A 57,356-nucleotide genomic window follows, 5' to 3' on the forward strand; every position below is an offset into this window, starting at 1 on the left:
TTAACCAACCCGATCGAGACCCTGGCATCCTTTGATGCCAAGGTGCTCCTCGACGCTGGCTGCAAACCCGCCCTTGTGCGCGAATGGACCAAAGTCCACAAGGTCTACTACGGGCCGACCAAGTTCACCCGCAAACAAGCCAACGCGATTACAGTGGCACGCTCGACGAAGAAGTCCTTGGATCAGCTTGCCTACATCGAGAGTCGTCTTGCCGGGATCACAGACCCCGGCAAGAAATGGGAGTTACGCCTTGCCCTGTTGTCGGTCAAGGGAAACTACAAGACGCTGCAGCGTCGCGCTCAGGACATCGTCCCGGAGGTGGATAAGCCTGCCCCGGAGCCAACAATCCGGTTTGGTCGCTCACGTAAGCAGTCCCGCCCCATGAATGTCATGGGCCCAGAACACGACATGGCAGCCATCGAGTACGCACTACGCCAACAAATCACCGGCGATGGGCCTGCCGGGCCACAGATGTATGAAGCATTCATGACCATCCTCGGTCTTCGCCCCAATGCTAAGGACGCACCAACCCAGGGTATTGCTCCTGCTGTACCCCGTCCGCTGATCCTCATCCCATTGGAAGAGCACACCAAGATCATCAGTGGTGCCGGCGACGATGTCATCCTGGGGCTGACCGACGGCACCACCATGACCGGTGCGGAATACTTGGCCCAGAATTTTGGGGACGTACTAGAAGTAGCGGTGTTCCACCCACAACAAGGTGCTGTCAACCTGTATGACACACAACGGTTTGCCAACCAGAAACAACGCGACCTAGCCAGAGCGTTGTCACCAATGTGTCCGGTACCGGATTGTCGGCATGCGGCGGATAACTGTCAGGTCCACCACATCAAAGCCTGGTCGAAGGGTGGGTTAACCAACATGGATAACCTGGCGATGTTGTGCCGGTATCACAACCGCACCAATGATGATGACCCCACCAGATCCCACTACGGCAGAGTGGAGAACATCCGGGGCGCACCCATATGGAGATCACCAAACGGACACCTCGTCCCGAATACCGTCCACCCCTTTGGGGTCATGACACTCCTGTACGGGCGGTAACCCACCAAGTAGCCGGCATGCCCGGCCATTTGGTGTGCCTAGAAAGGATTGGTTTGACTATCGCAAATCACGCACGGCAAAACCGCAGGTCGCGGATCGGCGCAAAGCACGATAGTCAAACCGGCCCAACCACGCCAAGGCCCCAGCAGCGAGGAAAAGCTGACCTTGGACAGCGTGGTGCTGGACCCCAAAGTCCATCGCTTCCCCACTCAAGCTGCGGCCTTGTGTAGGTCCGACCACGACGTTTTTCACAACAAGCACAAAGGCAGCAAGCATCACCAGACTCACAACTGCTTGGACGATCATGCCCATCAAAAAGCAGCTTCTAACCCCCACTTTCAGCACGGGATACAAGAGCATAAGGATGATGTTCGAGGACAGCACCATTAGCACCGCAAAGGTAGCGCAGGCGAAGGGTAACCCCAGGAAGGTCAGTCCGAACACCGCAGCGAGTTCACTCAACACCAGGGCAAAATCAGGTTCTTCTTCCGCAGCAAAAGCGCCACCGCGTTGAACACCAGGCCTGCCATGAACAATATGGACGGGAGGGCTTTCGGGCCTTCGCAGACCATCGTGTGTCCCGTCGAGTTTGGCCCCAGGGTACCTGCGGGGGAAGATGTTGCCGTGAGTCTTCGTCCATCAAGCACCCGCAACAAAACTCTTCTCGTCATCGTTGCGGCCGCGCTTTTCATCGCCGCGTGGATGCTTATCGACGTCCCCTCCCTCCCCCAACTCCGCTCCTGGTCCGACACAACCGGCGCATGGTTCCCCGTGGTCTTCTGGCTCGCGTACGTGGCCATCACCCAGTTCCCTATCCCCCGCACTCTGCTGACGGTCTCTGCGGGGATCCTATTCGGTGCGGTCAAAGGCGTACTGCTGGCTCTCACGGCGACGACGGTGTCCGCGGTGATCTCCCTGCTCCTCGTGCGCTTCCTACTTCGAGAATGGGTCGAACCCCGACTTACGCACCCGTCGGTTCAGCGCATCAACCAACGTCTGGAGCAACGAGGCTGGTTGGCAGTCACGAGTCTGCGCATGATTGCTGGGATCCCGTTTTCCATCATGAATTACGCCGCGGCGCTCACCCGCGTACCCGTTGTGCCGTTCGCCATCGCCACTTTTATCGGCTCAGCACCAGGCACGATACTGGTCACTATGTTCGGGGATACTCTCACCGACCGCCCCGACCCCACCTTCGTTGCCATCATGGTGATACTCGCGGTTGTTGGGTGCACGGGCTTGCTTATCGACGCCACAACACCCCTCCGTCAAGCCCCTACCGTAGACAGCCCTTCTTAGGGTCTACACTGTTCCCCATGATTGCCGTCCACGCTCGCTACCGAGGCCACGATTCTCGTCGTGCCGATTTGGTGAAACGTTCCGCCGAAGCACTGTCCACCCTTGACGGCGTCGGGCGCTTCGAGGTTGTGGGCGTGGAAGATATTCGCGCGCACGTTGATGATGCGGAGGCAGCATGCATGCTCGGGATGGCGTTGCTATCTGATGGCAATTGGGCCATCGGCATCGGCATCACACGCAAAGGCCCCGCCATCTACGCCGCAACGGATGCGGTTGGGGTGAAGGCGGGGGCTGTGGGGGTTGTCGTCGAAAAGCAACAACCCGGCACTGATGCGGCAGACATTGCTTCGGCTTTTGCTCTGCTCGGTCATGTGCTGGCCAAGCGCACGGTTGAGGGCCGCGAGGCAACAGCACTTGTCCGCTCCGGACTCAATCAAAACGAAGCGGCAGCACAGCTCGGTATTTCCAAACAGGCAATGAGCCAACGCCTGCAAGCAGCCGGATGGCAAGCCGAGCAAGCGGGATGGCAGCTAGCCGTGAACTTGATGTCTAGAGCTGCCGGGGATACTCAGTAGACGGCTGCTCCCAGCCAGACTGCTCAAAGTTAGGCTGCTCCTGGCTCGGCGGCTGGTAGCTCTGCACCTCTTGGGGTTCCTCGAGAGCACCATCAACCGGCTTGTTGGCCACGGCGCGAGCCTCAGCCACAGCCTTAGCAATCTCCGGGTCGGAGGACATTTCGAACCACTGGTCCGTGTCATCCTGGGAGGCGATCTCCTGAGCCTGCGGATCAACCTGGCCCGGCTCGTAGCGGAAGACGCCGTCATCATCCTTCTTGGCAAACGCCTTGGCAAAGCTCTCCAGCGAATCACCGAACTGGGACGGGATCATCCACATCGAAGAGCCATTGCCCTCGGCGATCTTGGGCAACTTCTCCATGTACTGGTAGGCCAGCAGCTCCGGCGTAACACCGGAGGACTTGATCGCTGCGTTGACCTTCTGGATCGCGCGGGCCTCACCCTGTGCCTCCAGGAACTTCGCGGCGCGCTCACCTTCCGCGCGCAAGATCGCTGCCTGGCGCTCAGCTTCAGCCGCGAGAATCGACGCGTGCTTCTCACCCTCTGCGGCCAGAATGCGCGCCTGCTTCTCACCCTCAGCAGTCTTAATGTCAGACTCACGGCGACCCTCAGCGGTGAGGATCATCGCGCGCTTCTCACGGTCAGCCTTCATCTGCATCTCCATCGACTGCTGGATCGATGGTGGCGGATCAATTGCCTTGAGCTCAACTCGGCTGATGCGCAGGCCCCACTTGGCTGTTGCAGCATCGAGCTCACCGCGCAGCCGGCGGTTAATCGTCTCGCGCGAGGTCAGGGTTTCTTCCAGGGTCATACCACCCACGACGTCACGGAGAGTTGCGGTAGAAATCTGCTCCACACCAACGATGTAGTTATCCACGCCGTAGATTGCGCGGGCCGGATCGTTGATCTGGAAGGTCACCACCGTATCGATGGCCACCGTCAAGTTATCCTGCGTAATCACAGCTTGCGGTGGGAAGGACACAACACGTTCACGCGTATCCACACGCTCACGCACCCTATCGACGAATGGAACCAGCAACGTGATTCCCCCGGACACGGTGCGCGTGTAGCGCCCCAACCTCTCAATAACCGCTGCTTCACCCTGCGGGATCAGCGCAATAGCGCGGAAGATCACCGAGATAATAAAGATGAAGAGGACAACTAGAAAAATAGTTGCTGCCATAGCTAGTCCTTCCAAACGACTGCAATGATTCCGTCAATGTCGGCGACCGTCACATGATCCCCCTCAGGAATAGTGTGGGCAGGATCCACCGCACGGGCAGACCAGATCGAGCCATCCAGGCGAACTTGCCCGCTGGTCGGTGTGATGTCCTCCACCACAACTGCGCCTTTGCCAACAAGAGCTTTCGGCGAGGTGTCCAACTTGCTGGGGGTCAAATAACGGCGGTGCAAAAATGGGCGCAAGAACAAGATGAGGGCTGCAGAGGAGACGCCGAAAATAACCAATTCGGCCCAAACGGGCAGCCCCAGCAAAGATGCCCCCGATGTCACCAGTGCACCACTAGCGAGCATGAGAAAAGTAAATTCGCCGACCGCAAGCTCAAGGCCAGCGAGTCCTAGCGCTCCTATTAGCCAAATAATTGCACCCACGGAAGTAACTCTACCGGCTACAGGTCGTGCTTGCTCAGATCTGGGTTCGTAACAAAATCCACGAGGCGTTCTACTGCCCCGATGAGCGTATGGTCTACATCCCGGAAGGATTCCACCGCGTTGTACACACGGCTCCAGCCTTCCCGCGGATCAGACCATCCCAAACGTTGGCAGATGCCTGTCTTCCAGTCCTCCCCCTTTGGCACCTCGGGCCACGCTCGCATCCCCAGCCGTTCTGGTTTCACTGCCGCCCAAATATCCACGTAGGGGTGGCCGGTAACCAACACGTGAGGCCCGACACCTTCAACAAGACGCGATTCCTTCGTCCCTTCGATGAGGTGATCGGCCAGCACACCAATGCGACGGCCGGGCCCCGGCTGGAATTCCGCGAGTCGCTCCGGAAGGTTGTCCAGCCCCTCGAGATATTCCACGACCACGCCTTCAACCCTCAAGTCATGGCCCCAAATCTTTTCGACGATCGCCGCATCATGCACACCCTCCACCCAAATCCGCGACGGCATGGCCACCTTCGCCCGCACATTTTCAACCTTGCGGGAACCCGAATTCGATTTCTGTTGCACGGGCGCAGCGACCGGGCGCCTCAATGTCACCCGCTGGCCCTCCACCAGAAACGCCCCAGGCAATAGCTTGAACAGGCGCTGCACGCCTCGACGGTCCTCTAGGCGAACAAAATCTCCGTCGTATGTCCTCTCGCAGCCAATGACCGCACCGACGAAGTCATCGCCGAACACTTCCGCAACAATGTCACGTGTCGCCGACACTTCCGGGAAGGTGCGGGGTTGGTTACGTGCATGGCCTGCAAAGATATCGCCTGAGTACGGGTCCGTTGATCTCATAGTGGGCCACAGCGTATCCGATATACTCCCCCAAATGAGTACGCGCGCCGAAGTCTTCTCCCCACTCCAGAACACTGCCGTGTGGCTATCCGCGTGGTTGTGCGGGCACGAATCTACGGACAATGTCATCTCGGCACTGCATGACCTTGGCGGCCCGCATGTTTACCAGGACGAAGCCTTAACGACGCTCCTCCGAGACATCCGCGAAGCCACCAACCTCGATGTAGAAGGCCCTGCGGTCAGACTCATTCTGTCGGGCCCCGGTCAACCCCCAGAACTGCCCGCCGGCTCCCCCGCGGCTATGGCGCTCAACGAAGCCGGACAAGCTGCCCTCGCCCTTCGTGGCTATGACGGTGTCACGCATGTACTGCTCCCGCACTACACCCCCGAGGGAACCACGTGGCGCTGGTTTGAGGAACACGCCCGTCTGCCCGAACCCGCCTGGCTCAGCCCCGGTGAAGCGGACGCTTTACTCTCCCAGGCAACAACAGAAGCCGCCGAGCTCATTCGAGCTACTGGCGGCACCAGGGCAGATCTTCCCGATCCCCGGCTCACTGTTGGTTCTTTAGCCGATTTCTACGACACGCCCGGTTTGCCAATGTCCACCACCCCGCGGGCCGCCAAACTATTTGCACGAGCGGACCGGGTAGCGGCGGTGATTGAGACTGTCGTCGATAAGCTGGGCGATCACTCTTTCGACCCTCAACTTTTCAGTCTCTGGCGTCACATCCGTACAGCACGCATGGCTGGAGTTGCTGATGCGGTGCTGAATTGCCAGCAGACTAGCTAACGCAGCAGTCCGGTTTACAAGGCGCACCGTTACGCGTGCAGCCCTGCACGGTGACTGTCGAGAGTGTCTCAGGCACACTGCGGGCGGCAGTTTTCTCCACAAGGTCAAGGATCAGGTTGGCAAACTCCGGCTCCAACCCGACAGTTGCGGTACGCGTGAGTGTCATACCGCGCTCCTCACAAGCCTCTTTGAGTTCCGTGTCGAGGTCCCACACAACCTCCATGTGATCCGTGATGAAGCCGACAGGGACACAAATGATGTGTTTAATCGAAGGATCTGACGCATGAAGTTCTTCGGTACGGTCCACGACATCCGGCTCAAGCCACGGTGTCGCGGGATTACCGGACCGTGACTGCCACACGACCTCATAGGAAGGCACGCCCGCCGCTTCAGCAATGAGGCGGGAGGCTTCCTCTACCTGGCGCGAATAAAGATTTGAATCCTTGGATCCGCCAGACGCATCATCAGCTGCGTTGGGCACTGAGTGAGCAGCGAAGAGTACACGGGTAGAGTCCTGATCAGCTGACTCCCAAGCCTCGCGCACATGATCAGCCATGAGCTTGACGAAGATCGGATGTCCGTAGAACTGCCACAGCTTGGTGAACTCAATATCACCGTGGGAGTCACGGAGCTTCGTGATGTCCTCATCGTACTGACGGCACGCAGAATAGCCACCCCACGCGGAAGTAGCGAACACTGCCACCTTACGGTGACCGTCCGCCTTGATCTTCTCCGCAGCCTCTTGTGCGAAAGGGTGCCAATTACGGTTACCGAAATAGACCGGCAAAGACTCCCCGCGACGCGCGATCTCCGCCTCTACATTGCTGATGATCGTGCGATTCTGATCATTAATCGGGCTCACACCTCCGAAGTGGAAATAGTGTTCACCGACAGCCGCAAGACGTTCGCGCGGTATACCCCGACCTCTCGTTACGTTCTCTAGAAATGGAATAACCTCGTCCTCCCCTTCGGGGCCACCGAAAGAAAGAACGAGGAGTGCATCAAAATCACTAAACGACATGGACGCTAGTCTAGATCAACCGTGACTACCCCGATGGCTGATTGTGCTAAATGAGTCGGACCGCATACGGTGCCATACCGCTCTGGCGCACCGCAGTCTTCTGCACGTTCATACCGGTCTGTGGCGCTTCGAGCATCTGACCGTTACCCAGGTAAATAGCCACGTGACGGCTACCCCCATCACCCCAGAACAACAGGTCGCCGCGCTCAGCCTGTGCCACCGGGATCTTCTCACCACGCTGGTACTGATAACCGGTGTAATGCGGAAGCGAAATCCCCACACCGGCAAAGGCGTACAAGACTAGGCCAGAGCAGTCGAAGCCAAGCTGGCCGGTACGCGGGGTCCGTCCGTCGCTGATACCAGCTGTCGGACCATTCGCATCACCACCACCCCAGACATACGGGGTGCCAATCTGCGACTCAGCGCGGGCAATCATGGCTTCAATCTGCTGCTGTCGGTTGCCATCAGCAACGGTCGTGGACGATTCCTCGCGGATCTCCTCAGTCACTGTCGCACTGTCCTTCACCTCTGGAAGAACCTCCGACACAGACTCCTCAACGGTCTCATTCGCCGTTTCGCTTCCCGACGTCGCCGCAATCTCCCCCGTCGCCCCATTCCCATACGGGTTCTCGAAGGTGGAGTGATCAGCCTGGGAGTTACCCACGGCCTCTGCCAACGCATCCATTGCGGCGGTCACGGTGTCCTGTTGGGGTGTGTCCGTGGTCGCCGTTGCCTCAGTGCTGGGTTCAACACTCGGGGTGGTTTCGGACACTTCCTGCTGTGCCGGGGTCTCTACAGCAGATGTCTCTGGCGATGGATCAGCTGGTGCTGCTGGAGTCTCAGTCTCAGCCGGCACCGGAGATTCCTCTGGGACATCAGCGGTCTCAGACGGCTCCGGGGTGGTGTCCGCGAGCGGGTGATCTGGACGCAGCTCCGCCAATTCGCTTTGAGCGTTGGCGAGATCTGCCGAAGCCGTATCACGGGCGGCGAGCTTATTTGAAAGCTCGTTCATCGCGTTATCCAGCGTCCCTCGGGCGTCGGACTCGGCTTGGGTTGCTTGGCGCTCGCGATCGTCGGCAAGCCTGCTCGCTTGACGCAACGTGGACTCGTCGTTTGCGGCGATAGTGCGATTACGCACGAGTTCCTCGAGGGCGTCACGCTTCTCATCGGACTCACGGCGCAGGTAAGTCTGACGGTCCAGCGAATCTTTCCGTGCATCTCCCGAGCCCAACTGGGCCGGAGAAGCAGAATTCTGCGCGCGGTACGAAGAGCGGGATACCGCATCCAACTCTTCTTGCGCACGATCAACGTCGGCCTGTGATGCATTAAGGCGTTCCTTCGCCTCCTGAGCACCCTGGCGAGCCTGCTCGGCCAAAGACTGAGCATCGTGCAGATCGACGAGCGCCTGGTTCACCGCTTCCTGCAACCCACCAAGCTCAAGGTTGATGCGATTGATATCAGCCTCAAAGCCAGTGATGTCAGAAACGAGTGCAGTAATCGGGGACTCTTGCGCCACCGATGTCGCACTGCTCATCACGGACAGCGACACAGCGCAGGCCGTTGCAGGCAAGAGCATCCGGAGGCAACGTTGCGACCGGGAACCAAACTGCACAGAACGATTAGAACGGACTGTGAAAACCACGGAGGTATTCCTCTCACCGCACTAGCTCAGCGCGTGCGGCAGCACAAACTAAGCCCGGCCCTCCGGCCGACGTACGGACTTTAGAACGATCACGGATGTGAGCCCGCGGGTAATCGTCCGTACCTCAAACTTGACCGCAACGCGAGTTCGCCCCGTCGCCAACAAATACAGCGACGGAGACGAGCTCAATTCTTGGCGTGCTTCCCCACATGCCCGAATTGATTCAAACCTCCCACCGGCCAGGGGCCAGAGTTCAGTTTTGCGTTATTCAAAAAATGTTACGAGTGCGTTAGAAGTAACAGCTATCAGCCCGCGAGCTGACATAGAAACCATAGGTCACTTCAGACGTCTGGTGCATATCCTTTACCAATTTTCACATTGGTCAAGCCAAATCACATGACTGTTACTTTTGGGCACGCTGGGACTTTAACGGCATAGCAAACACGTGTGATCTCAATCACATCAATGGGTTTATCGCGTAACACGCGTTAACACGAAGCACTTTGATAGACAGTTACCCGGCCCGGCGTGTCGCGTAAGTCTAGGCGTGACGCTTGACCGACATACGCGCAATGAGGGCCGCCGCTGCGATAACGACCGCCACAATCGCGCCAATAACGCCCCACTGCGGTTCCCCGTTGCTCGCCACATCTTGCGCGAAGGCGTCTACCCCAAGCGCATAGTCTGGCTCACGGATCAAGGCGAACTCCGCCTTTTCAATCTGTGCGCGCGTCAATTCGTTGCTCACTGCAGCGGTCGCATCAGGGGCGCGGACGATGACGGTGGTGGCCTGGGTGGCGTCGAGAAGCTCTTGGGCGAGATCACGCAGCGCGCCCGGGCCCGCCCCCACCGTTTCCAGCACGACATAACCAAAAGACCCGGCTTCCTGCGAACTAGCGTCATTGACCGCCCGCAACAACTCCGGCTCGATAACAAGATTCATCGGGTTATCCGTCTCAAACGCAACCCAATCATCCGCAAGCTGGGCAGTCAAAAAAGCCTTATCGACGTTCACAGGAGCCATACCGGCAAAGGTTAGCGTTCTTTCCCCCTGCTTTCCGGAGGCGCGCAGGACAACGCAGCAGGTGGCGCCGAGACCCCCGATGTGAGGGGTTTTCCGATGACGGGGTAGCTAAAAGTTCCATAGAAAGCCGTTAGGTGAGCCATATTACCGACTTTCAAGGTCGAGTGCCCTAGGATGTGCTGGTAGGGACCCCTATGGGTCGCGACACCCAGATTCTAAGTTTGACAACGAGAAACGGAGCTCACGTGTCTGAGAGCAAGAACTCCTTTAACGCGAAGAAGACTCTCGAGGTCGGCGGTAAGTCCTACGACTACTACGCCCTCGACGCAGTCGAAGGTATGGAGAAACTCCCCTACTCCCTGAAGGTGCTGGGCGAGAACCTGCTGCGCACCGAAGATGGCAAGAACGTCACCGAGGAGCACATCAAGGCGATTGCTAACTGGGATCCGTCGGCAGAGCCGTCCATTGAGATCCAGTTCACCCCGGCACGCGTCCTCATGCAGGACTTCACCGGTGTGCCCTGTGTGGTTGACCTCGCCACCATGCGCGAGGCAGTCTCCTCCCTCGGCGGCAACCCGGACCAGGTCAACCCGCTGAACCCGGCTGAGATGGTCATTGACCACTCCGTGATCATCGAGGCGTTCGGCTCCGAGAGCGCTCTGGATAAGAACGTTGAGATTGAGTACGAGCGCAACGAGGAGCGCTACCAGTTCCTGCGCTGGGGTGCAGAGAACTTCTCCAACTTCCGCGTCGTCCCGCCGGGAACCGGCATCGTCCACCAGGTGAACATCGAGTACCTCTCCCGCGTCGTCTTCGACAACGAGGGCGTGGCTTACCCGGACACCTGTATTGGTACGGACTCCCACACCACCATGGAGAACGGCCTGGGCATCCTGGGCTGGGGTGTTGGCGGCATCGAGGCTGAGGCAGCAATGCTCGGCCAGCCGGTGTCCATGCTCATCCCACGCGTCGTCGGCTTCAAGCTCACCGGTGAGATCCCGGTTGGTGTCACCGCTACTGACGTGGTGCTGACCGTCACCGAGATGCTCCGTGAGCACGGTGTGGTTCAGAAGTTCGTCGAGTTCTACGGCGACGGCGTCAAGCAGATCCCGCTGGCTAACCGCGCGACCATCGGCAACATGTCTCCGGAGTTCGGCTCCACCTGTGCGATCTTCCCGATCGACGAGGAGACCATCAACTACCTGCACCTCACCGGCCGCGACCAGGAGACCATCGACCGCGTCGAGGCTTACGCCAAGGCTCAGGGCATGTGGCTCGAGCAGGGTGCAAAGGAAGCCGAGTACTCCGAGTACCTCGAGCTCGACCTGTCCACCGTCAAGCCGTCCATCGCTGGCCCGAAGCGCCCACAGGACCGCATCTTGCTCGCAGAGTCCAAGGAAACCTTCCGCAAGCAGCTGCCGGACTACAACACTGCTGGCGACGGCCACGCAGAGCCGGTACGCGCCGAGAAGGTTGAGACCGTTTCCTACAACGAGTCCTGGCCGGCAAACGGCGAGTCCGCTGCTGATGGCTCTGAGGGCCGTGCTTCCAAGCCGGTCATCGTCGAGTCCCCGCAGGGTGGCGAGTACACCCTCGACCACGGCATGGTTGCTATCGCCGCCATCACTTCCTGCACCAACACCTCCAACCCGTCCGTCATGGTCGGTGCGGCACTGCTGGCACGCAAGGCTGCTGAGAAGGGCCTGAAGGCCAAGCCATGGGTGAAGACCATTATGGCTCCGGGCTCCCAGGTCGTCGACGGTTACTACAACCGTGCTGACCTGTGGAAGGACCTGGAGGCTGTCGGCTTCTACCTCTCCGGCTTCGGCTGCGCTTCCTGCATTGGTAACTCCGGCCCGCTGCCGAACGAGATCTCCGCTGCGATCAACGAGTACGACCTGACCGCAACCGCAGTCCTGTCCGGTAACCGTAACTTCGAGGGACGTATCTCCCCCGATGTGAAGATGAACTACCTGGCATCCCCGCTGCTGGTTATCGCGTACTCCATCGCCGGCACCATGGACTTCGACTTCGAGACCCAGCCGCTTGGCCAGGACGCTGACGGCAACGACGTCTTCCTGAAGGACGTGTGGCCGTCCGCTGAGGAGATCGAGGGTGTCATCGCTGACACCATCTCCCGCGAGATGTACGAGAAGGACTACGCTGACGTCTTCAAGGGCGACAAGCAGTGGCAGGAACTCGACATCCCGCAGGGCAAGACCTTCTCCTGGAACGAGGACTCCACCTACATCCGCAAGGCACCGTACTTCGACGGTATGCCGGAGCAGCCGGAGGCTGTTCAGGACATCACCGGCGCACGCGTGCTGGCAAAGCTGGGCGACTCCGTGACCACGGACCATATCTCCCCTGCTTCCTCCATCAAGCCGGGCACCCCGGCTGCGAACTACCTGGATGCAAACGGTGTGGCTCGCCACGACTACAACTCCTTCGGCTCCCGTCGTGGTAACCACGAGGTCATGGTCCGCGGTACCTTCGCCAACATCCGCCTGCGCAACCAGCTGGTGGAAGAGGCCGGCGGTTACACCCGCGACTTCACCCAGGAAGGCGCTCCGCAGGCGTTCATCTACGACGCTGCTCAGAACTACGCCGAGAAGAACATCCCGCTGGTCGTCCTGGCTGGTAAGGAGTACGGCACCGGTTCCTCCCGTGACTGGGCTGCGAAGGGCACCAACCTGCTCGGCGTCCGCGCTGTCATCACCGAGTCCTTCGAGCGTATTCACCGCTCGAACCTGATCGGTATGGGTGTTCTGCCGCTGCAGTTCCCGGAGGGCGAGACCCACGCTTCCCTGGGCTTGGACGGCACCGAGACCTTCGACATCACCGGCATTACCGCCTTCAACGAGGGCGACACCATTCCGGAGACTGTCCACGTCACCGCCACGAAGGACGGTGGCGAGAAGGTTGAGTTCGACGCCAAGGTTCGCGTGGATACACCTGGTGAGGCTGAGTACTACCGCCACGGTGGCATTCTGCAGTACGTTCTGCGCCAGATGGTCAAGAACTAAGCTGCATAGCTAAAGGCCGGTTCCCCTTGTGGGAGCCGGCTTTTCGCTTATCTACGTTCCCCCACTTACAATCCTCCCTTATGCCCAAACTGCTTTTCCTGTCTTTGCGCAACGGCCCCATTGGCCCTGCGGTGTCCCACGCTGAATACCACGACACGTTGCGTGCAACCGGTTTGAGCACTGATGACATCGAGCTGCGCTCCATCCCCGACGAGACGACGAAGGTGGGCAGCCTCGACGGCATCAATGGCATCTTTGTGGGTGGCAGTTCCTTGAACATCACCAATGAGGAGTATTCGCCGTGGCAGAATCATATTCATGAGATCCTCGCTGAACTGGCGGAGGGTGACATTCCCGTTTTCTTCGTCTGTTACGGCATTAGCTGGCTCACTCACCACTTGGGTGGACAGGTGGGGCATTCCCATCCGGAGAACTCGGGCCCGACAATCGTGAGCGCATTGCCTGCCGCGGAGGAGGATCCGCTCATGGCTGGCCTGCCCAAGCTTTTCACCGCGTTGACAGGCCACACGGAAAACCCACTGGCCTCCCCCGAGGGCGCAACGTTGCTCGCGGAAGGCCCTTCGTGCCCCGTGCAGATTCTGCGTTACCGCGATCGCGTGTGGGCCACGCAGTTCCACGCGGAGATGGACGCCCCCGCAATGAAGACGCGCATGGATTTCTATTACGACTACGGCTACTTCCCGCAGGACGAGTACGACAACATCGTCGCTGCCCTCCCCAGCGTGGATACCACGGCGGCGAACGCGCTCGTGAAGCGTTTCGCGGAATTCTGCCTAGAGCGCTAACTCCCGCGCTGGGGTGTCCCCGTCCTCGAAGTCGAAAGGATTCGCCGGCATCGCCTCCCGCCCAACGGCCTCCACAATCACCTGCGCGACGAGCTCACGCGACGTGGTCGAATCCGCGCCCGTGTGCTCATCGACAGCTCGCCCGCCACGTGAGCGCTCCATGGTCAACCTCGTTGGCCCCAAGATGATGTAGTCGAGCTCCGACGCCAACAGGCGCTTATCGACGGCCTTCTTCGCCTCCACATACGCATACCAGCTACTTCCGTCATCCTCCGCCGTCGCCTGAGCGGCACCCGCATAGGACACCATGACCAGGCGCGGTGCGAACTCCCCCAATTCCTCCAGCGCATCGATCAGGCGCAGCGCGGCGTCCCTATCCACCGCATACGTTCGCTCCGGGTCTCCTCCGCCGGCACCAGCGGACCACACCACCACATCAAACGGTGTGACAAGACGCGCCCACTCCTCCGTGTCCAGGTGGGTGAGGTCGGTGACGATGGCGGTGGCGGAGGCGTCGATAAGCTGCTGCGCATGCGAAGGGTTGCGCACGAGGCCGGCGACCTTGTGCCCCTCCGCGACGAGCAGCGGCACGCTCAACCGGCTGACCTTTCCGCCAGCGCCAATGACGAGAACGAACTGAGTGAACTCTAATTCCATGCCATCCACGCTAGCGAAAAATGGGGACGCCGAAGAGGGAGCGCAGCGCTCCAAAAGGGTGACGTTCATTCAGCACCGGATAGCCTCGGGGTGACACCCAGATCGGCGCACCCCGGATCGGTTCGACGCGCCCGCGGGCCTGCCGCCACGGATCATCGTCATTGACCCGATTGTGATAGCGGCACAGTGGCACCAAATTCGACAGGTTAGTCTCTCCCCCGTGCTTCCAGGCCGTCATGTGGTGGAGTTCGCACGCATCTGCGCCGTGCCGGCAGCCAGGCACCGGACACGTAGGCGTCACGGCCCGCGCTAAGTCGCGCTGCTTCTGGTTAGCCAAGCGCTGCCCGCGGTACAGGTTCACCGCGCCTTCCTGCGGGTGGAACAAACCGACTTCCAAGTCAGCACCGTGGAACGCAGCGAGGAACTCCGCACCAGTCATCGTGGTGCCGTCCGTGAGACCGAGGATCGTCTCATCCCCCTCATGGCGCACAATGCGGATGTGCTCCGGCAGCGGCACCAGCACCAACGGGCGCGGCACGGCCCGCGTAACCCCGCCTCCGGACTCCATTAGCTTCCTAAACGCCTCAAACAACTGTGGGCCCCGCGGCCGGGAAGGATCAATGTCCTGACTCATCGCGTGCTCCAGGTCAGCCATGAAGCGCTCCGGCCCCGTCACCATCATTGTGCGCTTGGTACTGCGTGACCCAGTGAAGCTGACCCCATCTGCCGGCGGAGGCGGCTCCACGGCTGGCACGATCTCCTTCGCGCGCCGACGCACGGTTTCATAATTGCCCCGCACGTCCAGCAGGGTGTGGCGGAGGCGCCAGCGCTCCAAGGGATCGGTAATAAGCTTCGTGCTCTCTTCGATCAGGATCAGAGTGTCCATGGACACACGGTTCGCGCGGGCCTTAGCCACGCCCACCCTCTGCTGCCGCTTCAACCTCGTCGACCCGAAGTACACCTCGTGCACCTTGGCCCAGTCGCGCACGCGTTTCGGCTGCACCCCGGCGTCAAGCGCCGCTTGGCGGTCAAAGCCCGCCAAGGTGTCCACCCCAGCGGCGACAGCGCCGAGGAACTCTCCGAAACCATTCATGTCTGCCACCCTGACACGGCCACCAACGGCTGTAAAGGGCCACCTCAAAAACCTGTGGATAACTCCAGAACCAGCGAAAGTTATCCACAGATTCCAGGAATCCTCGAGCACGCTTTGCCCCGCTGTCGTAGGCTCGGCGGTTTGGGGTCTAGCATGGGAAACCATGTACGCGATCATCACCACAACCGGCCCGGACCGGACCGGCATCATCGCCGGAGTCGCTCAGGCTGCGGCGGACCACAACATCAACATCGTCGACCTGTCGCAGACGCTCATGAGTGATTTCTTCACCATGATCATGCGCGTTGCACTACCGGAAGAAGGCTTTGACATTGCCGCGCTGCAGGACACGCTCACTACGGTGGGCGCAGACCTTGGCGTGGACATCCGCGTCCAGAGCGAGGCCCTGTTCACCGCGATGAATGAGATCTAGCACGATGGGCAACGAACTTAACTTCAAGTCTGCCAGCATTATCGACGTCATCTCGATGATCGAGGACTACCGCCTGGACATCCGCACCGTCACCATGGGTATTTCGCTCATTGGCTGCACGCGCTCCACGATGGCTGCCACTGCGCAGGCTGTCTACGACCGGGTGACCACGCGCGCCGCACGGCTTGTCGACGTCTGCCAGGGCATCGAACGCGAACTCGGCATCCCCATCGTGAACAAGCGTGTCTCTGTCTCCCCGATCGCGCTTGTCGCAGCGGGAGTCGAGGGCAACCCGGCTGACATCGCCCACGCCCTCGATAAAGCCGCCCGCGAGCTTGGCGTGAACTTCATCGGCGGGTACTCCGCGCTCGTGGAAAAGGGCGCGACGGAAGCCGACGAGCGCCTCATCACCTCCATCCCGGAAGCCCTGTCCGACACAGAGTTCGTTTGCGGTTCCGTGAACGTTGCGTCTTCCCGCGCCGGTATCAACATGGACGCGGTGAAAACCATGGGTGAGGTGGTGAAGGAGGCGGCGGAGTTGACGGCGGAGAGGTCGTCGATAAGCTGCGCAAAGCTCGTTGTTTTCGCGAACGCTGTGGGTGACAACCCCTTCATGGCTGGTGCTTTCCACGGTATTGAGGAGCCGGATACCGTGATTTCAGTCGGTGTCTCCGGCCCGGGCGTGGTGGATCGTGCGATCACGCCGTTGAAGGGCAAGTCTCTCAATGAGGTTGCCGAGGAGATCAAGAAGGCCGCGTTTAAGATCACGCGCGCGGGCCAGCTCGTGGGCACACTCGCAGCGCAGCGGCTCGGTGTGCCGTTCGGCATCGTTGATCTTTCGCTCGCCCCGACAGCCGAGGTCGGCGATTCTGTCGCGCACATCCTCGAGCACATGGGGCTCGGCCAAGTGGGCACGCACGGCACAACTGCGGCGCTTGCATTGCTTAACGACGCCGTCAAGAAAGGCGGCATGATGGCCTGCTCCCGCGTCGGCGGTCTATCCGGCTCCTTCATCCCCGTGTCGGAGGATCAGGGCATGATCGACGCGGTGCGCTCCGGTTCGATCACCATGGACAAGCTCGAAGCGATGACGTCGATCTGCTCTGTGGGCTTTGACATGATCGCCATCCCCGGCGACACCACCGCCGCGACCATCTCCGGCATGATCGCCGATGAAGCCGCCATTGGCGTGATGAACCACAAGACCACCGCCACTCGCCTCATTCCTGTGCCGGGTACGAAACCTGGCGACGAGGTCAACTTCGGTGGCCTCCTCGGCTATGCGCCGGTGATCCCCGTGAACCAGGTGAGCAACGCGCCGTTCATCGAGCGTGGCGGCTTCATCCCCGCCCCGGTTCACGGCTTCCGCAACTAGCTCTTGACCCTCACGTGGCGTCATAGTTCAGAATGGCGGCATGAGGATCTCTGACGTCGCGCGCACTGCCGGCTGCTCCGTGCGCGCCATCCGCCACTTGCACGAAACCGGGGCCGTGCCGGAGCCCGCACGCACTCCTGGCAACTACCGCGACTACACCGTCCGTGACCTTGCGGCGGTACTTCGCGCCCGCGCGCTCATCGACGCTGGAGTCGCCACCACCCACATCCACTCCACAGACGCCATCGACCGGTCTTTGGAGCTCATCGACGCCCAGATTGCCCACCTCACCCGCCAACGGGAGCGTCTTACCACGCTGAAAGCCGCTCCCCTGGGAATGCCGGAAGACGTGCGCGCACGTTTGCTAGAAGTGCTGGGCGACACTGATTTCCTCTGGGGCGAGATAGAGAGCTTCGACCTCATGGCACTCACCGGTGTAGCCACGCCCGCAACATGGGATCAACTACGTGCCAACCTTGCCAACCCCGACTGCGTCAAGGCAACAGACGAGTTTGCGGTGGCGTGGGAGGCGGGGGACGTCGATAAGCTAGCGGAGCTTCTCCCGCGCGGGATCATGCGCGATCTCACTGGCACGCTTGTACCAGGCGATGTTCCGCTAACGGCTGGTGACACCGAGTCCCCGGAGATCGTGGAGAAGCTTGCGGGTGAGTTCCGTGACTAAGGTGCTCCAGCTTGTGCGCCGTCACCCGGCGATACGTGCGGCGCAGTACGAATGGAGCCTCTACCGCGACCTCTGGCGGTGGGCCCGAGGCCAGACGCTCGTGCCGGCGAGCGCCGAGGCTCTTCCTCACCAGCCCGGGCGGCTCCAGCTGGTCGCCATGTTCACCGTGGTCATCCTTATCGAGATCGTCGTCGTGCACCTGCTGTTACCCGAAGGTGCACTCCGCATCCTCGCACTGCTGTTGTCGGTGTGGGGCATTGTGTGCATCTGGGCGCTCATTGCAAGCGAGCGGATCCGCCCGTCCTATTCTGACAGTGAACGCGTGGTTCTTCGCCGTGGTCACAAGATCTTCGTAGACATCCCCCGGGAACTCATCGCGAAGCAATCGCACTCACGCAATCACGCTGCTGAGACGGTGGTCAGCGACGGGGAGCTCACCCTCGGTGGACCTGCGGGCACCGACACCCTACTCACTCTGCGTACGCCTATCGACGCCGCCGAAGACACCTACCCATGGCAAAAGAAGCGCACACAACCGGTCAGCCGTGTCCGCTTCTATTCAGGCGGGGTTATTCGTTAGCGCTTCTTGCCCACCGTGAAGTAGGCCGCCCAGCCGATGGTGTTCACACCGCCGATGAACGGGGTCCAGAACCATTTCGGGCCTCGGAGGCGGTTGGCGTCAGTGCGCGCGAGGTCCCACAGTGCGTAGCCCTTGAGCGCGGTGTCGAGTGCGCCGAAGATTCCGGCGACTGTCTTTTCTTCCTTGCTGAGGGAGTTCCAGGCATCTTTGAGTGAATCAATTGGGTTCATAGAGTCCATCATCGTCTAGATTTACTTGAGTGACCACTCCCCGCCCGTTTTTGCTGTTGAGCACGCGTCCCGAAGATGAAGCCGCTGCGGAAGAGCTCGAGAGCTTCGCTAATGCCATGCTTCTCCGCGCCTCCTCCATTGAGCAACGTCGCCTCGACCAAACCGAACTCGGCGAGGTGAACCTAGACGACTATTCGGCAGTACTGCTCGGTGGCAGCCCGTTCAACAACATGGAGTTGATGAAGTCCCCGTTGCAGCTGCGCGTGGAACGGGAAATCGGGACCTTAGTCGCGGAGTGCATTGACCGCGACTTCCCGTTGCTCGGTGCGTGCTACGGCATCGGTGCGATTGGCACGGCGATCGGTGCGCGTTTGTCGGACCAGTATGCGGAGGAAGCTGGCCCAGTCACGGTGTCCCGCACCGATGAGCACGACGACGTCCTGGGTGACACACCCGCGCAGTTCGACACCATCGTCGGCCACAAAGAAGCGATCGCACAGATGCCGGAGGACCCGCGCATCACCACGCTTGTCACCGGCGAGGCTTGCCCCACCCAGATGTTCCGCGTCCGCCAGCATGTCTACGCCACGCAGTTCCATCCGGAGCTCACCGCGGAAGCCCTCGAGTTCCGCCTCCGCCTCTACGCCCACCACGGGTACACGTCGACAGAGACCTTCGAATCCCAGATCGCGAAAGGCTACGACTACGACTACTCCGCCAACAACGCCATCCTGGCTAATTTCGCCGCCCACTACGCGCGCTAGGCCAACTCCACGATTTCCATGTAGTCGTCGCTCCACATGTCCTCATCGCCCTCCGGCATGATGATCACGCGCTCAGGCTCCAGAGCTTTGACTGCGCCGGGGTCGTGGGTGACGAGGACAACCGCACCGGTGTAGGTCTTCAGGGCATCCAACACTTGTTCGCGGGATTGGGGGTCGAGGTTGTTGGTGGGCTCGTCGAGAAGCAGCACGTTGGCGCGCGATGACACGAGGGTCGCGAGCGCGAGGCGGGTTTTCTCACCGCCGGAAAGCGTCCCGGCGGGTTGTTCGAACTTCTCGCCGGAGAACATGAACGCGCCGAGCAACCCGCGCAGGTCCTGTTGGCCGGCGTCGGGGCACGCTTGAATGGTGTTTTCCCACACGGTCTTGTCGGGGTCAATCGTGTCGTGCTCCTGGGCGAAGTAGCCGAGCTTCAGGCCGTGGCCGGTGACCAGACCGCCTTCGCCATCGGTGCGCTCCACGCCCGCCAGCAACTTAAGCAGCGTCGTTTTACCGGCACCGTTTGTGCCTAGCACCACCACGCGGGAGCCTTTATCAATCGCCAGATCCACGCCCGCGAAAACTTCCAGCGAGCCGTACATCTTGGTCAGACCTTTGCCGAACAGCGGGGTCTTACCGCAGGGTGCGGGCTCAGGAAAGCTTATCGACGCCACCTTGTCCGCCATCCGCACCTCATCCAGCTCATTCATCATGCGATCCGCACGGGCAAGCATCTGCTTCGCAGCGGCAGCCTTCGTCGCCTTCGCGCCGAGCTTGGCGGCCTGCTTCTGCAGGGCGGACGCTTTCTTCTCCGCGTTGGCGCGCTCGCGGCGGCGACGTGCCTCGTCGAGCGCACGGGCATCCTTGTACTTGGCAAAGCCCATGTTGTACACGTCCGCTTCCCCGCGCACGGCGTCGAGGAACCACACCTTGTTACACACGGCTTCGAGCAGTTCCACGTCGTGGGAGATCATGATGAGCCCGCCCTCATGCTTGGACAGGAAATCGCGGAGCCAGGTGATGGAGTCGGCGTCGAGGTGGTTGGTGGGCTCGTCGAGAAGCAAAGTGGTCTTGGACTTGCCCGCACCGTCGTTGGCGGCGAAGAGAATTTGTGCGAGCTCCACGCGACGGCGCTGACCACCGGACAGGGTCTTGAGTGGCTGGTCCAGAATACGCGCGGGCAGCCCGAGATTGTCGCAGATCTGCGCGGCCTCCGCGTCGGCCTCATACCCGCCGAGGGCCTGGAAACGCTCCTCAAAGCGGGAGTATTTGGCAATCGCGGCATCGCGCTTGGAGCCCTCTTCGGTCTCCATGATCTCCTGCTGCCGGTCCATGGAGGACCGCAGCTGGTCAAGCCCGCGGGCCGAAAGCACGCGGTCACGCGCAGACTGCTCAATATTGCCCTCGCGCGAATCCTGCGGCAGGTACCCAATCTCCCCGGAGCGCGTCACGGAACCGCCGTAGGGCTCGGTCTCCCCCGCCAGGATGCGCATCGTGGTGGTCTTGCCCGCACCGTTGCGGCCGACAAGACCAATGCGATCCCCCGGCTGCACACGCAGGTGCTGGCCGGGGGCGTTCAAAAGGGTCCGGGCGCCGACGCGGACTTCGAGGTCGTTGGTGACAATCACAACGGGTCAGTCTAGCGCCGCGGTCAAATCATCGGATTAGACGGCGAAGCCGAGTGCGCGCAGCTGCTCGCGGCCGTCCTCAGTGATCATGTGCGGACCCCAAGGTGGCATCCACACCCAGTGGAGGGAAATGTCATCCACGGTGCCGGAGCCAACAGCGGCGTTTTCAACTTGCTCCTCGATGACGTCCGTAAGGGGGCACGCCGGCGAGGTCAGCGTCATGCTGATAATGGCGGTCTTCTTGTCGCCTTCCTCTTCGATCCAGATGTCGTACACAAGGCCGAGATCAACGACGTTGATGCCCAGCTCGGGGTCGATGACGTCGTGCAGGTATTCGGCAACATCGGAAGCAATCTGGATCTGCTTTTCGGTTTGCTCAGGGCGCTCGCCGGGGCCGTCGAAGTTGGACTGGCTTGTGGTGTCGGTGTTGTCGGTAGCCATGTGTGTCTCCTAGTTTTTCTCGAGGTTCATGATCGCGTCGCTCGTTGCCGCTTGGAAAGCCTTCCAGCCGAGCAGCGCACACTTCACGCGTGCGGGGAATTTGGATACGCCGGAAAACGCGATGCCGTCGCCGATGAGGTTGGCGTCGCCGTCCTTCTCACCCTTAGAGGTAATCATCTCTTCGAAAGCGTCGAGCTTCTTCATCGCCTCAGCAACAGGCAGGCCGATCACTTCTTCTGTGAGCACGCTTGTCGACGCCTGAGAGATCGAACACCCTTCCGCGTCATACGAGATGTCCTCCACTGTGTTGCCATCCGGCGACAGGTGAACACGCAGCGTGAGCTCATCACCGCAAGAGGGGTTGACGTGGTGAACCTCCGCCTCATACGGCTCACGCAGGCCCGCATTTTGCGGGTTCTTGTAGTGGTCGAGGATGACCTCTTGGTACATCGCCTCTAGGTTCATGCTCTTCTTTCTTCTGCCTTGACCTTTAAACGGTTAGTTTTAGTTCTACCTTGTTTCAACGGCGCTAGGCACCGAAGAATTCCTTGGCAGCCTCGATGCCATCAATCAGCGCGTCGATCTCTTCGGTGGTGTTGTACAGGTAGAAACTGGCGCGCGCGGTGGACTGCGCGTTCAGCCCGCGGTGTGCTGGCCATGCGCAGTGGTGGCCCACGCGGATGCACACACCCTTCGAATCCAGGACCTGGCCGAGATCGTGCGGGTGGATTCCATCGACCACAAAGGAGATGGCGCCCCCGCGCTGCTCTGCTGTAAGCGGCCCGGTGATTTTCAGCCCTTCGATCTCCTGAAGACGCTTCAGCGCATACGCGGTCAGCTTGTGCTCATGGGCGGCGATGTTGTCCATACCGATCTCCTGGAGGAAATCAACGGCAGCACCAAGACCAACGACCTGGCTGGTCATCTGCGTGCCCGCCTCAAAGCGCTGCGGTGCCGGGGCGAAGGTGGAACCATCCATGCGGACAACCTCGATCATGGAGCCACCGGTCAAAAACGGTGGCAGCTGGTTCAGCAGCGTCCCCTTACCGTAGACAACACCGACGCCGGAGGGACCACACATCTTGTGGCCGGAAAACGCCGCAAAGTCCACGTCAAGAGCGTGCAGGTCCACCGGCATGTGTGGCACGGACTGGCACGCATCCAACACGGTGAGCGCGCCGACAGCCTTCGCACGGCGCACCATTTCCGCGACATCAGCGACGGCACCCGTCACGTTGGACTGGTGCGTGAAGGCAACAACCTTGACGGTCTCATCCAACTCGAGGGACTCCAGGTCAATGCGCCCGTCATCTGTCAACCCGTACCACTTCAAGCTGGCGCCGGTGCGTCGTGCGAGTTCCTGCCACGGCACCAGGTTCGCGTGGTGCTCAAGTTCGGTGACCACGATTGTGTCCTCGGCGGTGATGCAGAGGTCGCCAGCGCGATCGTCGCCAAGCGTGAAAGCAACGAGATTGAGTGCTTCCGTCGCATTCTTTGTAAACGCGATCTCATGATCCTGGGCCCCCACGAATGCCGCGATCTTGCCGCGCGCGGACTCGTACGCATCGGTGGCCTCCTCGGCCAGCTGATACGCGCCACGGTGAACCGGTGCGAAGGTGTGAAGCACAAACTCCTCCTCCGCACGCCACACTCGCTCCGGTCGCTGCGACGTCGCACCCGAATCCAGGTACACCAACGGCGTGTTATCACGCACGGTGCGCGACAGGATTGGGAACTCCGCGCGAATAGCGTCGGTGTTCAAGGATCCATCGGGATTAACGTACTCAGTCATAGAACTCGGTTCTCGCGTATGTGGGATATAGGAAAAAGGAAACGGCCAGCGAAATACGTGGCCGGCCGTTTGGAAGGGTTTACAGGAATGCTTCGTAACCCTCGGCCTCGAGCTTCTCAGCCAGCTCGAAACCACCGGTGTGCTTGATCACACCGTCGTCGAAGATGTGCACGTGATCCGGGCGCACGTAGTTCAGAATGCGCTGGTAGTGCGTAATCATGAGGATGCCGCCATTGGTCTCCTCCTGGTAACGGTTGATGCCGTCCGAGACGATGCGTAGCGCGTCAACGTCGAGGCCGGAGTCAGTCTCGTCCATGACAGCGAACTTCGGCTTCATCAGGGAGAGCTGCATGACCTCGTGGCGCTTCTTCTCGCCGCCGGAGAAGCCCTCGTTCACGGAGCGCTCGCTAAACGACGGATCGATCTTCAGATCATCGCGCACCTGGTTGAGCTCCTGTACCCACTCGCGCAGCTTCGGCGCCTCGCCGCGAACAGCGGTGACAGCGGAGCGCATGAAGTTGGAGGAGGACACACCAGGGACCTCAACCGGGTACTGCATGGCCAGGAAGAGACCAGCGCGGGCACGCTCGTCGACTTCCATCTCGAGGATGTTCTCGCCGTCGAGAAGCACCTCTCCCTCGGTGACCTCGTAGGACGGGTGACCGGCCAGGGTGTAGGCCAGGGTGGACTTGCCGGAGCCGTTCGGGCCCATGATGGCGTGGGTCTCACCGGACTTGATGGTCAGGTTGACGCCCTTGAGAATCGGGGTCGGGTCCTGTCCCTCCTCGAGAGGCAGGACAGATGCGTGGAGGTTCTTAATTTCCAGAGTGGACATAGATTCTTTCTTTCTACTTACCTGTGTTGTCTGTCGTTGATCCCCTGTGGGGCCGCGGGTGCGGCCTTACAGGTTCACCTGCTCGAGTTCGCCGGAGACGCGGTTGATCAGTTCGTCGCGTACAGATTCAACTGGGATGCGGTTGAGCACCTCGTTGAAGAAACCACGAACGATCAGGCGGCGTGCCTCCCCGTCCGGGATACCGCGGGACTTGAGGTAGAACAGCTGCTCTTCGTCGAAGCGACCAACGGTGGCGGCGTGGCCAGCACCAGGGATGTCGCCGGTTTCGATCTCCAGGTTCGGGATGGCGTCCGCACGTGCGCCGTCGGTCAGCACGATGTTGCGGTTCGCCTCGTAGGTTTCAGTACCGGATGCGTTGGAGCGGATGAGCACATCGCCTACCCAGCACGTACGTGCATCGGGCAGCTTGGAGGACTTGTCGCCCTGCAGTGCGCCCTTGTACAGCACGTTGGAGCGACAGTACGGGTGGTTGTGGTCCACCAAGAGACGGTTCTCAATGTACTGGCCGTCGTCTGCGTAGTAGACGCCCAGCAGCTCAGCGTCGCCACCAGAGCCGGCGTAGCGCACGCGCGGGGTGTTGCGGACAACTTCGCCACCGAAGTTAGCGGCGGTGTGGCGCAGCACAGCGTCACGGCCAACGACGATGCTCTGCGCACCGACGTGAACGGCATCATTTGCCCACTGGCCATCAACGATGACAGACACGTGCGCGTTGTCACCGATGTTGTAGTTGACGTTATCAGCGTGAGTACCGGAACCGGTGTACTGCACGATGAAGGTCGCGCGAGCGCCCTGCCCCACCTCAATGTGGATACCAGCAAACGTGGTCACATCCAGGCCAGCACCGGTGGTAGTGATGACGATCGGCTCAGCGATGTCCGCGTTCGCCGGAACAGTCACGACGGTCGCGTGCGGCATGGAGGTCCAGGCCTGTGCAGCGATGCGGTCAACTGGTGCGGGCGTGGTCTTCAAACGCGCGTCATCGCTGTCGACCTTCTCCACAGTCACCTCAGCCGGTGCTGCAACCTCGACCTGGGCCTCACCCTGCGGCGCGAAAGTACCGTTGTGCAGGCCACGCAGACGACGCAAGGACACGAAGCGCCAGATCTCGTCGCGGCCCTGCGGGACCTCGAAGTCGTTGACGTCGTAAGAGGCGAAAAGATCGCCCTTGTTGTCGTGGAAGGTCGCGTTTCCGACCCTCTTTTTTGCGGGTGCTTCAGTCATTGTTTAACCAACCGATCCTTCCATCTGCAGCTCAATAAGACGGTTGAGCTCGAGCGCGTACTCCATCGGGAGCTCCTTCGCGATCGGCTCGATGAAGCCGCGAACAATCATGGCCATCGCATCTTCCTCAGAAATACCGCGGGACATGAGGTAGAACAGCTGCTCCTCGCTCACCTTGGACACCTTCGCCTCGTGGCCCAGGGTCACGTGGTCATTACGGATGTCGTTGTACGGGTAGGTATCCGTACGAGAGATGTTGTCCACCAGCAGCGCGTCACACTCAATGTTGGAGTGGGAGTTTTTCGCATTCGCGTTGATCTGCACCAGACCACGGTAGGCAGCACGACCACCATTGCGGGACACAGACTTAGACACGATGTTGGAGGAGGTGTTCGGCGCCATGTGGACGACCTTTGCACCGGTGTCCTGCACCTGGCCCTCGCCACAGAACTGAGCGGACAGGACCTCACCACGGGAGTTCGGACCGGTCATCCACACAGCCGGGTACTTCATGTTCACCTTGGAGCCGATGTTGCCATCGACCCACTCCATGGTGGCGCCTTCCTCGGCGCGGGCACGCTGAGTCACCAGGTTGTACACGTTGTTGGACCAGTTCTGGATCGTGGTGTAGCGGCAACGTGCGTTCTTCTTCACGATGATCTCCACCACCGCAGCGTGCAGGGAGTCCGTCTTGTAGATCGGGGCGGTGCAGCCCTCGACGTAGTGCACGTATGCGTCCTCATCCACAACGATGAGGGTGCGCTCGAACTGACCCATGTTCTCGGTGTTGATGCGGAAGTATGCCTGCAGCGGGATCTCCACGTGCACGCCCTTCGGAACGTAGATGAAGGATCCGCCGGACCACACGGCAGCGTTCAGTGCGGAGAACTTGTTGTCACCAGCCGGAACGACAGAACCGAAGTACTCCTTGAACAGCTCCGGGTACTCACGCAGACCCGTATCGGTGTCCACGAAGATCACGCCCTGCTCCTCAAGGTCCTCACGGATCTTGTGGTAGACAACCTCAGATTCGTACTGAGCAGCGACACCAGCAACGAGGCGCTGCTTCTCTGCGTCCGGGATACCCAAACGGTCGTAGGTGTTCTTGATGTCCTCCGGCAGGTCTTCCCAGCTGGTGGCCTGCTTCTCGGTGGAACGGACGAAGTACTTAATCTGGTCGAAGTCAATGCCGGTCAGGTCCGGGCCCCAGTTCGGTAGCGGCTTCTTGTTGTAGATGTCCAGTGCCTTGAGGCGCTGCTCCAACATCCACTCCGGCTCATTCTTAGCGGCAGAGATGGAGCGAACTACATCCTCATCGAGACCACGGCGGGCATTCTCACCTGCCGTATCAGAGTCGCGCCACCCGTAGTTATACGGGCCCATCGACGCAATAATCTCATCATCATTCATCGGCCTTTCAAGGCCGGGTGCGGGAGTGCTGCTAGTCACGTCCTCCGCTCCTTTCCATTGTGGTTCCTCCAGCAAAGGTGCTGCTTTCGATCATGCTGATGTGGGCTGTACACACGCCATCCCCATTGGCTATCAAGGCCAAGGGAGCGACGGCGGACCCCACTAGCTCCGAAATCAGCTCGTGTTCTGCTTCACAGATTTCCGGATACTCCGCCGCAACAGCGTGTACCGGACAGTGATGCTGACACAATTGCATTCCCGAGCCTACGTGGTTTGCTTCAGCTGCGTAGCCTTGGGCTGCCATTGTGTCCGCTACGTCGTTGGCCACGTCGGCGATCTCGCCCTGTGGCTTGTTACGTAGGGCTCCGAGCAGTTTCTCGGCTCGTTTACGGGCCAGCTTCTTCACTGCCTCACGCCCGCCGATTTCTTCGACGGCCGCGAAGGCTTCTAGGGCCAACTCGTCGTAACCGCTGCCGAAGCTGTCACGGCCAGATTCAGTGAGTTGGTAGTGCTGTGCTGGCCTACCACGCCCTGCCTTCCCGGTGGAACGGGACGGCTGAGAGCTATGCTCAACGAGACCTTCCTCAAGCAACTTGTCTATGTGGCGCCGAACGCCAGCAGGTGAGATCCCAATGTCCTTCGCCAGCTGTGAAGCTGTCACAGGTGCGGAGGTGAGTATGGCCGACATGATGCGCCCACGGGTCACCCCGTCGGTGGATCGCGCGACCTGGTTCATCTCTCCTCCTGATCTCTCCTTTAGACAACACTAGTGTGCCTTTAATCGGTGCGGACCTCAACCTTCACTGTTTTGTAGACTACTTCCTGTGAAAACGGACCGTGAGACCCCAAGGCGGAAGCTGTATCGCTTCACTGGCGAATTGCCACGCCTTGGGCAACCCGGTTCTCGTTCAGCCGAGCTCCATGCCGGCACAGTTGCTGGTACGTCCGCTACGACCCCACTGCCCCCCAGTATTGCGGAGCGCAACCGCTTTGAGATTCTGCGCATCCTCGGCATGGTGGGCACTTTGCTCATCGGTCTTGGCGGACTCGGCGCTGGTGCATTACCGGTGGTGAATAACCCCTATGGGTCTTTTCCTTTCGGGGCGCTGATGGGGAGGATGATGGTGGCGTCGTCAAGCATTGTGCTGCTTGGCGTTGGCTTCCTGGTTCTGGCGTGGCTCCTGATGGGTTCATTTGTGGGCGCGGATGGCGGGCGTGCGCGCGTGGGTGTGCCACTGTTGCTGCGCACGTTCGGCGTATGGGTCCTGCCGTTGGTGTTCACTGCTCCCCTATTTACCCAGGACATTTATTCCTATCTCGCGCAAGGCTCGATTGTGGCACAGGGGCTGGATCCTTACTCCGCGGGGCCGGTGGAATTGCTGGGGAGTGAGAATCCACTGGCGCGTTCAGTCCCGTTCATTTGGGCGGAGTCCCCGAGCCCGTACGGTCCTGTGGCTCTAGCCATTTCCGCAGGCATTTCCATGCTCACCGGCAACTCAATCTTTTGGGGCGTGGTCTGCCACCGCCTGGTCTCGCTTCTTGGCGTGGCTGCTGCGGCCTGGGGCATCGTCGCCTTGGCACGTCGCTGCAATGTGAGTGGCCCTGTCGCGGTGTGGCTGGGCGTGCTCAACCCGCTGGTGATTCTGCACCTCATTGGTGGCATTCACAATGAGGCGATCATGATGGGCATTTTGCTCGTTGGTTTTGAGCTGGGTCTGCGCGGAATTGAGCGGCTTGATACCAGTACGGCGCACGGAATCAGCTTGATTATTGTCTCTGGCGCCCTGATCAGCTGTGCTGGCATGGTGAAAGTCACCGGGTTTATGGCGCTCGGATTTGTGGGAATGGCATTGGCGCGACGCTGGGGCGGAGTACGCGGCATCGCGGGCGCAACTGTTCTGAAAAGTGCAATCATGGTGGGCACCATCGCAGTTATTACCGTGGCTACGAGTATTGGACTCGGCTGGGTCACGGGCCAAGGGGGTGCGGCAACAATCCGCAGTTGGCTGTCTTTGAGCACGGACATCGGTCTTGCCGCGTCTTTTTTCGGCGAACTTCTCGGCCTCGGGGATCATTCGGTAGCCATGCTCACCGTCACACGTACGGTGGCGCTGCTCGTCGCTGTGGCGTTTTGCGCACGCATGTTGTTCGCTACCTATAAGGGCACGATTGACCCCGTTGGGGGGCTAGGTGTGGCCACGCTCGTGTTGGTCATTCTGTTCCCCGTCGTGCACCCGTGGTACCCGTTGTGGGGCATCATGCCGCTTGCTGCGTGGGCGAACCGGACGTTCTTCCGTGCAGGTGTGGCCATATATTCGTCGGTTTTTGCGTTCCTCGTGTTGCCGCGTGGTCTCGCCTTGCCGCCAGCGACAGTGGCCGTCATTTACTCGATGGCAGTCGTTGCCGCGCTCACCTTTGCTGTTCTGGTCATCGTGTGGTTGAAGCTTCGTCGCCCGCGCGTCCTAGACTGATGTGCGATGAATGCACCTGTTTCTCGCCCAACCCAGTCACGCTCGTTGTCTGACGATGAAGTTGCACTGCTCATCGAGGGCGTGACTAAAAAGTTCGGTCCTAAGACTGCTGTCAACGACTTAAATCTGTCCGCTCGTCGCGGGGAGGTTTTCGCTTTGCTTGGGCCCAATGGCGCCGGCAAGTCGACCACGATTGAGATGTGCGAGGGCTTCACCACCCCCACCTCCGGCCAGATCAATGTCCTGGGCTTTGATCCACAGCGCCAACCAGAAGAGGTTCGCTCGCGCATCGGCATCATGCTGCAAGGTGGCGGGTCTTATTCCGGCATCCGCGTGAAAGAGATGCTGGATCTCACCGCCTCCTACAACAAGGACCCACTGGACCCCGCGTGGCTCATGGAGGTCCTGGGGCTTGAAGGTGTGGCTAAGACGACCTACCGGCGACTTTCCGGCGGCCAACAGCAGCGCCTGTCTTTAGCACTCGCGCTCATTGGTCGTCCGGAGATGATCTTCCTCGATGAGCCCACTGCCGGCATGGATGCCCAATCGCGTCGCGCAGTGTGGGATCTCATTCGCGCGTTGAAACGCGATGGCGTCACTGTCATTTTGACCACGCACCTCATGGATGAGGCCGAATCCCTAGCGGATTACGTAGCCATCATTGACCATGGGTCGCTGCTCGTAGAGGGCACGCCCACAGAGGTTATCGACGGCACCTCACCTGCCGCCCTCGAACTCCACACAGATCGACCATTGGATTTGGAGGCGGTGGCGGAGTCATCGACAGCTGAGCTCAAACCGTCTGCTGAAGAGTTGGTGTATCGGCTTGATACAGCCGCCGACCCGCAGATCATCGCCTCGGTGGCAACCGAAGCGGCACGTCAGGGCGTGCTGATCAAGCACTTGGGCGTGCGGCCTCACACCCTGGAGGACGTGTTTTTGGATATCACCGGACGAGAGTTGAGGTCTTAGGAATCATCATGGATTTTGCACCCGGAACTTTCACTCCCGCCCCTCAGCGCGCCAGTGTGGCGCGGATGGCTGCCGCACAAGGGCGCATTGAGGCCAAGCTCATGTTGCGTCACGGCGAACAGCTGCTGCTTAGCCTGATCATCCCCGCCGCAATCCTCATCGGCGCCGCCAAGATGGACATCTTCGGTGGCGACACGAGTTTGGACGAACTTGTCCCGATGGTCTTCGCTGTTGCGGCTGCAAGCGCTGGTTTCACTGGCCAGGCCATCTCTCTTGCCTTTGATAGGCGCTATGGCGCCCTGAAACGTTCCGGCGCCTCTGGTGTGCCCACGTGGACCATCATTGCGGGCAAAATTATCGCGGTGTTGACCACGGTGCTCGTGCAGATTGTCGTTTTGGGCACGATCGCTTTCCTGCTCGGATGGACGGTCTCCCTTGCCGGTGCTGTGTTGGGGATCGTGGCGCTGTTCATAGGTGTCACTGCTTTTACGGCGCTGGGTTTGCTGCTGGGTGGCACGCAATCTTCCGAAGTGGTGCTGGCGGTATCCAACCTGATTTGGTTCATCCTGCTGGGCATTCTTGGCTGGGTTGTCTACTCCGGGTACCTGGGCGCACCGGGTCTGTGGGATCTGGCACCATCGGTTGCTCTGGCTAGCGCCATGACGGGCGCACTTCACGGCGTTATCAACCTCACCGCCTGGATGTCGCTGTTGTTCTGGACCGTGATGGGTGTGCTGGGCACCATACGCTGGTTCCGTTTTGACGGTTAGCGCCCAATTGGGCTCCCCCGCTCACCTCTGCGAAAATGAATACCAACGGATTTAATACCCGCTCTTAACTTAAGGAAAGGCACGGAAACCTCGTGAGCTCCGCACCGCACCTCGATACAACCGCCGACGGGAATACCGCAGCACTCCCCTTCTCTGAACGGATCAAGCAGGTCCCTACGGTGAAGACACAGCGCATCTTCGCTTTCATCCTGCTGGTGGTGCAAGCGGGAATTACGTTCACCGGCTCTCTTGTCCGCGTCACTGGTTCGGGGCTGGGCTGCAATGAGTGGCCACTGTGCCACGAAGGTTCGCTCTTCCCTGTGCCTGGCGCGGCCCCGTGGATTCAACAAGTCGTCGAGTTTGGTAACCGCACGCTCTCTTTCGTCGTGGTCGCAGCCACGATCTTGGTGTTCTACGCGGTGAAGAAGGCTGACCGCCGCAAGAGCTTGGTCAACTTGGCCGTTGTCTCTGGCCTCGGTGTGATTCTGCAGGCCGTTATCGGTGGTATCTCGGTTAAGCTCGACCTGCTGTGGTGGGCAGTGGCGATACACTTCCTGCCGTCCATGATTCTCGTGGCTGTCGCGGCAGTGCTGTACATGCGTTTGGCTGAACCGGATGATGTGGAGCCGCAACGTCGCTTCGATTCGACCGCAAGCATTCTGGCCATCATCGCCGCCGTGGCGCTGTGTTTCGTCCTGATCACCGGAACGATGGTGACCGGCTCTGGCCCGCACTCCGGCGACGCAGGTGTGGGCATGGAAGGCCGTTTGGAAATGGACACGGAGATGCTCGCTTACGTCCACGCTGCGTGCATGTACATTTATTTGGCCTTCACACTCGCTACCGCGTTCGTTCTACGGAAGCAGAAGGCACCGCAGGATGCTATGAAGACAGTGTGGGTTCTGCTGGCCATGATCGTGGTCCAGTGGGCCATTGGCGTCATCCAGTTCTACTTGGGCGTACCGCGCTGGACCGTGCCGGCACACATCATCATGTCTGGCGTCGTGGTGGCCTTCACTGCTTTCCTGTGGACCCACGGCCAGCGTCGGCTCCCGGCTCTGAGCCCCAAGCAGTACAACACCACCACCTCTTAAGCAAGCGCTATAGAGGATCTCTGGCACGAACTCCTACTGAACGGCCCACATGGGCCGTTCAGTTGCGTAGCCTGGAAAGCCATGAAGGCAATTCAGATCACCCAAAACGGTGGCCCCGAAGTTCTTGTTCCCGCTGACGTCCCAGATCCTCAGCCACGCGACGGCCAGTTACTCGTTGCGGTGGAGTACGCCGGTGTGAATTACATTGACACGTACTACCGCGAGGGGATCTACCACTCCCAATTGCCATTCATTCCGGGCCAGGAAGGTTGTGGCCGGGTGATCGAGGATCCAGCCGGGGAGATTGCACCGGGCACCCTTGTTGCCTGGGAGTCTGCACCGGGTTCCTACGCGGAGAAGGTGTGCGTTGACCGCACGCGCCTTGTGGCTGTCCCCCAGTCCATCCCCCACGAGGTAGCCGCATCGATGTTGCTGCAGGGCATCACCGCGCACTACCTGCTGCACGGCGTGCGCGAAACGAAGGCGGGTGACACGATCCTGCTCACCGCCGGTGCTGGTGGCGTGGGGCTGCTGCTCACCCAGATGGCCGTAGCGGAGGGCGCAACCGTGTTCTCCGTCGTGTCCACGGATGAGAAGGAGGAACTCGCCTATGCCGCCGGCGCAACTGAGGTGTTCCGCTACTCAGAGGGTCTGGCGGAAAGCGTGAGGCGTCGCTGCGGTGGGCGTGGCGTGGACGTGGTCTACGACGGCGTGGGCAAAGAAACTTTCCAGGAATCCCTCGAAGCGGTCCGGCCTCGTGGCCTGGTGTGCCTGTTCGGAGCAGCCTCAGGGCCCGTGGAACCGTTTGATCCGCAGCTACTGAACACACACGGCTCGATCTTCCTCACTCGCCCCTCCATCGGGGCATACACCGCCAGTGAAGATGAGTTCCGGATGCGCGCCCAAGCTGTCGTGCGGGCTGTGGAAGACGGAACACTCAACATCCGTGTCCACGAGCCTTATGCATTAGAAAATGCGCGCCAGGCCCATGAGGACCTCCAGGCGCGCAAGACAACTGGTTCGGTTGTGCTGAAAGTGAACTAACCCAGGCCACCTGGGAAGAGCTCTGCCATGGTGCTCAAGCCCAGAACAGCGTCGAAGGACAGGCCAAGGAAGAGCACAGCCAGGTAGTTGTTCGACAAGATGAACAGCTTCAGCGGTTTCACGTCCACGCCATTTTTGATGTCGGTGTGCAGACGCTGCGCCATCACTAGGAAGGCACCGCCACTGAGCACAGCAATGAGTGCGTAGATCCAGGATGCGGCCGGCACAAGCAGCAGGGAAACCAGCACGGTTACCCAGGAGTAAATGAGGATCTGCTTGGTTGTTTCCTCCGCGGTTGCCACCACGGGCAGCATGGGCACGTTTGCACGGGCGTAGTCTTCGCGGTACTTCATGGCCAGCGCCCAGGTGTGCGGCGGTGTCCAGAAGAAGATGATGAGGAAGAGCACGATCGCCTGCCACCAGCGATCCGGGCTGCCATCGTGGACATTGTCACGGATCACAGCCCAGCCAACCATCACCGGCATACAGCCGGCAGCACCACCCCAAATGACGTTCTGCCAGGTGCGGCGCTTGAGCCACTTGGTGTACACGAAGATGTAGAAGGCGTTAGTCAGAATGATGAAAAATGCGGCCAGCCAGGATTTACACACAAAACCAAGCCACAGCACGGAGGCGACAAGTAGCACCCACGCAAAAATGCGGGCACGTTGTTTGGTTACTTTGTGGCGCACAAGCGGACGCGCACGGGTACGTCCCATCTTCTGGTCAATGTCGTAGTCGGCGACCATGTTGAAGGTGTTCGCCGCACCAGCACCCATCCAGCCGCCAAAGAGAGTTGCCAGGATCAGCCAAACGTGAACTTCACCGCGGTCTGCCTGCAGCATCGCGGGGATTGCAGCGATGAGCAGGAGTTCAATGACCCTCGGCTTGGTTAGTCCGAAGTACGCCTTGATGATCTCCACTACATCTCCTCGTTAATCCTGCACCGTCGCACTTTTTGCTTACGTCTTTCTGATTAGTCGCCGGGCAGGCGCAGATAGTTCCCAGTGTCAGAAAAGAGCATTCGTTTATCCGCGACACCAAGGCATGCTACCGCCGGTTCATCGTTGGGCGCTAATCCTTCGTCGATAAGCAACTGTGCACGGTGGTGCTGAACCGCTCGACCTTTGGCACTAGGGTGGGGGAAGTTATATTCGCACGATTGTTTAAGCGAGGACTTCACGTGACTTCCACTGAGATCAACCTGCCCGATGAGCTGAAGGCCATGACCGTGGCCCGCTACCCGGAGGACTGGACGGAGGTGGATACCCGCGCGGTGAACACCGCCCGCATCCTCGCTGCTGATTCCGTTGAGAACTGCGGGTCTGGCCACCCGGGCACGGCGATGTCTCTCGCTCCCCTGGCCTACACCTTGTACCAGCGTGTGATGCGCCATGATCCGAGCGATCCGAATTGGGTGGGCCGTGACCGCTTCGTGCTGTCTGCCGGTCACTCTTCGTTGACTCAGTATATTCAGCTGTACTTCGGCGGTTTCGGGCTGGAGATTGAGGACCTTCAGTCCTTGCGCACGTGGGGCTCGAAGACGCCGGGTCACCCGGAATACAACCACACTGCGGGTGTGGAGATCACCACTGGTCCGCTAGGTCAGGGCCTTGCATCCGCTGTGGGCATGGCGATGGCTGCGCGCCGCGAGCGCGGCCTCTTCGACCCAGAAGCTGCTCCGGGCCAGTCTCCTTTTGATCACTTCATTTACGTCATCGCGGGCGATGGCGACCTGCAGGAGGGCGTGACCTCTGAGGCCTGCTCTTTGGCCGGTACGCAGAAGCTGGGCAACCTGATTGCGTTCTGGGATGACAACCGTATTTCTATCGAGGATGACACACAGATCGCCTTCACCGAAGACGTGGTCGCCCGCTACGAGGCCTACGGCTGGCAGACGCTGACCGTGGAGTCCGGTGAGGACGTTGCTGCAATCCTGGAGGCTGTCGAGCAGGCGAAGGCTGAAACTTCCCGTCCGACTCTCGTGCGTGTGAAAACCGTCATCGGTTACCCAGCCCCGAACCTCATGAACACGGGCGCGGCCCACGGTGCAGCACTCGGCGCGGAGGAAGTTGCGGCAACCAAGAAGATCCTGGGCTTTGACCCGGAGGTCATCTTCCCGGTCGAGGAGAAGGTGATCAACCACACCCGTCGCCTCGTTGAGCGCGGTGCGCAGGCGCATGCTCATTGGCAGAAGCTTTTCGACGACTGGGCTGCCGCTAACCCCGCCAACAAGGAGCTGCTGGACCGCATGACCGTCCGCGGCCTGCCCGATGGCTGGGCCGATGAGATGCCTACGTGGGAACCGGACGCCAAGGGTCTGGCTACCCGTAAGGCTTCTGAGGCAGCCATCCAGGCGCTGGCAAAGACCCTGCCCGAACTGTGGGGCGGTTCCGCTGACCTGGCTGGCTCTAACAACACTCTGATCAAGGGCGAGCCCTCCTTCGGCCCAGAGGAAATCTCCACTGAGATGTTCACGGCGCATCCTTACGGCCGTAACCTGCACTTTGGCATCCGTGAGCACGGCATGGGCGCGATCATGAACGGTATTGCTCTGCACGGTGGCACCCGCGTCTACGGCGGTACCTTCCTTATCTTCTCGGAGTACCTCTACCCCTCTATCCGTGTCGCAGCTTTGTCCGGCATTGATGGCTACTACGTGTTCACCCACGACTCGATCGGCCTGGGCGAGGACGGCCCGACCCACCAGCCGGTGGAAACCCTTACCGCGCTGCGCGCTATCCCGGACCTCGCCGTGATCCGTCCAGCTGATGCGAACGAGACGTCCGCTGCGTGGAAGTCCGCCATCGAAGGCCGTGAGCAGCCGAAGATCTTGGCCCTGTCCCGCCAGAATCTCCCGGTGCTTGAGGGCACGAAGGAGAAGGCTTTCGACGGCCTGTCAAAGGGCGCTTACGTCTTGGTTGAGGCTTCCAAGCCAACCCCGGACGTGATCCTCATGGCATCTGGTTCTGAGGTGCAGCTGGCAGTTGAGGCAGCGAAGACCCTCGAGGCCGAGGGGACCGCCACCCGCGTTGTTTCCATGCCGTGCATGGAATGGTTCCTGGAACAGGATCGTTCCTACATTGATGAGATCCTGCCGCCGTCAGTCCCTGCCCGCGTCTCCGTCGAGGCCGCCATTGCTATGCCATGGTTCCGCTTCACCGGTGACAAGGGACGCAACGTCTCCCTCGAGCACTTCGGCGCCTCCGCACCAGGCGACGAGCTGTTCACCCGCTTCGGCATCACTACGGATGCCGTTGTGTCCGCTGCGCGTGAGTCCATTGCTTCCGCCCAGGGCAACGTGGCCGAGTCCGTATCGGAGCCACAGGCTGACCGCGTCCGCGGCGACCAGATCTAAACCCCACTTCGCTTTAAGGAGCTGCCTCCAATGACCGCCATTGACCGCCTGTATGACCTTGGCACTTCCACGTGGCTGGATGATCTGTCGCGGGAGCGCATCACATCCGGCAACATCGTTGATCTGAAATCCACCAAGTCCATCGTTGGAGTGACCACGAACCCGGCGATTTTTGCCGCAGCCATGTCGAAGGGCAATGCCTATGATGCGCAACTGGCAGAACTCAAGGCGCGCAACGCGAGCGTCGATGAGGCTGTATACACCATGAGCGTCAAGGACGTGCAGGATGCGTGTGACCTGTTCATGGATGTCTACGAGTCCACCGGCGGCAAGGACGGTCGCGTATCCATCGAGGTGGATCCCCGCCATGCCGATGATGAGGCGGCTACCGTCGCTCAAGCGAAGGAACTGTGGGCGCAGGTGGATCGCCCGAACGCCATGATCAAGATCCCAGCAACGGATGCTTCCCTGCCGGCGATCACCGCTGCTCTGGCCGAGGGTATCTCGGTGAACGTCACCTTGATCTTCTCCGTCGAGCGCTACAAGCAGGTCATCGATGCGTTCAAGGCCGGCATCACCCAGGCTGCCGCGAACGGGCAGGACGTGTCCCAGATTCACTCCGTGGCGTCCTTCTTCGTCTCCCGTATGGATACCGAGGTGGATAACCGCCTTGACGCCATCTCCGGCGAGTACGCAGAGAAAGCACAGGCCCTGAAGGGCACGTCTGGCATCGCCAATGCTCGTCTGGCTTACCAACTTTTCCTCGACGAATTTGATGCCGCCGCGATGGCTGCCCTGCCGCAGGGCACCAACAAGCAGCGCCCACTGTGGGCCTCCACCGGCGTGAAGAACCCAGACTATCCAGCGGACATGTACGTCACGCAGCTCGCTGGCCCAGACACCGTGAACACGATGCCGGAACCAACGATTGATGCTGCTCTAGCTGGCGATAACGTCTCGGGCGACACCCTCACGGGTACTGCAGATAGCGCTGCAGAGATCTTCGTCGGGCTAGCTCAGGTCGGCATTGATGTGGCTGACGTCGTGCGCGTGCTTGAACGCGAGGGCGTAGATAAATTCGTCGACGCGTGGCAGGAATTGCTCGATTCCATGTCCGAAAACTTGGGATAACCAAAACCTTTGTCGTGGCCACGAAAATGAGGTTTACTTTATTAAAGTAACCTGGGTCACCACTTCACTGAAGCTCCCCTCCCATCACATCGCACTGGCGCGGGGAGCTTCGAAGATTAAGGAAGCACCCGCTTAACTGACGAAAGGTGTTCGACGTGTCGGAACCGGCACCCGAATGGGTCAACCCTCTCCGTTCCCCCGCCGACAGGCGACTCCCCCGGATCGCTGGCGCATCCGGCATGGTCATCTTCGGCGTGACCGGCGACCTGGCCAAGCGCAAGCTTCTGCCAGCCGTGTATGACCTTGCCTACCGTGGCTTGTTGCCAGCCGGTTTCACCCTCGTCGGCTTTGGCCGCCGACCCTGGTCCAAAGAGGAATTTGAGTCCTTCGTGCGCGAGCAGGTTGAGGTGGGTGCCCGCACCGATTTTGATGAGCATGTGTGGGCCCGCCTGGCTGAAGGCATGCACTTTGTCCAAGGCGCCTTCGATGACGACGAGGCCTTTGACAACATGGCGGCGTTGCTCAAGAAAATGGATAGCACCCGCGGCACTGCCGGCAACTGGGCGTTTTACCTCTCGGTGCCGCCGGAGTACTTCTCCAACGTCATTGATCAGTTGGATCGCACCGGCATGGCTCACCCCACGGTGGAACAGTGGCGCCGTGTGATCATTGAGAAGCCTTTCGGCCATGACCTCGCGTCGGCAAAAGAGCTCAATGCCACGATCAATGCTGTCTTCCCCGAGCGAGCGGTCTTCCGTATCGACCACTACCTGGGCAAAGAAACTGTCCAGAACATTTTGGCTTTCCGCTTTGCCAACCAACTCTTTGAACCGGTGTGGAGCTCCCGCTACGTCGACCACGTGCAGATCACCATGGCGGAAGACATCGGACTCGGCGGGCGCGCTGGTTACTACGACGGCATTGGCGCTGCCCGTGATGTCATCCAGAACCACCTCCTGCAGCTCCTTGCCCTCGTCGCTATGGATGAGCCGGTGTCTTTCTCGCCGCGGCAGCTGCGCTACGAGAAGTTGAAGATCTTGCGCGCCACCAAACCAGTGGGTCCTTTCGAGGAGACGACAGCGCGCGGCCAATACACCGCCGGGTGGCAAGGCTCCGAGCAGGTCGTTGGCCTGCGGGAGGAGGAGGGCTTCGATCCTGAATCCAAAACGGAAACGTACGCTGCCTGCACCCTGGGCATTAATTCCCGCCGTTGGGCTGGCGTGCCGTTCTACCTGCGCACCGGTAAGCGCCTTGGCCGTCGTGTGACGGAGATTGCCATGGTGTTCAAGAAGGCGCCGCACCAGCCGTTCGACCCAGGGTTAACTAGCCAGCTTGGCGCCAACACCTTGGTCATCCGCATTCAGCCGGACGAAGGCATCCTCATGCGTTTTGGCTCCAAAGTGCCGGGCTCCACCATGGAAGTCCGCGATGTGAACATGGACTTCTCCTACACCGAGGCCTTCACCGAAGAGTCACCGGAAGCCTACGAGCGTCTCATTCTTGATGCGCTTCTCGACGAAACCGGGCTCTTCCCCACCTCCGAAGAAGTGGAGCGCAGTTGGGAAATCCTCGATCCGATCCTGGATTACTGGGCTGAAAACGGGCGCCCTGATGAGTACCCAGCTGGGACATGGGGCCCGACTTCCGCTGATGAAATGATGCACGCTTCCGGCAGGTCTTGGCGCCGCCCGTAACTGACAAGTAAAGGTCACAAACCATGATCGTCACACTGTCTGACACCTCCACCCGGGAGATCACCAAACTTCTCCTGGACAATCAGGAAAACCACTCCTTGGCCACGGGCCGAGTACTCACCCTCATCGTTGTTGCGGATATCGCCGATGATGTGGAATCCATCCTCGATAACGTCCGCAGTGCCTCCCATGAGCACCCAGCACGCGTTCTCATGCTCATCACAGGCAACCCCGACGGGGAAGCTTCAATGGACGCGCAGGCTATCTTGTCGTCGGATGCTGGGGCTTCGGAGATCGTCGTGATGGATCTGCACGGGGATTTGGCTAACAACCTTGATTCCGTCGTTACGCCTTTGCTTCTACCGGACACCCCGATTGTGACGTGGTGGCCATCAACCGCACCGGCGGATCCGATCCTGCACCCATTGGGCCGCCTTGCCCACCGGCGCATCACGAATGCCCGTGAGAATGTGGACGGCAACACCCTCCTGCGCCTGGCAAATGGCTACTCCCCTGGGGACTCGGACATGATGTGGTCCCGCATCACTAACTGGCGTGGCGTCGTTGCCTCAGCCGTGGATGCGTACCCGCACGACCCGATCACCGCGGTGGAGATTGATGGGCCGGACGATGACCCGAGCGTGGATATGGCAGCCGGTTGGCTGGCAGCATGCCTTGACCTCGAAGTCCACCGCACGACTAGTGGGGAGACGCGCTCCGAGCCCTCACGCTACTTCCCGGTACGCCGCCTTACGCTGCAGCGCGAATCCGGCCCTGTGACAGTCAGCGTGAAGGACGATAAAACGGTGCGCGTCACTGTCCCCGGCATCGGCGCGCAATTCGTAGCCCTTGGCACGCGCAGTGATGCAGACTGTTTGGCAGAAGAATTGCGGCACCTTGATCCCGACTTTGCGTACTCGCAGGCGTTGAAAGCACTACCGAACGTGAAAGTTGTCTAAAGTCGGAAGACAGTAAAGCACCACAAGGAGCGATGAGCACATGGTTAGCGTCGAAAAAGTCCCCAACCTGGATGTTTTGATTGATCAGGCATCCAGTCGATTCGTAGACACCGTCGCGGAGATTGTGAACTCCGATGACGGCGGCGTCCACGGGGATGGCATCGCGCGCGTTGTCTTCACTGGTGGCGGTGCTGGCATCAAGCTGCTGTCCCGCCTCGTCCGAGCAAAGACACTCGACTGGTCCCGCATCCACGTCTTCTTCGGCGATGAGCGCAACGTGCCGGTGTATGACCCAGAATCCAACGAAGGTCAGGCGCGTTACGCGCTGCTGAACCACGTTCACATCCCAGAAGCCAACATTCATGGCTACCGGGCCGGCAGCACCACGTTGGAAGACGCCGCGGAGAACTACGCGCGCGCAATCGAGCAATTCGCCCCGCAAGGTTTTGACCTTCACCTGATGGGCATGGGCCCAGACGGCCACATCAATTCCCTGTTCCCCCACTCCAAGCAGCTGGCCGAGCGTGACCAGCTCGTCGTTGCTGTGAAGGACTCCCCGAAACCACCCGCAGAGCGCATCACTCTCGCCTTGCCGGCCGTGGCCCGCGCACGCGAAGTATGGCTGCTCGTCTCCGGTTCAGAGAAGGCCCCCGCAGCACATCAGCTTATAGCCGGCACAGTCTCCGACGAATGGCCCGTCACGCTCATCCCTGAGCTGGCGGACACCGTTCTTTTTATCACCGAGGACGCTGCCACAAGTCCAGAGATCTAGATCTTGCTTTGGCGCCGCCCGTGCGCCATTTGGCTCTGTTTGGCTCCGCTTATCCCTGTTTGGCCCCGCTTAGCCCGGCTCAGCTCTTGAGCACCAACTCCCTGTGTAAACGCTTACATTGCACCGGTAACTACCAAGCAGTAGAAATTTTCTACCAGGGATTCTATCGGTGCCAGTTTTTTCGCGATGTAAATCTTTACACAGCCCCAGCTAAAAGCGGTGACCAAGGCCACCCCTCGCCTCCCCCCCTAACACTTATTTTTCCCTCTCGAACGTGAAAAAGCCGGGACGATTTTCGTCCCGGCTTACTGCTTGTACGAGCTAGAGGCCGTACGCCTGAATGAGATTCAAGCCGATGATGCAGAGGATCCAGATAACCGCGACGATGACGGTGTAGCGGTTCAGGTTCTTCTCCACCACGGTCGAACCAGAGAGATTTGCCTGGACACCGCCACCGAAGAGGCTGGACAGACCGCCACCTTTGCCGCGGTGCAGGAGGACAAAGACACTCATCAGGATTGATGCGATAACCAGAATGATCTGCAGTGTCAGGGTCATGGGTGTGTCTGCCTCCAAATGTGGGTGCGGGTTAACTCATCATATGGTACACCAGCGCCGGGACAGTTCCAGCATTGCTGGCCCCGGTGTGTGGCGTACCGGGTGGTTTTAGCTGCGCACTGCATCGCCGGCCACCGCCACCAACTTGGCAAAGTCAGCGCCGTCGAGGGATGCTCCGCCGACGAGGCCTCCATCAACATCGGGTTGGCCGATGATCTCAGCAACCGTCTCCGTCTTCACGGAGCCGCCGTAAAGAATGCGGATGCCAGCGGCGACGTCGGGGCCTGCCAGCTCACTAATGAGCGATCGAATTGCCGCGCACATCTCCTGAGCATCAGCCGCGGAAGCGCTCTTACCGGTGCCGATCGCCCAGACCGGCTCGTACGCAATAACCACGTTTGCCAGCGCAGCGGCATCTAGCCCGGCGAGCGACGCGCGGGTTTGCTCAACGACGAATTCAACGTGGTTACCTGCCTCGCGCACATCGAGCTGCTCGCCGACACACACGATCGGGGTGATCCCCTGGCCCAACGCTGCCTTGGCCTTCGCGGCCACCAGCTCATCGGACTCATTGTGGTATTCACGGCGCTCGGAGTGGCCCACCACTGCCCAGGTGCAGTCGAGCTTGGCCAGCATCTGTGCGGATACCTCACCGGTGTATGCGCCCGCTTCGTGTTGGGAAACGTCTTGCGCACCGTAAGTGATCTGCAGCTTGTCACCCTGTACCAGGGTCTGCAGGGAGCGTAGGTCGGTGAACGGCACCGTGAGGGCTACGTCCACGTCTTCGTAGTAATCCTTCGGCAGAGCAAAGGCGAGGCGCTGCGCCTGGGAGATCGCCTCAAGGTGGTCATGGTTCATCTTCCAGTTACCGGCGATGAGCGGCTTACGTGCCATGAGAAATCCTTTCTTCAGGTAAGCGGGATTAGTTAGCTTCCAGCACTGCCACGCCTGGCAGCTCCTTGCCTTCAACCAGCTCGAGGGAGGCGCCGCCACCGGTGGAGATGTGGGAGAAACCGTTCTCATCCAGGCCAAGCGTACGCACGGACGCGGCAGAGTCGCCGCCACCAACGACGGTGAAGGAACCGTTGTTAGCGGTTGCATCGATCATTGCCTGGGCAACAGCGCGGGTGCCGTCGGCGAAGTTCGGCTTCTCAAATACACCCATCGGGCCGTTCCAGAACACGGTCTTGGAATCAGCAATGATCTCCGCGTACTTCTTTGCGGTCTCCGGGCCGATATCCAGGGACAGCCAGCCCTCCGGAATACCGTCAAGGTCCACGACCTTACGGTCCGCATCATTATCGAATTCGGAAGCAGCAACGAGGTCCACTGGCAATACGAGCTTGTCACCGTACTTAGCCAGGAGCTCCTTGCAGGTGTTCACCATCTCCTCTTGGAGCAGGGACGCCTGGGTGTTGTGGCCCTGGGCGGTGAGGAAGGTGTAGCACATGCCACCACCGATGATGACCTTGTCGGCCTTCTCCGCCAGTGCTTCAATCACACCGAGCTTGTCGGACACCTTGGAGCCGCCGAGGACGACGATGTACGGCGCCGTCGGATTGTCCTTGATCGCAGCCAGCTTCTCTACCTCAGCTTGGACCAGGTAACCCGCGTAAGCCGGGAGACGCTTGGCCACGTCGTAGACGGAAGCCTGGGCTCGGTGGACCACACCGAAACCATCGGACACGAAAGCGCCGTCGTCAGCAGCGAGAGCCGCAAGCTCATCGGCAAACGAGCCGCGCTCAGCATCGTCCTTGGAGGTCTCGCGCGCATCGAAACGCACGTTCTCCACGAGCAACACGTCGCCCTCGGATAGGCCGTTGGCACGCTCGTGTGCATCCTCACCCGTGACATCAGAAGCCAGAGCAACGTACTGGCCGAGCTTCTCAGACAATGCCTCCGCAACCGGCTTCAAGGAATACTTCGGGTTGACCTCACCCTTCGGGCGGCCGAGGTGGGCGGTGAGGATGACCTTCGCTCCCCCGTCGATAAGCGCCTGGATGGTTGGCAGAGAAGCATCGATACGACCAGCGTCCGTGATGTTGCCGTCATCATCGAGCGGAACGTTGAAGTCCGAGCGGACGAGCACGTGGCGGCCGTCAACGCCTTCCTTCAGCAGCTCATCAATAGAACGTACAGCCATTGTGGTTGTCTCCTTCAAGAGTTATTGGATTGTGGCGGGAAAACGTGAGTATGCGCATACGCGAAACCCGGAGGAATGTGCGTGGCACTCCCCCGGGCTTTTGCTCAGGCACGCGCGGGGCGCGGAAGTTGCCGGTTTAAAGGCTATCCGCGACGTGCTTGGTCATGCGGATGTACTGGGAGGTGTAGGAGTACTCGTTGTCGTACCAAGAAATGATCTTCACCAGCTTGCCGTCGATCACACGCGTCATACCAGCGTCAAAGATCGCGCCGTGCTCATTCGCAATGATGTCGGAGGACACAATCGGATCCTCCGTGTACTCGAGGGCCTGACCGAATTCCGGATCCTGGACAGCCTTCTTAACTGCGGCGTTGACTTCCTCAACCGTGACTTCCTTAGACACATTCACCGTGAGGTCCGTAGCGGAACCCGTGATGGTGGGCACGCGCATAGCAAAACCGTCGAGCTTGCCTTCCAGCTCAGGCAGAACCAGAGCCACGGCACGAGCAGCACCGGTGGTGGTGGGCACAATGTTCTGCGCAGCAGCGCGGGCACGGCGCAGATCCTTGTGCGGTGCGTCCTGGATGCGCTGGTCACCGGTGTAGGCGTGGATCGTGGTCATCAGACCGTTCTCAATGCCAAATGCATCGTTGAGGACCTTCGCTACTGGCGCGAGGGAGTTAGTGGTGCAGGATGCGGCGGAAATGATGTTCTTGTCATTGGTGTAGTCGTGGTGGTTCACGCCCCACACGTAGGTGCCGTCCACATTCTTGGCCGGTGCGGACACAATGACCTTCTTGGCGCCAGCATCGATGTGTGCCTTCGCCTTCTCACCATCGGTGAAAATGCCGGTGCACTCAAGGACGATGTCAACGTTTGCGTCGCCCCAAGCAAGGTTTGCCGGGTCCTTCTCAGCGGTGACCTCGATGCGCTTTCCGTCAACGGTGATCGAGTTGTCGTCGAATTCAACGTCACGGCCCAGGCGACCGTAAGCGGTGTCGTACTTGACTAGGTGAGCCAGCGTCTTGTTGTCGGTCAGGTCGTTGATCTTCACAACTTCGAGTTCATTCGCGAACTTGTCCAAGATGATGCGGAAGGCCGAACGACCAATGCGGCCAAAACCGTTGATACCAATGCGAGTGGTCACTGAAAAGACTCCTTGTACTTATCTAGGTGTTCTGTCCAGACCGTGAACCGATTACAACGTCAACCCGCGGCCTCTTACTCCCAGTGTAGAGAATTGAACCCGTAGTCGCAGGGGCACGCGGAATTACCAAAACCTGGCTTTAATCCTCTTCAGTCACCGCTGCATGCGTATCCGGTATGCCCAGTTCCTTTGCCCGTTTATCGGCCAAAGACAGCAGACGGCGGATACGGCCCGCCACGGCGTCCTTAGTCATCTGGGGCTCAGCCAGGCGGCCAAGCTCTTCCAGGGAAGCGTGGCGGTGCTTGACGCGGAGGAACCCGGCGTCAGCCAGGTGTTCTGGAACATCATCGCCGAGAATTGTCATTGCCCGGTCAACGCGGGCAGCAGCTGCTGCGGCGGCTTGGGCGGAGCGGCGCTGGTTGGCATCGTCAAAATTCGCGTGGTGGCTTGCACTGGTCCGCTCTTCGCGCTTGATGCGTTTTTCATCCCATTCCAGTCGCGCGCGCGGTGCGCCCATGCGGGACAGGAGGATGCCAATGCCATCACCATCACGCAGGAAGACACGTTCGGTGCCGCGGGTCTCTTTGGTTTTAGCGGCCACGGACAAACGGCGCGCCAGACCAACTAACGCCAGCGCAGTCTCCTGCCGTGGGCAGATAACCTCAAGTGCAGCGGTGCGGCCTGGTTCAGTCAGGGAACCCCGCGCCAAAAAGGCGCCACGCCAGGCGGCTTCCACTTCGCCGATCGTGCCGGAAATGATGTTGCGCGGCAGACCAACAACCGGGTGCCCTGATGCGGTGACCAGACGGAAGCGCCGGATCACATCCTTCGCACCATCAGTGACCTTCACTTCGAAGCAGGCTTCCCGTGATTGGGTGCCGGCGTTGATGTTGTTGACCTCAACGTCAATGTCGCAGACGTCCCGGATTGTTGCGGCAAGGTGGTCCGCCACGGCACGCTCTGCGAATTCCGCGCGGATCTCAAGTCCGCGTAGGCCTTGTTCAAACTCGCTAGCTACTCGCAGCATTGCGGTCGCCTCAGCGATCCGGGCATCCGCACCAGTGGGGGCCACACCCAGGAGTTCGTCTTTGACTTTCGACGTCAATGCCACGTTCCCATTCATCCTTTCCGTTTGCTCACATCAGCTTAGTTTCCACGCACAAGCGTTGTGATGGCAGCTGCCAGTTTTTCTGGATTGTGCCTGCTCGTCCGCTGTCCTGCCGCGTCAACCTCGGCGAGATCCGCAAACGTCACATCGGCTCCGGCATTCGCCGCGGCCCGTTGGAGGTAGGCCCTCTCTCCTTGCGACAGCATGATGCCCGAGTCAGCCAAAAAGTGGTCGACTTTTAAGGTCGGCGCATGCTGGTTGAACACGTGGATATGGCGCTCCGTAGTGAATCCTGGGGTCTCCCCTGCCTCTGGGGACAGGTTCAGGATGACAATGACGGTGGCCTTTGTTTCAGTCAGGGCCTGCACAATCTCTGGAATCAGCAGGTGCGGAATCACAGAGGAGAACCAGGAGCCCGGCCCAATGGTCACCACATCAGCGTTGAGGATCGCCTCTACCGCAGCGGGGTTGGCCGGTGGCTTCGCGGGAAGGATTCGAACGCGGCGAACGGATCCTGGGGTGGTGGCCACCGCCACCTGGCCGCGCACAGACCGGACCACCCGCGGGTCATCATCTAGCCCCGCTACGTCCGCTTCAATGTCGAGCGGTTCCAAGGCCACCGGCAGAACCCGTCCGACGGTCTGCGTCCACTGCCCCACTGTGTCCAACGCCCGCTGCAAGTCCCCATACGCCTCCGCCATTCCAGCGATGATGAGGTTGCCCACCGCGTGGCCCGCCATGGCACCGTTGCCACCAAAACGGTGCTGGATGATGTCTTTCCATTCCTCCCCGAACTCGGTCGACGGCGTCAAAGCTGCCAGCGCCATGCGGAGATCTCCTGGCGGCACAATGTCCAGCTCACGGCGCAAGCGACCGGACGAACCACCGTCATCGGCAACGGTGACAATGGCGTTCACGTGATAATCACTAGGATCACCAAGACCAGGATCCTGAGCCGCGATCTGCTTCGCCGCTAGAAGCGTCTGGTGGAGTCCGTGGCCGCCACCAAGGCTGGCTACGTTGATGTGAGGGGCGTTCATGATGGGAAGTCTTTCTCTTGCTCAAAGGGGCTTGCCGTATCACCGTCTGCGCACTGCGCACGGAGACTAGTGCCGCTTCAGATCCCTATGCATCACAGCAACGTCCACTTCCCCACGCGCACCAAGCCGTCGCCCGATTTCCTCGGAGACCGCCACGGAGCGGTGGTGCCCACCCGTGCAGCCAATGCCCACGGTGACAAAGTCTTTGCCCTCGTGTTTGTAGCCAGCCATCATGGAGCTGAGTAGGTCCACAACCCCGTCGATAAACTCGTCCGCGCCAGGCCGAGACAGCACGTAATCGCTGACGGGCTTGTCCACACCGCGGAAGTCACGGAGCTCCTCAATCCAGTAAGGGTTGGGCAGGAAGCGCACGTCAAAGATCAGGTCAGCATCACGCGGGGAGCCATGCTTGAAACCGAAGGACTCGACGGTCACATGCTGTTTCGTCGAGCCAAGATCACCGGCGGAGGCCTCGATCGCACGACGCAGATCATGAATGGACAGGTTCGAGGAATCGATGATCACGTCCGCTGTTTCACGCACGCGCGCGAGCTCAGCGCGTTCACGCGCGATACCCACGTGCAGCGGGTTGTCGCCCTGCAGCGGGTGGGTGCGACGCACGCTATCAAAGCGTTTGATCAGCACCTCGTCGCGGGCTTCAAGGAAGAGAATGAAGGGGTTGTAGCCGCGTTCACGCGCCTGCTCGATGAAGTCCATGAGCGACCCGCGGAAGATGCGTGCGCGCACGTCTGTCACCACGGCGAGTTTGTCCACCGGGGAATCTTCGGCCATAGCCATGTCCATCAATTCGAGGCCGAGCTGCGGTGGGAGGTTCTCAGAGACGAAGTAGCCTTTGTCTTCAAAGACGTTTGCTGCGCTGGACAACCCGCCGCCGGACATTCCGGTGATGATCACGGGGCGCGGTGCGGAAGAGGAAGTCATGTGCCCCATCGTATCCAAAGAGACAAAGCATGTAGCTGCTTATCGACGTTCCCCCTGCAAATGGTCATACACCTTCTGCGCGAGCTTTGGCCCCATACCTGGGACCTCGGTGATGTCCTCGACGCTGGCAGCTTTGAGCTTCTTCACACTGCCGAAGTGCTTCACCAGGTCACTGCGGCGCGCTGGCCCGAGTCCTGGGATTCCGTCGAGAGCCGAGGCGCGCATGCGCTTGGAGCGTTGCTGGCGGTGGTAGGTGATGGCAAAACGGTGTGCTTCATCACGGATCTGCTGGAGCAGGTACATACCCTCGGAGTTGCGGGGCAGAATGAGCGGCTCATCATCGTATGGCACCCACACCTCTTCGAGCCGCTTGGCTAGGCCGATGAGGGCGACGTCGACGACCCCGAGATCGTCGAAAACTGCTTGGGCCGCATTGACCTGTGGTTTGCCGCCGTCGACGATGAACAGCTGCGGCGGGTAGGCAAAGCGTTTGTTGCTTGCTGTTTCCACCGCGTCATCTGTTTCCTCATCGGCGAAGGCAGTATTGTCCAGCTCCGGGTCCTCCGGATTGGCCAGCTTGTCCTGGGTATGGCGCTTGAATCGACGGCGAGTGACTTCGGCGATGGAGCCCACATCATCGCTGCGCCCATCCCCTGCTGCTTCCTTGATGCGGTAGCGCCGGTAGTCCGATTTCTTGGGCAGGCCATCCTCGAAGACAACGAGGGAGGCGACCACATCCGTGCCCTGGATATGGGAAATATCAGTGCACTCGATACGCAAAGGTGCCTCGTCGAGGCCTAACGCATCCTGAATATCCTGCAGCGCCTGCGACCGCGCGGTGAGATCCCCTACCCGCTTGAGCTTGTGCTGACGCAGGGATTCCTTCGCGTTGCGGTGAACGGTCTCCATGAGCGATTTCTTATCGCCTCGCTGCGGCACCCGAATATCCACAGGACCACCACGCAATTTCTCGAGGAGCTCCTTGGTCTCCGCTGGTTCTGCGGGCATGACTTCCACGAGGATCTCACGGGGAACCGGCATCGGGGCACGTTGCGCTGCGTGGGATTCTTGGTCCACACCGCGGCGACGCACCTTCTTCGCCGCCAACCGCTCATCTTCGATACGTTCCTGCTCAACACGCTCCACGGCGTCGGAGTAGTACTGCACGAGGAAGTTCTGCATCAACACCGGCAACGCAGGATCGGCTTGGCCCTCTTCAAGGCGTTCCATGCTGCCGGGCTCATCACCTGTTTTCTCCACGACCCAGCCACGCTGGGAGCGGATACGACCTTCACGGACGGTGAAGATCTGCACGGCGGCTTCCAGCTCATCCGTATCAAAGGCGATGATGTCCGCGTCCGTGTCCATGCTCAGCACGACGGTCTGACGTTCCATGACTTTGTTGACGGCCCCGAGGTCATCCCGAAGCCTCGCTGCTTTTTCAAACTCCAGGTTCTCACTGGCTTCCAACATCTGGTTGGTCAACGCTTTGACCAGCGCATCAGTGCGACCAGACATGAACCCCATGAAGCCGTCGACGATGTCCGCGTATTCCTCCTCGCTCACACGCGCAACGCAGGGGGCGGAACACTTATCGATGTACCCCAACAAACACGGCCGCCCCAACTGCTCGTGGCGGTTAAACACGCCGTTAGAACAGGTCCGGATGGGAAAGACGCGAGTGAGCAGATCTAAAGTTTCGCGCACCGCCCACGCATGGGAGAAGGGGCCGAAATAACGCACCCCTTTGCGGCGTGGCCCGCGGTAGAAGAAGGCCCGCGGGTAATCCTCTTTCACGCTGACCGCGAGCATGGGATACGTCTTGTCGTCGCGGTACATGACGTTGAACCACGGGTCGAAGCGCTTGATCCACGTGTATTCCAGCTGGAGCGCTTCCACTTCGCTGGCTACAACGGTCCACTCCACCTTCGCGGCGGTAAACACCATCTGGCGGGTGCGCGGGTGCAGCTGCTCTGGTGGCTGGAAATAGTTATTCAGGCGGGCACGCAGGTTCTTTGCTTTGCCCACATACACCACGCGCCCAGAGGCATCGCGGAACTTGTACACGCCAGGCTCCGTTGGGATGCTGCCTGGGGCGGGACGGTAGGTTGCTGGATTAGCCAAGGGGCTAGTCCTCAGGCATGTATCGGGCTTCCAGCGCGCGGAAGTCCTTCACCGCAGCCACAGCTCGTTCCTTGTCCGCGGACTGGATGGCCCACAGTGGAACATATTCGAACTCTGGCAATTCCAACCGCGCCATGCGGGAACCCTGCGGAAACGCAAGACCGTACACAACCAGCCACGGGTAGAAACGCGTGCCAATGATATTGCGCACCTCTACCCCATCCTCATTCACGCGGACGCGCGGACGGGACAACCCGATCCACGTTGCGGCAGACAGGATCAGGCCAATACCGGGGAAGGCAAACTTGTCAATGGTTGTGACAGCCGCGCCCGTAAATTCAATATCCACGACAGCACCCATGAAGATGTGCACAGCCATGATCAGCACAACCAACATCAGGGCAACGCGCTTCAACGCCGGCGAGGTGATTTCCAGCTCCCACGGCTTCGTCGACGTCACCGCATGCGGGTCCAACGCGTTGTAATAAGCCAGGTCCCGGTCGCTGATGCTTCGTCCCGGTGCACTGTTTGTGTTAGTCACTGCACTCTTCCGTGGTTGTTGTTCGGCGATTATTCGCTGGGTTTTCTCACGTCATCCTACCCACGCAGCCACGTGGGCGACAAGATTCATCACCAGTGGTCGTGGGTGCGCGGAGCAAACGCCCGCACCCGCGCCAGAGTCAGCGCAGTACCCAATGCGGCGTCCATCGCTTCCGCCCCCTTGTCCTCCTTGGCGCCCGGCCCACCCGTGCGCGCGAGGGCCTGCTCCACGTTGTCAACGGTGAGCACCCCATTGCCCACCGGGACTTGCTCATCAAGTGCCACGCGCGTCAAACCCTCCGTGACGGAATCGCACACGTAATCAAAATGCGCGGTCTCTCCACGAATGACGCACCCCAATGCAACCACAGCATCAAAACGTCGTGCGCACGCTTGAGCAACCACGGGAAGTTCGAGCGCACCAGCCACGCTAAAAAGCTCGGCCTTCGCGCCAGCCTCACGCGCTGCCGCCAATGCGCGATCGCGCAGCTTATCGACGATCTCCGCATTCCACTCCGTCACCACCACAGCCACGGTCAAACCTTCAGCTGAAATGCGGCGTGGTGCTGGTGCTCCAGTCGTTGCCATTGATGGTCCTTCCCTTCGCTTTGAACCTATTGTCCCTGAACCTGTTCCCACTCGGCGACGAGTGGCAAGTCGTGCCCCATGCGGTCACGTTTCGTGCGCAGGTAGTGGATGTTGCAGTTATTCGGTGCGATCTCGATGCGCGTGCGACCGGAGATAATCGGACCGTAACCACTCAAGGCTTCTACCTTCTCCGGATTATTCGACAGGATTTCGGCGGAGGCGATACCCAAGTCGGCGATGATCTGGCCGGCGACGGAGTACTCGCGGGCGTCGATAGGCAATCCCTGCTCTAGATTGGCGTCGACGGTGTCCAGACCATCCTCCTGCAGCCGGTAAGCGTGCAGTTTGGCCACGAGACCAATACCGCGGCCTTCGTGGCCACGGACGTACACGATCACGCCACGGCCGGCGGCTTGAATCTGGCGCATGGACTCATGCAATTGTGGCCCACAGTCACAGCGCTGCGAAGCAAACACATCACCAGTCAGGCACTCAGAGTGGACGCGGACAAGAACGTCCTGCCCGTCCGTGACATTGCCGCACACGAGGGCGATGTGCTCGGTCGCATCGACAAGCGAGCGATAACCGTACGCCGTGAACACGCCGAATTCTGTAGGCAACGTGGTCGTGACTGCACGCTCGATGATGCGATCCGTGCGACGGCGGTACGCGATGAGCTGCTCGATGGAGATCAACGGCAGATTGTGCGCATCAGCGAATTCACGCAGTTCCGGTCCACGCGCCATGTCCGTCGGGTCCTTCTCAGACACCAGCTCACACAACACACCCACCGGCGTACAGCCAGCCATCCGGGCAAGATCAACGGAAGCCTCTGTGTGCCCATCGCGCGCCAGCACACCGCCGGCCCGTGCACGCAATGGCACGATGTGGCCGGGGCGAGTGAAATCCGTCGGGGTGCTCTGCGGATTGGCAAGACGGCGAATCGTCTCCGCACGCGAGGTTGCGGAAATACCCGTCGTTCCCGTCGCAGCATCAACCGTGACCGCATAAGCGGTGCCACGGGCATCCTCGTTCTGCGCAACCATCGGTGGCAGATCCAAGCGAGTAGCCGCCTCATCTTCCATGGCCACGCAAATGTAGCCGGAGGAATACCGCACCATGAACGCCACCATTTCCGGTGTGGCATGCTGCGCGGCGAAGATGAGGTCACCTTCGTTCTCACGGTCCTCATCATCCACCACGACCACCGCACCACCTCGGGCGATGGCCGCCACAGCATCTTCCACAGAATCAAGGCGCAGCGAGTCCATCATGGCTTTAGATGGTAGCCCCCAACCATTTTCTCAACGTACTTGGCCACCACGTCTACTTCGAGGTTCACCGGCTCCCCCACCGCCATGTCCCCAAACGTGGTGTCCGCCAGTGTCGTGGGGATAAGGGAGACTTCAAGGAAATCCTCCCCAACAGCGGAAATAGTCAGTGAGGTGCCATTGATAGCAATGGAGCCTTTCTCCACCACATAGCGTGCCAAATCCGCAGGCAAGGAAAAGCGCAGCACCTCCCAGTGCTCGGACGGAGTACGGCTGAGAAGCTCACCTACGCCGTCAACATGGCCTTGGACGATATGTCCACCCAGCCGTGCCCCGGCTGCCAGCGCGCGCTCCAGGTTGACGCGGGAGCCGACCTCGTAGCTGCCTAAACGGCTGCGGTTCAAGGTCTCCTGCATGACATCTGCGGTGAACCCCTCGGGGAGTTTGTCCACGACGGTCAGGCACACTCCGTCCACCGCGATCGAATCGCCGGGGGCAGCATCGCTGGCGACCATTGGTCCGTGCACGGTCAGACGAACAGCATCGGTGAGCTGCTCCAGCTTTTCGACGCAGCCCACTTCCTCAACTAAACCCGTGAACATCAGTCGTTCCTGTCCTTCCTGCATAGTTCAATGACGGCATCTTCACCGAAGGAGAATGCGTCATACAGTTGATAGCGCTTCGCGTCACCGATCGTGTCTACTAGGGGCCCATCCAGGAGGCTGCGTCCAGCACCGAAAAGCATCGGCGCGACGTAGGCGGTAATGCGGTCCACGACATCGAGTTGAAACACGCTGCGCATAAGCGTTGGTCCGCCCTCCACAAGGACATCTCGTGCGCCGGATTCATACAGCGCCTGAAAAGCTTCTTCCGGTGTTGCGTACTGCTCGAATCCCAGCCTGGTCAGGTTGCCTTCCGGCACCTCGCGCGTACCCACCACGATGCGACGGGGCTGGTTAGCTAAGAGCGCGCCATCCCTGTCACGAGCAGTGAGCGATGGATTGTCCGCAATTGCGGTGCCGGTACCGATCACAATGGCATCACGCATCGCCCGATCGTAGTGCACGTACTGGCGTGTTTCTGGCGCCGTAATCCACTGGCTTGTCCCGTCGGGCGCAGCCGTGAAGCCATCCAGAGTTGACGCGAACTTCGCGGTCACAGACACACGTCCGTACCGCACTGAGTCTAGCCACGGTTCGAGCCCTTCAACAGGAAAATCCACCTGCGTTACCTGGACCCCGTGCGCGCGAAGGTGGTTTGCACCACCGGCTGCCTGGGGGTTGGGGTCATCGTTGACGTAGTACACGTGGCTAATACCGGCAGCCACGATCGCTTCAGTGCACGGCCCCGTCCTGCCGGTGTGATTGCACGGCTCAAGAGTCACGGCCAGGGATGCCCCGTTCAAGCGATCGGGGTAAACGGTTGCAGCCTGATTGAGCGCGACCCTTTCCGCATGCCGGCCGCCTGGTGGTTCGGTGGCGCCCGTCGCAATGATACCACGCTGATCAAAGACAGCACAGCCCACCGCTGGGTTCGGGCTGGTGGTACCGCGCACCTTCTGACCAGCATTACGCGCCGCGATAAGGGCGGACTGCACCGCCTCGGGGATGTCGCGGACCATTTAGCGGTTCGCGGCGATGGTGGCCAGATCGCGCAGGGTTTCCACTGCCTCAGCCGGGTCCTCTGCACCAAACACAGCGGAACCAGCCACGAATGCATTCACACCCGCTTCGGCTGCCAGCTCGATCGTGGATGAGGAAATGCCGCCATCGATGCCGATGATCGTGGACAACCCAGCCTCTTCAATGCGCTCCCGCAAGGTAGCGACCTTGCTCAGCACCTCCGGCATGAACTTTTGACCACCGAAGCCCGGCTCCACACTCATCACCATCACCTGCTCAAAGTGCTCAATATCGTCGAGGTACGGCTCAATCGGCGTGCCCGGCTTAATGGCAAAACCTGCCTGGACACCCAAGTCGTGGAGTTGCTTAGCCGCAGCGATGTGATCATCCGTGGCCTCAATATGGAACACCAGGCGGTCACCACCAGCCTTGATATAGGTCTCGAACCAGCGCTCCGGCTCCTCAATCATCATGTGAATATCAAGGAACTGGTCCGTCACGCCATCAACCGCCTTGGTCACGTCCGGACCAAAAGAAAGGTTAGGCACGAAGTGTCCATCCATGATGTCCACGTGGATGAGGTCAGCGGTAGGAACCTTTCTCACATCCGCGCCGAGCGCGGCGTAGTCAGCGGCCAAGATTGACGGGGCAATGTAGATCATGCCCCCACTCTACTTCGTGCGGGTGAAGGATTTAACATGCCCGTTTTTGGTGACCTGCAGGAACGCGGGTCCACGGTGGCCTGGCACTAAGGGTGGAGTGCGAAATCCTTCACCGCTTGCGTAATACGGCAAAGAACATCGCGTCCGTACCGTGGCGGTGTGGCCACATTTGCACGCTTGGGTGAGCGCCCACGTTCTCCATGCCGCAGGCGAACTCGTGTGCGTTGAGTTCCTCGACAGAACCAGAAGCAAGAAGCTTATCGACGATCCCCCGCGTCTCCCTCACATCCGGCGAACACGTGGAGTACACGACAACCCCGCCGGGCTTTGTTAGTTCGATGGCGGAGGTCAGCAGCTCCTCCTGCAGAGTGTTGAGCTCCTTGATGTCGCTCTCGGACTTGCGCCAGCGGGCCTCAGGGCGGCGTCGCAGAGCACCGAGGCCGGAGCAGGGAGCGTCAACGAGGACGCGGTCGTAGCCAGGCTCCAAACCTGGGTTGCGGCCGTCGCCGACGTGCACGGTGACGGGGAGGTCTTGAGTGGTCTTGCGGATGAGGTCCGCGCGGGTGTCGCTGACCTCAACGGCGTCGACATGAGCACCGTCAATGGCGGCGATGGCGCCCATGAGAGCTGCCTTGCCACCCGGGCCAGCGCACAGATCCAACCAGCGGCCGCTGTCCGCATTGACGGGAACTTCCGTCACTGCACGGGCAATGAGTTGAGAGCCCTCGTCCTGAACCGCTGCCATGCGATCGCGGACCGGCTGCAGCGCGCCGGGATCACCGCTGTCGAGGTACACCGCGTATGGGCTGTAGCGGCCTTCTTCCCCACCCGTCGTCAGGGCCAGTTCTTCTGCGGAAAGCTCACCCGGGCGTGCAACCAGGTGCACCACGGGGCGCTCCGAATCGGCGAGGAGTGCCTTCTCGAGTTCCTCGGCCCCCGCGCCCTCGGGATCGACGCCGAGTGCGGTAGCAAAAGAGCGCGCAATCCACTCCGGGTGCGCTGTGCGGAAAGCAACAGCAGCGAGCGGCTCGGTAGGGCTGACCTTCTGCAGCCACTGTGACGCTGGGGTCCGAGTGACAGTGCGCAGGATGCCGTTGACAAAGCCCTTTGCTTTGGCCTGACCAGCAGCCTCCACGAGACGGACAGACGTATCCACAGCAGCGTGCGCATCCACGCGGGTGTACAACAGCTGATAAACGCCCAAGCGCAGAGCGGTGAGAACGTTCGGATCAAGGTCAGACAGTGGGCGCGAGGAGCACTCCCCGATCACCGCGTCCAGGACACCCTGGGAACGCAGTGCGCCGTAGGCAAGCTCCGTGGCAAAAGCCGCATCACGGCCTTTGATCTTCCGCTCGCGGAGCAACTGGGGCAGAACAAGGTTCCCGTAGGCGTCTTCCACCTCCACCCGGAGCAGAACGTCGAAGGCTGCCTCACGCGCCTTATCCCCCATGCTCTGAATCTGGTGCGCTGGTTGGGACGACTTCCTTTGCTGCGCACTCTTGGTGCGGGACCGAAAACCACCGCTCACTCGAACACCACTCCCTCAGCACTCTGCAGACCACGGGCCCAGTCGGCGGCGGCCATCATCTTCTTTCCTGGTGGTTGGATCATCTGCAACACCACCGGAGTCGTCCCGGTGCCCACCGTCACGGAGTTCTTGGTCACGGTTAGGTGGCCGGGGCTGGTGGGGCCCAAGGAGTCGCTGATAAGCACGGGTCCGACCTTGACCCGTTGACCGTCGAGCATTGTCCACGCGCCGGGGCCTGGGGTGTAGGCGCGGATCGCACGGTCGATGTTTACTGCGGGTGCAGACCAATCAATCCGGGCATCATCTTTTTCGATCTTCGGCGCGTAGCTGGCCTCCCCCGCCTGCGGCGTCAGCGTTGCTGTGCCGGCAGCGAGTTCATCCATGGTGCGGACGAGGAGATCCGCACCGTCGTAGGCCAGGCGCGTGAGCAGGTCATCCGCCGTATCAGTGGGACGGATCGGCTCCGACAACTGGCAGATGATGTCGCCCGTATCCAGACCGGTGTCAATGCGAAACGTGGTGGCGCCGCTGAATTCATCGCCGTGCAAAATTCCTGCCTGAACAGGTGCGGCACCGCGCCACTGCGGCAACTGGGAGAAGTGCAGGTTCACCCATCCGTGTGTGGGAATGTCCAGGTAGTTCTCTGGGATGAGGTTGCCGTAGGCGACCACTGGGATGGCATCCGGGGCAAGCTCCTGCAGTCGGGCCTTCACGTCCTCGCTCCCCTTCAACGTGGTCGGGGTAAGAACCTCAATGCCGTGTTCCAACGCCAAAGCCTTCACCGGCGAGGGGTGCAGAGTACGCCCACGGCCCCGCTTCGCATCGGGGCGGGTCAGCACTGCAACAACCTCATGGTCAGAAGCAATGAGCTTCTCCAACGCAACAACCGCCGGCTCAGGCGTGCCAGCAAACACAAGACGCATTATCTGTTCTCCTCTTC

Annotated in this window: 56 protein-coding genes; 21 read left to right on the forward strand and 35 right to left on the reverse strand. The window is 60.3% G+C overall.

The annotated features are described in order from the left end of the window. On the forward strand, nt 1-1,065 hold a 1,065-nt coding region (locus QP968_RS06220; RefSeq protein WP_284855540.1), incomplete at its 5' end, for an HNH endonuclease signature motif containing protein. 57 nt (nt 1,066-1,122) lie between these two features. Here QP968_RS06220 and QP968_RS06225 read toward each other — a convergent pair. Then, entirely contained in the window at nt 1,123-1,509 is a 387-nt protein-coding gene (locus tag QP968_RS06225; RefSeq protein ID WP_284855541.1) for a hypothetical protein, read from the reverse strand. 258 nt (nt 1,510-1,767) lie between these two features. Between QP968_RS06225 and QP968_RS06230 the strand changes: the two genes are divergently transcribed. Continuing rightward, nucleotides 1,768-2,364, forward strand: coding sequence for a TVP38/TMEM64 family protein (locus QP968_RS06230; RefSeq protein ID WP_284855660.1), 597 nt, complete (start codon nt 1,768-1,770; stop codon nt 2,362-2,364). Nucleotides 2,365-2,381: 17 nt separating this feature from the next. Then, nucleotides 2,382-2,939, forward strand: coding sequence for a MarR family transcriptional regulator (locus QP968_RS06235; RefSeq protein WP_284855542.1), 558 nt, complete (start codon nt 2,382-2,384; stop codon nt 2,937-2,939). Here the strand turns inward: QP968_RS06235 and QP968_RS06240 are convergent. From QP968_RS06240 to QP968_RS06250, 3 genes are read right to left on the reverse strand one after another with little or no spacing between them, the layout of a single operon-like run. Then, nucleotides 2,914-4,122 carry an SPFH domain-containing protein gene (locus QP968_RS06240; protein WP_284855543.1) on the reverse strand — a complete coding sequence of 403 codons (1,209 nt, stop codon included), beginning with the start codon at nt 4,120-4,122 and terminating at the stop codon, nt 2,914-2,916. The two genes, QP968_RS06235 and QP968_RS06240, sit on opposite strands and share 26 nt — an antisense overlap. Nucleotides 4,123-4,124: 2 nt before the next feature. Beyond that, a complete protein-coding gene (locus tag QP968_RS06245) occupies nt 4,125-4,550 on the reverse strand; it encodes an NfeD family protein (RefSeq protein ID WP_284855544.1) in 426 nt (141 codons plus the stop codon). Nucleotides 4,551-4,567: 17 nt separating this feature from the next. Further along, a complete protein-coding gene (locus tag QP968_RS06250; protein ID WP_284855545.1) occupies nt 4,568-5,407 on the reverse strand; it encodes a DUF3097 domain-containing protein in 840 nt (279 codons plus the stop codon). Nucleotides 5,408-5,441: 34 nt separating this feature from the next. Between QP968_RS06250 and QP968_RS06255 the strand changes: the two genes are divergently transcribed. Beyond that, on the forward strand, nt 5,442-6,197 hold the full coding sequence (locus tag QP968_RS06255; RefSeq protein ID WP_284855546.1) for an Rv1486c family protein: 756 nt from the start codon (nt 5,442-5,444) through the stop codon (nt 6,195-6,197). Here QP968_RS06255 and QP968_RS06260 read toward each other — a convergent pair. The 3 genes from QP968_RS06260 to QP968_RS06270 form a co-directional block, all read right to left on the reverse strand. Next, on the reverse strand, nt 6,190-7,218 hold the full coding sequence (locus QP968_RS06260; protein WP_150386748.1) for a ferrochelatase: 1,029 nt from the start codon (nt 7,216-7,218) through the stop codon (nt 6,190-6,192). The genes QP968_RS06255 and QP968_RS06260 overlap by 8 nt on opposite strands. 46 nt (nt 7,219-7,264) lie before the next feature. Next, nucleotides 7,265-8,794 (reverse strand): DIP1281 family NlpC/P60 protein, encoded by a 1,530-nt coding sequence (locus QP968_RS06265; RefSeq protein WP_284855547.1) that lies wholly within the window; start codon nt 8,792-8,794, stop codon nt 7,265-7,267. Nucleotides 8,795-9,401: 607 nt separating this feature from the next. Next, complete coding sequence (locus QP968_RS06270; RefSeq protein WP_284855548.1) at nt 9,402-9,884, reverse strand: Rv1476 family membrane protein; 483 nt, start codon at nt 9,882-9,884, stop codon at nt 9,402-9,404. 245 nt (nt 9,885-10,129) lie between these two features. Between QP968_RS06270 and acnA the strand changes: the two genes are divergently transcribed. Both acnA and QP968_RS06280 read left to right on the forward strand, forming a co-directional pair. Beyond that, a complete protein-coding gene (gene acnA / locus QP968_RS06275) occupies nt 10,130-12,910 on the forward strand; it encodes an aconitate hydratase AcnA (RefSeq protein ID WP_284855549.1) in 2,781 nt (926 codons plus the stop codon). An 80-nt stretch (nt 12,911-12,990) separates the two neighbouring features. Further along, complete coding sequence (locus QP968_RS06280) at nt 12,991-13,716, forward strand: glutamine amidotransferase-related protein (protein ID WP_284855550.1); 726 nt, start codon at nt 12,991-12,993, stop codon at nt 13,714-13,716. Here the strand turns inward: QP968_RS06280 and QP968_RS06285 are convergent. Continuing rightward, nucleotides 13,705-14,373, reverse strand: a complete 669-nt coding sequence (locus tag QP968_RS06285) for an NAD(P)H-binding protein (protein WP_284855551.1) — start codon at nt 14,371-14,373, stop codon at nt 13,705-13,707. The two genes, QP968_RS06280 and QP968_RS06285, sit on opposite strands and share 12 nt — an antisense overlap. A gap of 10 nt (nt 14,374-14,383) precedes the next feature. Beyond that, nucleotides 14,384-15,466 (reverse strand): HNH endonuclease signature motif containing protein, encoded by a 1,083-nt coding sequence (locus QP968_RS06290; RefSeq protein WP_284855552.1) that lies wholly within the window; start codon nt 15,464-15,466, stop codon nt 14,384-14,386. A 163-nt stretch (nt 15,467-15,629) separates the two neighbouring features. Between QP968_RS06290 and QP968_RS06295 the strand changes: the two genes are divergently transcribed. Genes QP968_RS06295 through QP968_RS06310 form a run of 4 tightly spaced genes read left to right on the forward strand, consistent with a single transcriptional unit; the run spans nt 15,630 to nt 18,536 of the window. Then, on the forward strand, nt 15,630-15,899 hold the full coding sequence (locus QP968_RS06295) for an ACT domain-containing protein (RefSeq protein ID WP_284855553.1): 270 nt from the start codon (nt 15,630-15,632) through the stop codon (nt 15,897-15,899). Between the two features lie 4 nt (nt 15,900-15,903). Continuing rightward, a complete protein-coding gene (locus QP968_RS06300; RefSeq protein ID WP_284855554.1) occupies nt 15,904-17,274 on the forward strand; it encodes a PFL family protein in 1,371 nt (456 codons plus the stop codon). 40 nt (nt 17,275-17,314) lie between these two features. Then, complete coding sequence (locus QP968_RS06305) at nt 17,315-17,956, forward strand: MerR family transcriptional regulator (protein WP_284855555.1); 642 nt, start codon at nt 17,315-17,317, stop codon at nt 17,954-17,956. Then, nucleotides 17,949-18,536 (forward strand): hypothetical protein, encoded by a 588-nt coding sequence (locus tag QP968_RS06310; RefSeq protein WP_284855556.1) that lies wholly within the window; start codon nt 17,949-17,951, stop codon nt 18,534-18,536. Before QP968_RS06305 ends, QP968_RS06310 begins: the two co-directional genes overlap by 8 nt. On the opposite strand, the gene QP968_RS06315 is transcribed toward QP968_RS06310, so the two are convergent. Next, nucleotides 18,533-18,766, reverse strand: coding sequence for a hypothetical protein (locus QP968_RS06315; RefSeq protein ID WP_284855557.1), 234 nt, complete (start codon nt 18,764-18,766; stop codon nt 18,533-18,535). The genes QP968_RS06310 and QP968_RS06315 overlap by 4 nt on opposite strands. Before the next feature lie 29 nt (nt 18,767-18,795). Here QP968_RS06315 and QP968_RS06320 point away from each other — a divergent pair, with 29 nt between their 5' ends. Further along, complete coding sequence (locus tag QP968_RS06320; RefSeq protein ID WP_284855558.1) at nt 18,796-19,530, forward strand: glutamine amidotransferase-related protein; 735 nt, start codon at nt 18,796-18,798, stop codon at nt 19,528-19,530. Here the strand turns inward: QP968_RS06320 and QP968_RS06325 are convergent. The 8 genes from QP968_RS06325 to QP968_RS06360 form a co-directional block, all read right to left on the reverse strand. Further along, nucleotides 19,527-21,155 (reverse strand): ABC-F family ATP-binding cassette domain-containing protein, encoded by a 1,629-nt coding sequence (locus QP968_RS06325; RefSeq protein ID WP_284855559.1) that lies wholly within the window; start codon nt 21,153-21,155, stop codon nt 19,527-19,529. The genes QP968_RS06320 and QP968_RS06325 overlap by 4 nt on opposite strands. 36 nt (nt 21,156-21,191) lie before the next feature. Next, the gene (locus QP968_RS06330; protein ID WP_284855560.1) at nt 21,192-21,596 is read right to left on the reverse strand and encodes a metal-sulfur cluster assembly factor; all 405 of its coding nucleotides are present in this window, start codon (nt 21,594-21,596) and stop codon (nt 21,192-21,194) included. A gap of 9 nt (nt 21,597-21,605) precedes the next feature. Next, on the reverse strand, nt 21,606-22,061 hold the full coding sequence (sufU, locus tag QP968_RS06335; protein WP_284855561.1) for a Fe-S cluster assembly sulfur transfer protein SufU: 456 nt from the start codon (nt 22,059-22,061) through the stop codon (nt 21,606-21,608). A gap of 64 nt (nt 22,062-22,125) precedes the next feature. Further along, nucleotides 22,126-23,388 carry a cysteine desulfurase gene (locus QP968_RS06340; RefSeq protein ID WP_284855562.1) on the reverse strand — a complete coding sequence of 421 codons (1,263 nt, stop codon included), beginning with the start codon at nt 23,386-23,388 and terminating at the stop codon, nt 22,126-22,128. A 79-nt stretch (nt 23,389-23,467) separates the two neighbouring features. Then, nucleotides 23,468-24,223: a Fe-S cluster assembly ATPase SufC gene (gene sufC / locus QP968_RS06345; RefSeq protein ID WP_284855563.1), complete on the reverse strand. Its 756-nt coding sequence runs from the start codon at nt 24,221-24,223 to the stop codon at nt 23,468-23,470. Nucleotides 24,224-24,289: 66 nt separating this feature from the next. Beyond that, nucleotides 24,290-25,468 (reverse strand): Fe-S cluster assembly protein SufD, encoded by a 1,179-nt coding sequence (gene sufD / locus QP968_RS06350; RefSeq protein WP_284855564.1) that lies wholly within the window; start codon nt 25,466-25,468, stop codon nt 24,290-24,292. 3 nt (nt 25,469-25,471) lie between these two features. Continuing rightward, nucleotides 25,472-26,878 carry a Fe-S cluster assembly protein SufB gene (sufB, locus tag QP968_RS06355; RefSeq protein ID WP_150386648.1) on the reverse strand — a complete coding sequence of 469 codons (1,407 nt, stop codon included), beginning with the start codon at nt 26,876-26,878 and terminating at the stop codon, nt 25,472-25,474. Between the two features lie 31 nt (nt 26,879-26,909). Further along, nucleotides 26,910-27,614, reverse strand: a complete 705-nt coding sequence (locus QP968_RS06360; protein ID WP_284855565.1) for a helix-turn-helix transcriptional regulator — start codon at nt 27,612-27,614, stop codon at nt 26,910-26,912. Between the two features lie 88 nt (nt 27,615-27,702). On the opposite strand from QP968_RS06360, the gene mptB reads away from it, so the two are divergent. The 5 genes from mptB (at nt 27,703) to QP968_RS06385 (ending at nt 33,229) form a co-directional block, all read left to right on the forward strand. Beyond that, nucleotides 27,703-29,349, forward strand: coding sequence for a polyprenol phosphomannose-dependent alpha 1,6 mannosyltransferase MptB (mptB, locus tag QP968_RS06365; RefSeq protein WP_284855566.1), 1,647 nt, complete (start codon nt 27,703-27,705; stop codon nt 29,347-29,349). Nucleotides 29,350-29,355: 6 nt separating this feature from the next. Then, entirely contained in the window at nt 29,356-30,321 is a 966-nt protein-coding gene (locus QP968_RS06370; protein WP_284855567.1) for an ABC transporter ATP-binding protein, read from the forward strand. A gap of 8 nt (nt 30,322-30,329) precedes the next feature. Next, a complete protein-coding gene (locus QP968_RS06375; protein ID WP_284855568.1) occupies nt 30,330-31,091 on the forward strand; it encodes an ABC transporter permease in 762 nt (253 codons plus the stop codon). 179 nt (nt 31,092-31,270) lie between these two features. Further along, entirely contained in the window at nt 31,271-32,185 is a 915-nt protein-coding gene (locus QP968_RS06380) for a COX15/CtaA family protein (protein ID WP_502870924.1), read from the forward strand. Between the two features lie 81 nt (nt 32,186-32,266). Next, a complete protein-coding gene (locus QP968_RS06385) occupies nt 32,267-33,229 on the forward strand; it encodes a quinone oxidoreductase family protein (RefSeq protein WP_284855569.1) in 963 nt (320 codons plus the stop codon). On the opposite strand, the gene QP968_RS06390 is transcribed toward QP968_RS06385, so the two are convergent. Further along, complete coding sequence (locus QP968_RS06390) at nt 33,226-34,152, reverse strand: heme o synthase (protein WP_284855570.1); 927 nt, start codon at nt 34,150-34,152, stop codon at nt 33,226-33,228. The genes QP968_RS06385 and QP968_RS06390 overlap by 4 nt on opposite strands. A gap of 302 nt (nt 34,153-34,454) precedes the next feature. Between QP968_RS06390 and tkt the strand changes: the two genes are divergently transcribed. The 5 genes from tkt to pgl all read left to right on the forward strand — a co-directional run bounded on the left by tkt (nt 34,455) and on the right by pgl (nt 41,143). Continuing rightward, nucleotides 34,455-36,587 carry a transketolase gene (tkt, locus tag QP968_RS06395; protein ID WP_284855662.1) on the forward strand — a complete coding sequence of 711 codons (2,133 nt, stop codon included), beginning with the start codon at nt 34,455-34,457 and terminating at the stop codon, nt 36,585-36,587. A 30-nt stretch (nt 36,588-36,617) separates the two neighbouring features. After that, entirely contained in the window at nt 36,618-37,718 is a 1,101-nt protein-coding gene (gene tal / locus QP968_RS06400; protein ID WP_284855571.1) for a transaldolase, read from the forward strand. Between the two features lie 155 nt (nt 37,719-37,873). Then, entirely contained in the window at nt 37,874-39,412 is a 1,539-nt protein-coding gene (gene zwf, locus QP968_RS06405; protein WP_102723400.1) for a glucose-6-phosphate dehydrogenase, read from the forward strand. Nucleotides 39,413-39,435: 23 nt separating this feature from the next. Further along, nucleotides 39,436-40,371 (forward strand): glucose-6-phosphate dehydrogenase assembly protein OpcA, encoded by a 936-nt coding sequence (locus QP968_RS06410; RefSeq protein WP_102723283.1) that lies wholly within the window; start codon nt 39,436-39,438, stop codon nt 40,369-40,371. A gap of 40 nt (nt 40,372-40,411) precedes the next feature. Then, nucleotides 40,412-41,143, forward strand: coding sequence for a 6-phosphogluconolactonase (gene pgl, locus QP968_RS06415; RefSeq protein ID WP_102723282.1), 732 nt, complete (start codon nt 40,412-40,414; stop codon nt 41,141-41,143). A gap of 321 nt (nt 41,144-41,464) precedes the next feature. Here pgl and secG read toward each other — a convergent pair whose 3' ends face one another. The 16 genes from secG to fmt all read right to left on the reverse strand — a co-directional run bounded on the left by secG (nt 41,465) and on the right by fmt (nt 57,339). Continuing rightward, nucleotides 41,465-41,701, reverse strand: coding sequence for a preprotein translocase subunit SecG (gene secG, locus QP968_RS06420; protein WP_102723281.1), 237 nt, complete (start codon nt 41,699-41,701; stop codon nt 41,465-41,467). Nucleotides 41,702-41,809: 108 nt separating this feature from the next. Beyond that, nucleotides 41,810-42,595 (reverse strand): triose-phosphate isomerase, encoded by a 786-nt coding sequence (gene tpiA, locus QP968_RS06425; RefSeq protein WP_284855572.1) that lies wholly within the window; start codon nt 42,593-42,595, stop codon nt 41,810-41,812. A gap of 28 nt (nt 42,596-42,623) precedes the next feature. Continuing rightward, nucleotides 42,624-43,844 carry a phosphoglycerate kinase gene (locus QP968_RS06430; protein WP_284855573.1) on the reverse strand — a complete coding sequence of 407 codons (1,221 nt, stop codon included), beginning with the start codon at nt 43,842-43,844 and terminating at the stop codon, nt 42,624-42,626. 136 nt (nt 43,845-43,980) lie between these two features. Next, complete coding sequence (gap, locus tag QP968_RS06435) at nt 43,981-44,991, reverse strand: type I glyceraldehyde-3-phosphate dehydrogenase (protein ID WP_284855574.1); 1,011 nt, start codon at nt 44,989-44,991, stop codon at nt 43,981-43,983. Nucleotides 44,992-45,130: 139 nt separating this feature from the next. Then, nucleotides 45,131-46,102 (reverse strand): DNA-binding protein WhiA, encoded by a 972-nt coding sequence (gene whiA, locus QP968_RS06440; protein WP_284855575.1) that lies wholly within the window; start codon nt 46,100-46,102, stop codon nt 45,131-45,133. Between the two features lie 35 nt (nt 46,103-46,137). Next, complete coding sequence (locus QP968_RS06445; protein WP_284855577.1) at nt 46,138-47,139, reverse strand: gluconeogenesis factor YvcK family protein; 1,002 nt, start codon at nt 47,137-47,139, stop codon at nt 46,138-46,140. A gap of 66 nt (nt 47,140-47,205) precedes the next feature. Continuing rightward, the gene (gene rapZ / locus QP968_RS06450) at nt 47,206-48,081 is read right to left on the reverse strand and encodes an RNase adapter RapZ (protein ID WP_284855578.1); all 876 of its coding nucleotides are present in this window, start codon (nt 48,079-48,081) and stop codon (nt 47,206-47,208) included. A 39-nt stretch (nt 48,082-48,120) separates the two neighbouring features. Next, nucleotides 48,121-50,205 carry an excinuclease ABC subunit UvrC gene (gene uvrC, locus QP968_RS06455; protein ID WP_284855579.1) on the reverse strand — a complete coding sequence of 695 codons (2,085 nt, stop codon included), beginning with the start codon at nt 50,203-50,205 and terminating at the stop codon, nt 48,121-48,123. A 4-nt stretch (nt 50,206-50,209) separates the two neighbouring features. Further along, nucleotides 50,210-50,746, reverse strand: coding sequence for a PH domain-containing protein (locus tag QP968_RS06460; RefSeq protein WP_284855580.1), 537 nt, complete (start codon nt 50,744-50,746; stop codon nt 50,210-50,212). Nucleotides 50,747-50,835: 89 nt separating this feature from the next. Beyond that, a complete protein-coding gene (gene ribH, locus QP968_RS06465) occupies nt 50,836-51,333 on the reverse strand; it encodes a 6,7-dimethyl-8-ribityllumazine synthase (protein WP_284855581.1) in 498 nt (165 codons plus the stop codon). A gap of 26 nt (nt 51,334-51,359) precedes the next feature. Next, nucleotides 51,360-52,607 carry a bifunctional 3,4-dihydroxy-2-butanone-4-phosphate synthase/GTP cyclohydrolase II gene (locus QP968_RS06470; RefSeq protein WP_284855582.1) on the reverse strand — a complete coding sequence of 416 codons (1,248 nt, stop codon included), beginning with the start codon at nt 52,605-52,607 and terminating at the stop codon, nt 51,360-51,362. Beyond that, nucleotides 52,604-53,206: a riboflavin synthase gene (locus tag QP968_RS06475; protein ID WP_284855583.1), complete on the reverse strand. Its 603-nt coding sequence runs from the start codon at nt 53,204-53,206 to the stop codon at nt 52,604-52,606. Before QP968_RS06475 ends, QP968_RS06470 begins: the two co-directional genes overlap by 4 nt. Then, entirely contained in the window at nt 53,206-54,225 is a 1,020-nt protein-coding gene (gene ribD, locus QP968_RS06480; RefSeq protein ID WP_284855585.1) for a bifunctional diaminohydroxyphosphoribosylaminopyrimidine deaminase/5-amino-6-(5-phosphoribosylamino)uracil reductase RibD, read from the reverse strand. The genes QP968_RS06475 and ribD overlap by 1 nt, the downstream gene beginning before the upstream one ends. After that, nucleotides 54,226-54,888 carry a ribulose-phosphate 3-epimerase gene (gene rpe / locus QP968_RS06485; protein WP_284855586.1) on the reverse strand — a complete coding sequence of 221 codons (663 nt, stop codon included), beginning with the start codon at nt 54,886-54,888 and terminating at the stop codon, nt 54,226-54,228. A 109-nt stretch (nt 54,889-54,997) separates the two neighbouring features. Beyond that, nucleotides 54,998-56,416, reverse strand: coding sequence for an RsmB/NOP family class I SAM-dependent RNA methyltransferase (locus QP968_RS06490; protein ID WP_502870922.1), 1,419 nt, complete (start codon nt 56,414-56,416; stop codon nt 54,998-55,000). Then, complete coding sequence (gene fmt, locus QP968_RS06495) at nt 56,413-57,339, reverse strand: methionyl-tRNA formyltransferase (RefSeq protein WP_284855588.1); 927 nt, start codon at nt 57,337-57,339, stop codon at nt 56,413-56,415. The genes QP968_RS06490 and fmt overlap by 4 nt, the downstream gene beginning before the upstream one ends. Nucleotides 57,340-57,356: the final 17 nt, after the last annotated feature.

This window comes from Corynebacterium sp. MSK041 (assembly GCF_030232265.1).
GTDB lineage: Bacteria > Actinomycetota > Actinomycetes > Mycobacteriales > Mycobacteriaceae > Corynebacterium.

Excerpts from the sequence above, each read along its gene's own strand:
- QP968_RS06230 (WP_284855660.1), top strand. The coding sequence starts at position 1,768 with ATGCTTATCGACGTCCCCTCCCTCCCCCAACTCCGCTCCTGGTCCGAC.
- QP968_RS06235 (WP_284855542.1), top strand. The coding sequence starts at position 2,382 with ATGATTGCCGTCCACGCTCGCTACCGAGGCCACGATTCTCGTCGTGCC.
- QP968_RS06240 (WP_284855543.1), bottom strand. The coding sequence starts at position 4,122 with ATGGCAGCAACTATTTTTCTAGTTGTCCTCTTCATCTTTATTATCTCG.
- QP968_RS06250 (WP_284855545.1), bottom strand. The coding sequence starts at position 5,407 with ATGAGATCAACGGACCCGTACTCAGGCGATATCTTTGCAGGCCATGCA.
- QP968_RS06255 (WP_284855546.1), top strand. The coding sequence starts at position 5,442 with ATGAGTACGCGCGCCGAAGTCTTCTCCCCACTCCAGAACACTGCCGTG.
- QP968_RS06260 (WP_150386748.1), bottom strand. The coding sequence starts at position 7,218 with ATGTCGTTTAGTGATTTTGATGCACTCCTCGTTCTTTCTTTCGGTGGC.
- QP968_RS06265 (WP_284855547.1), bottom strand. The coding sequence starts at position 8,794 with ATGCTCTTGCCTGCAACGGCCTGCGCTGTGTCGCTGTCCGTGATGAGC.
- QP968_RS06270 (WP_284855548.1), bottom strand. The coding sequence starts at position 9,884 with ATGGCTCCTGTGAACGTCGATAAGGCTTTTTTGACTGCCCAGCTTGCG.
- QP968_RS06280 (WP_284855550.1), top strand. The coding sequence starts at position 12,991 with ATGCCCAAACTGCTTTTCCTGTCTTTGCGCAACGGCCCCATTGGCCCT.
- QP968_RS06285 (WP_284855551.1), bottom strand. The coding sequence starts at position 14,373 with ATGGAATTAGAGTTCACTCAGTTCGTTCTCGTCATTGGCGCTGGCGGA.
- QP968_RS06290 (WP_284855552.1), bottom strand. The coding sequence starts at position 15,466 with ATGAATGGTTTCGGAGAGTTCCTCGGCGCTGTCGCCGCTGGGGTGGAC.
- QP968_RS06295 (WP_284855553.1), top strand. The coding sequence starts at position 15,630 with ATGTACGCGATCATCACCACAACCGGCCCGGACCGGACCGGCATCATC.
- QP968_RS06300 (WP_284855554.1), top strand. The coding sequence starts at position 15,904 with ATGGGCAACGAACTTAACTTCAAGTCTGCCAGCATTATCGACGTCATC.
- QP968_RS06305 (WP_284855555.1), top strand. The coding sequence starts at position 17,315 with ATGAGGATCTCTGACGTCGCGCGCACTGCCGGCTGCTCCGTGCGCGCC.
- QP968_RS06315 (WP_284855557.1), bottom strand. The coding sequence starts at position 18,766 with ATGAACCCAATTGATTCACTCAAAGATGCCTGGAACTCCCTCAGCAAG.
- QP968_RS06330 (WP_284855560.1), bottom strand. The coding sequence starts at position 21,596 with ATGGCTACCGACAACACCGACACCACAAGCCAGTCCAACTTCGACGGC.
- sufU (WP_284855561.1), bottom strand. The coding sequence starts at position 22,061 with ATGAACCTAGAGGCGATGTACCAAGAGGTCATCCTCGACCACTACAAG.
- QP968_RS06340 (WP_284855562.1), bottom strand. The coding sequence starts at position 23,388 with ATGACTGAGTACGTTAATCCCGATGGATCCTTGAACACCGACGCTATT.
- sufC (WP_284855563.1), bottom strand. The coding sequence starts at position 24,223 with ATGTCCACTCTGGAAATTAAGAACCTCCACGCATCTGTCCTGCCTCTC.
- sufD (WP_284855564.1), bottom strand. The coding sequence starts at position 25,468 with ATGACTGAAGCACCCGCAAAAAAGAGGGTCGGAAACGCGACCTTCCAC.
- sufB (WP_150386648.1), bottom strand. The coding sequence starts at position 26,878 with ATGAATGATGATGAGATTATTGCGTCGATGGGCCCGTATAACTACGGG.
- QP968_RS06360 (WP_284855565.1), bottom strand. The coding sequence starts at position 27,614 with ATGAACCAGGTCGCGCGATCCACCGACGGGGTGACCCGTGGGCGCATC.
- QP968_RS06370 (WP_284855567.1), top strand. The coding sequence starts at position 29,356 with ATGAATGCACCTGTTTCTCGCCCAACCCAGTCACGCTCGTTGTCTGAC.
- QP968_RS06375 (WP_284855568.1), top strand. The coding sequence starts at position 30,330 with ATGGATTTTGCACCCGGAACTTTCACTCCCGCCCCTCAGCGCGCCAGT.
- QP968_RS06385 (WP_284855569.1), top strand. The coding sequence starts at position 32,267 with ATGAAGGCAATTCAGATCACCCAAAACGGTGGCCCCGAAGTTCTTGTT.
- tkt (WP_284855662.1), top strand. The coding sequence starts at position 34,455 with ATGACCGTGGCCCGCTACCCGGAGGACTGGACGGAGGTGGATACCCGC.
- tal (WP_284855571.1), top strand. The coding sequence starts at position 36,618 with ATGACCGCCATTGACCGCCTGTATGACCTTGGCACTTCCACGTGGCTG.
- QP968_RS06410 (WP_102723283.1), top strand. The coding sequence starts at position 39,436 with ATGATCGTCACACTGTCTGACACCTCCACCCGGGAGATCACCAAACTT.
- pgl (WP_102723282.1), top strand. The coding sequence starts at position 40,412 with ATGGTTAGCGTCGAAAAAGTCCCCAACCTGGATGTTTTGATTGATCAG.
- secG (WP_102723281.1), bottom strand. The coding sequence starts at position 41,701 with ATGACCCTGACACTGCAGATCATTCTGGTTATCGCATCAATCCTGATG.
- tpiA (WP_284855572.1), bottom strand. The coding sequence starts at position 42,595 with ATGGCACGTAAGCCGCTCATCGCCGGTAACTGGAAGATGAACCATGAC.
- QP968_RS06430 (WP_284855573.1), bottom strand. The coding sequence starts at position 43,844 with ATGGCTGTACGTTCTATTGATGAGCTGCTGAAGGAAGGCGTTGACGGC.
- QP968_RS06445 (WP_284855577.1), bottom strand. The coding sequence starts at position 47,139 with ATGAACGCCCCTCACATCAACGTAGCCAGCCTTGGTGGCGGCCACGGA.
- rapZ (WP_284855578.1), bottom strand. The coding sequence starts at position 48,081 with ATGACTTCCTCTTCCGCACCGCGCCCCGTGATCATCACCGGAATGTCC.
- ribH (WP_284855581.1), bottom strand. The coding sequence starts at position 51,333 with ATGGCAACGACTGGAGCACCAGCACCACGCCGCATTTCAGCTGAAGGT.
- QP968_RS06470 (WP_284855582.1), bottom strand. The coding sequence starts at position 52,607 with ATGATGGACTCGCTGCGCCTTGATTCTGTGGAAGATGCTGTGGCGGCC.
- QP968_RS06475 (WP_284855583.1), bottom strand. The coding sequence starts at position 53,206 with ATGTTCACGGGTTTAGTTGAGGAAGTGGGCTGCGTCGAAAAGCTGGAG.
- ribD (WP_284855585.1), bottom strand. The coding sequence starts at position 54,225 with ATGGTCCGCGACATCCCCGAGGCGGTGCAGTCCGCCCTTATCGCGGCG.
- rpe (WP_284855586.1), bottom strand. The coding sequence starts at position 54,888 with ATGATCTACATTGCCCCGTCAATCTTGGCCGCTGACTACGCCGCGCTC.
- fmt (WP_284855588.1), bottom strand. The coding sequence starts at position 57,339 with ATGCGTCTTGTGTTTGCTGGCACGCCTGAGCCGGCGGTTGTTGCGTTG.